Annotated in this window: 55 protein-coding genes and 1 pseudogene; 36 read left to right on the top strand and 20 right to left on the bottom strand. The window is 60.6% G+C overall.

What is annotated here, in order from left to right:
• Positions 1 to 178: 178 nt before the first annotated feature.
• The 3 genes from gyrB to dnaA all read right to left on the bottom strand — a co-directional run bounded on the left by gyrB (position 179) and on the right by dnaA (position 5,398).
• Positions 179 to 2,683: a DNA topoisomerase (ATP-hydrolyzing) subunit B gene (gyrB, locus tag O2807_00280; GenBank protein ID MDA0998936.1), complete on the bottom strand. Its 2,505-nt coding sequence runs from the start codon at positions 2,681 to 2,683 to the stop codon at positions 179 to 181.
• 7 nt (positions 2,684 to 2,690) lie between these two features.
• On the bottom strand, positions 2,691 to 3,836 hold the full coding sequence (locus tag O2807_00275; protein ID MDA0998935.1) for a DNA replication/repair protein RecF: 1,146 nt from the start codon (positions 3,834 to 3,836) through the stop codon (positions 2,691 to 2,693).
• A 221-nt stretch (positions 3,837 to 4,057) separates the two neighbouring features.
• On the bottom strand, positions 4,058 to 5,398 hold the full coding sequence (gene dnaA, locus O2807_00270; GenBank protein ID MDA0998934.1) for a chromosomal replication initiator protein DnaA: 1,341 nt from the start codon (positions 5,396 to 5,398) through the stop codon (positions 4,058 to 4,060).
• Positions 5,399 to 5,829: 431 nt separating this feature from the next.
• Here dnaA and rpmH point away from each other — a divergent pair, with 431 nt between their 5' ends.
• The 7 genes and pseudogenes from rpmH to O2807_00235 all read left to right on the top strand — a co-directional run bounded on the left by rpmH (position 5,830) and on the right by O2807_00235 (position 10,747).
• Positions 5,830 to 5,964, top strand: a complete 135-nt coding sequence (gene rpmH / locus O2807_00265) for a 50S ribosomal protein L34 (protein ID MDA0998933.1) — start codon at positions 5,830 to 5,832, stop codon at positions 5,962 to 5,964.
• A gap of 69 nt (positions 5,965 to 6,033) precedes the next feature.
• Positions 6,034 to 6,348, top strand: coding sequence for a ribonuclease P protein component (rnpA, locus tag O2807_00260; protein ID MDA0998932.1), 315 nt, complete (start codon positions 6,034 to 6,036; stop codon positions 6,346 to 6,348).
• Positions 6,348 to 6,587: pseudogene (yidD, locus tag O2807_00255) on the top strand (membrane protein insertion efficiency factor YidD). Before rnpA ends, yidD begins: the two are co-directional and overlap by 1 nt.
• Before the next feature lie 29 nt (positions 6,588 to 6,616).
• On the top strand, positions 6,617 to 8,248 hold the full coding sequence (gene yidC, locus O2807_00250; protein MDA0998931.1) for a membrane protein insertase YidC: 1,632 nt from the start codon (positions 6,617 to 6,619) through the stop codon (positions 8,246 to 8,248).
• Between the two features lie 17 nt (positions 8,249 to 8,265).
• The gene (locus O2807_00245) at positions 8,266 to 9,369 is read left to right on the top strand and encodes a hypothetical protein (GenBank protein ID MDA0998930.1); all 1,104 of its coding nucleotides are present in this window, start codon (positions 8,266 to 8,268) and stop codon (positions 9,367 to 9,369) included.
• Positions 9,366 to 9,989: a class I SAM-dependent methyltransferase gene (locus O2807_00240; protein MDA0998929.1), complete on the top strand. Its 624-nt coding sequence runs from the start codon at positions 9,366 to 9,368 to the stop codon at positions 9,987 to 9,989. Before O2807_00245 ends, O2807_00240 begins: the two co-directional genes overlap by 4 nt.
• Positions 9,986 to 10,747, top strand: coding sequence for an SDR family NAD(P)-dependent oxidoreductase (locus tag O2807_00235; protein ID MDA0998928.1), 762 nt, complete (start codon positions 9,986 to 9,988; stop codon positions 10,745 to 10,747). Before O2807_00240 ends, O2807_00235 begins: the two co-directional genes overlap by 4 nt.
• Here O2807_00235 and O2807_00230 read toward each other — a convergent pair.
• On the bottom strand, positions 10,744 to 11,736 hold the full coding sequence (locus tag O2807_00230) for a hypothetical protein (protein MDA0998927.1): 993 nt from the start codon (positions 11,734 to 11,736) through the stop codon (positions 10,744 to 10,746). The two genes, O2807_00235 and O2807_00230, sit on opposite strands and share 4 nt — an antisense overlap.
• A 68-nt stretch (positions 11,737 to 11,804) precedes the next feature.
• On the opposite strand from O2807_00230, the gene mnmE reads away from it, so the two are divergent.
• The 12 genes from mnmE (at position 11,805) to O2807_00170 (ending at position 22,969) form a co-directional block, all read left to right on the top strand.
• A complete protein-coding gene (gene mnmE, locus O2807_00225) occupies positions 11,805 to 13,226 on the top strand; it encodes a tRNA uridine-5-carboxymethylaminomethyl(34) synthesis GTPase MnmE (GenBank protein ID MDA0998926.1) in 1,422 nt (473 codons plus the stop codon).
• Positions 13,227 to 13,551: 325 nt separating this feature from the next.
• Positions 13,552 to 14,715 carry a Fic family protein gene (locus O2807_00220; GenBank protein ID MDA0998925.1) on the top strand — a complete coding sequence of 388 codons (1,164 nt, stop codon included), beginning with the start codon at positions 13,552 to 13,554 and terminating at the stop codon, positions 14,713 to 14,715.
• Between the two features lie 34 nt (positions 14,716 to 14,749).
• Positions 14,750 to 16,672 carry a tRNA uridine-5-carboxymethylaminomethyl(34) synthesis enzyme MnmG gene (gene mnmG / locus O2807_00215; protein ID MDA0998924.1) on the top strand — a complete coding sequence of 641 codons (1,923 nt, stop codon included), beginning with the start codon at positions 14,750 to 14,752 and terminating at the stop codon, positions 16,670 to 16,672.
• Positions 16,673 to 16,808: 136 nt separating this feature from the next.
• Entirely contained in the window at positions 16,809 to 17,651 is an 843-nt protein-coding gene (locus tag O2807_00210) for an AAA family ATPase (protein MDA0998923.1), read from the top strand.
• Entirely contained in the window at positions 17,651 to 18,568 is a 918-nt protein-coding gene (locus O2807_00205; GenBank protein ID MDA0998922.1) for a ParB/RepB/Spo0J family partition protein, read from the top strand. The genes O2807_00210 and O2807_00205 overlap by 1 nt, the downstream gene beginning before the upstream one ends.
• 30 nt (positions 18,569 to 18,598) lie before the next feature.
• Positions 18,599 to 18,988, top strand: coding sequence for a polymer-forming cytoskeletal protein (locus tag O2807_00200; GenBank protein ID MDA0998921.1), 390 nt, complete (start codon positions 18,599 to 18,601; stop codon positions 18,986 to 18,988).
• Positions 18,988 to 19,602: a hypothetical protein gene (locus O2807_00195; GenBank protein ID MDA0998920.1), complete on the top strand. Its 615-nt coding sequence runs from the start codon at positions 18,988 to 18,990 to the stop codon at positions 19,600 to 19,602. The genes O2807_00200 and O2807_00195 overlap by 1 nt, the downstream gene beginning before the upstream one ends.
• Positions 19,603 to 19,619: 17 nt before the next feature.
• Positions 19,620 to 19,868 (top strand): hypothetical protein, encoded by a 249-nt coding sequence (locus O2807_00190; GenBank protein MDA0998919.1) that lies wholly within the window; start codon positions 19,620 to 19,622, stop codon positions 19,866 to 19,868.
• A 23-nt stretch (positions 19,869 to 19,891) separates the two neighbouring features.
• Positions 19,892 to 20,713, top strand: a complete 822-nt coding sequence (locus O2807_00185; GenBank protein MDA0998918.1) for an SUMF1/EgtB/PvdO family nonheme iron enzyme — start codon at positions 19,892 to 19,894, stop codon at positions 20,711 to 20,713.
• A complete protein-coding gene (locus O2807_00180; protein ID MDA0998917.1) occupies positions 20,710 to 21,138 on the top strand; it encodes a DsrE/DsrF/DrsH-like family protein in 429 nt (142 codons plus the stop codon). Before O2807_00185 ends, O2807_00180 begins: the two co-directional genes overlap by 4 nt.
• A gap of 94 nt (positions 21,139 to 21,232) precedes the next feature.
• Positions 21,233 to 22,093, top strand: coding sequence for a carbon-nitrogen hydrolase (locus tag O2807_00175; protein MDA0998916.1), 861 nt, complete (start codon positions 21,233 to 21,235; stop codon positions 22,091 to 22,093).
• A gap of 39 nt (positions 22,094 to 22,132) precedes the next feature.
• Entirely contained in the window at positions 22,133 to 22,969 is an 837-nt protein-coding gene (locus tag O2807_00170) for a DNA adenine methylase (GenBank protein ID MDA0998915.1), read from the top strand.
• Here the strand turns inward: O2807_00170 and O2807_00165 are convergent.
• Genes O2807_00165 through O2807_00155 form a run of 3 tightly spaced genes read right to left on the bottom strand, consistent with a single transcriptional unit; the run spans position 22,966 to position 24,736 of the window.
• Positions 22,966 to 23,538 (bottom strand): VOC family protein, encoded by a 573-nt coding sequence (locus O2807_00165; GenBank protein MDA0998914.1) that lies wholly within the window; start codon positions 23,536 to 23,538, stop codon positions 22,966 to 22,968. The two genes, O2807_00170 and O2807_00165, sit on opposite strands and share 4 nt — an antisense overlap.
• A gap of 17 nt (positions 23,539 to 23,555) precedes the next feature.
• Positions 23,556 to 23,951: a VOC family protein gene (locus O2807_00160; protein MDA0998913.1), complete on the bottom strand. Its 396-nt coding sequence runs from the start codon at positions 23,949 to 23,951 to the stop codon at positions 23,556 to 23,558.
• A gap of 35 nt (positions 23,952 to 23,986) precedes the next feature.
• Positions 23,987 to 24,736 (bottom strand): cupin domain-containing protein, encoded by a 750-nt coding sequence (locus O2807_00155; protein ID MDA0998912.1) that lies wholly within the window; start codon positions 24,734 to 24,736, stop codon positions 23,987 to 23,989.
• 172 nt (positions 24,737 to 24,908) lie between these two features.
• Here O2807_00155 and O2807_00150 point away from each other — a divergent pair, with 172 nt between their 5' ends.
• The 3 genes from O2807_00150 to O2807_00140 all read left to right on the top strand — a co-directional run bounded on the left by O2807_00150 (position 24,909) and on the right by O2807_00140 (position 26,954).
• On the top strand, positions 24,909 to 25,766 hold the full coding sequence (locus O2807_00150; GenBank protein ID MDA0998911.1) for an NAD+ synthase: 858 nt from the start codon (positions 24,909 to 24,911) through the stop codon (positions 25,764 to 25,766).
• Between the two features lie 120 nt (positions 25,767 to 25,886).
• Positions 25,887 to 26,336 (top strand): thioredoxin-dependent thiol peroxidase, encoded by a 450-nt coding sequence (bcp, locus tag O2807_00145; protein MDA0998910.1) that lies wholly within the window; start codon positions 25,887 to 25,889, stop codon positions 26,334 to 26,336.
• A gap of 141 nt (positions 26,337 to 26,477) precedes the next feature.
• Positions 26,478 to 26,954: an OsmC family protein gene (locus O2807_00140; protein ID MDA0998909.1), complete on the top strand. Its 477-nt coding sequence runs from the start codon at positions 26,478 to 26,480 to the stop codon at positions 26,952 to 26,954.
• Between the two features lie 61 nt (positions 26,955 to 27,015).
• On the opposite strand, the gene O2807_00135 is transcribed toward O2807_00140, so the two are convergent.
• On the bottom strand, positions 27,016 to 27,918 hold the full coding sequence (locus tag O2807_00135) for an MBL fold metallo-hydrolase (protein MDA0998908.1): 903 nt from the start codon (positions 27,916 to 27,918) through the stop codon (positions 27,016 to 27,018).
• Positions 27,919 to 28,131: 213 nt separating this feature from the next.
• Here O2807_00135 and O2807_00130 point away from each other — a divergent pair, with 213 nt between their 5' ends.
• Together O2807_00130 and O2807_00125 are read left to right on the top strand one after the other, a co-directional pair.
• Complete coding sequence (locus tag O2807_00130) at positions 28,132 to 28,578, top strand: tetratricopeptide repeat protein (protein MDA0998907.1); 447 nt, start codon at positions 28,132 to 28,134, stop codon at positions 28,576 to 28,578.
• 44 nt (positions 28,579 to 28,622) lie between these two features.
• Entirely contained in the window at positions 28,623 to 29,651 is a 1,029-nt protein-coding gene (locus tag O2807_00125; GenBank protein MDA0998906.1) for a hypothetical protein, read from the top strand.
• A gap of 493 nt (positions 29,652 to 30,144) precedes the next feature.
• On the opposite strand, the gene O2807_00120 is transcribed toward O2807_00125, so the two are convergent.
• The 3 genes from O2807_00120 to O2807_00110 form a co-directional block, all read right to left on the bottom strand.
• Positions 30,145 to 31,170 (bottom strand): methionine synthase, encoded by a 1,026-nt coding sequence (locus O2807_00120; GenBank protein MDA0998905.1) that lies wholly within the window; start codon positions 31,168 to 31,170, stop codon positions 30,145 to 30,147.
• 127 nt (positions 31,171 to 31,297) lie between these two features.
• Complete coding sequence (locus tag O2807_00115; protein ID MDA0998904.1) at positions 31,298 to 31,663, bottom strand: sulfite exporter TauE/SafE family protein; 366 nt, start codon at positions 31,661 to 31,663, stop codon at positions 31,298 to 31,300.
• A 106-nt stretch (positions 31,664 to 31,769) separates the two neighbouring features.
• Positions 31,770 to 34,040, bottom strand: coding sequence for a xanthine dehydrogenase family protein molybdopterin-binding subunit (locus O2807_00110; protein ID MDA0998903.1), 2,271 nt, complete (start codon positions 34,038 to 34,040; stop codon positions 31,770 to 31,772).
• 198 nt (positions 34,041 to 34,238) lie between these two features.
• Between O2807_00110 and O2807_00105 the strand changes: the two genes are divergently transcribed.
• The 3 genes from O2807_00105 to O2807_00095 are packed head-to-tail and all read left to right on the top strand — an operon-like array spanning position 34,239 to position 35,596.
• Positions 34,239 to 34,529, top strand: coding sequence for a hypothetical protein (locus O2807_00105; GenBank protein MDA0998902.1), 291 nt, complete (start codon positions 34,239 to 34,241; stop codon positions 34,527 to 34,529).
• A 12-nt stretch (positions 34,530 to 34,541) separates the two neighbouring features.
• Positions 34,542 to 34,775 (top strand): hypothetical protein, encoded by a 234-nt coding sequence (locus tag O2807_00100; GenBank protein ID MDA0998901.1) that lies wholly within the window; start codon positions 34,542 to 34,544, stop codon positions 34,773 to 34,775.
• 35 nt (positions 34,776 to 34,810) lie between these two features.
• Positions 34,811 to 35,596, top strand: a complete 786-nt coding sequence (locus O2807_00095) for an enoyl-CoA hydratase-related protein (protein MDA0998900.1) — start codon at positions 34,811 to 34,813, stop codon at positions 35,594 to 35,596.
• 49 nt (positions 35,597 to 35,645) lie between these two features.
• Here O2807_00095 and O2807_00090 read toward each other — a convergent pair whose 3' ends face one another.
• Positions 35,646 to 36,533: a haloacid dehalogenase-like hydrolase gene (locus O2807_00090; protein MDA0998899.1), complete on the bottom strand. Its 888-nt coding sequence runs from the start codon at positions 36,531 to 36,533 to the stop codon at positions 35,646 to 35,648.
• Between the two features lie 291 nt (positions 36,534 to 36,824).
• On the opposite strand from O2807_00090, the gene O2807_00085 reads away from it, so the two are divergent.
• From O2807_00085 to O2807_00070, 4 genes are all read left to right on the top strand, one after another.
• A complete protein-coding gene (locus O2807_00085; GenBank protein ID MDA0998898.1) occupies positions 36,825 to 37,211 on the top strand; it encodes a hypothetical protein in 387 nt (128 codons plus the stop codon).
• Between the two features lie 214 nt (positions 37,212 to 37,425).
• Positions 37,426 to 37,800 (top strand): hypothetical protein, encoded by a 375-nt coding sequence (locus tag O2807_00080; protein ID MDA0998897.1) that lies wholly within the window; start codon positions 37,426 to 37,428, stop codon positions 37,798 to 37,800.
• Between the two features lie 118 nt (positions 37,801 to 37,918).
• Positions 37,919 to 38,320, top strand: a complete 402-nt coding sequence (locus O2807_00075) for a CBS domain-containing protein (GenBank protein ID MDA0998896.1) — start codon at positions 37,919 to 37,921, stop codon at positions 38,318 to 38,320.
• A 150-nt stretch (positions 38,321 to 38,470) separates the two neighbouring features.
• A complete protein-coding gene (locus O2807_00070; GenBank protein ID MDA0998895.1) occupies positions 38,471 to 39,022 on the top strand; it encodes a methylated-DNA--[protein]-cysteine S-methyltransferase in 552 nt (183 codons plus the stop codon).
• Between the two features lie 293 nt (positions 39,023 to 39,315).
• Here the strand turns inward: O2807_00070 and O2807_00065 are convergent, their stop codons facing one another.
• The 7 genes from O2807_00065 to O2807_00035 all read right to left on the bottom strand — a co-directional run bounded on the left by O2807_00065 (position 39,316) and on the right by O2807_00035 (position 44,494).
• A complete protein-coding gene (locus O2807_00065; GenBank protein MDA0998894.1) occupies positions 39,316 to 40,164 on the bottom strand; it encodes a sulfurtransferase in 849 nt (282 codons plus the stop codon).
• A gap of 92 nt (positions 40,165 to 40,256) precedes the next feature.
• Complete coding sequence (locus tag O2807_00060) at positions 40,257 to 41,291, bottom strand: lysylphosphatidylglycerol synthase transmembrane domain-containing protein (protein MDA0998893.1); 1,035 nt, start codon at positions 41,289 to 41,291, stop codon at positions 40,257 to 40,259.
• A gap of 33 nt (positions 41,292 to 41,324) precedes the next feature.
• Positions 41,325 to 41,999 (bottom strand): hypothetical protein, encoded by a 675-nt coding sequence (locus tag O2807_00055; GenBank protein ID MDA0998892.1) that lies wholly within the window; start codon positions 41,997 to 41,999, stop codon positions 41,325 to 41,327.
• Positions 42,000 to 42,033: 34 nt separating this feature from the next.
• Positions 42,034 to 42,768 (bottom strand): SDR family oxidoreductase, encoded by a 735-nt coding sequence (locus O2807_00050; GenBank protein MDA0998891.1) that lies wholly within the window; start codon positions 42,766 to 42,768, stop codon positions 42,034 to 42,036.
• A complete protein-coding gene (locus O2807_00045) occupies positions 42,768 to 43,139 on the bottom strand; it encodes a TfoX/Sxy family protein (GenBank protein MDA0998890.1) in 372 nt (123 codons plus the stop codon). Before O2807_00045 ends, O2807_00050 begins: the two co-directional genes overlap by 1 nt.
• A gap of 15 nt (positions 43,140 to 43,154) precedes the next feature.
• Positions 43,155 to 43,859 carry an SDR family oxidoreductase gene (locus tag O2807_00040; GenBank protein ID MDA0998889.1) on the bottom strand — a complete coding sequence of 235 codons (705 nt, stop codon included), beginning with the start codon at positions 43,857 to 43,859 and terminating at the stop codon, positions 43,155 to 43,157.
• Between the two features lie 167 nt (positions 43,860 to 44,026).
• Positions 44,027 to 44,494, bottom strand: coding sequence for a cupredoxin domain-containing protein (locus O2807_00035; protein ID MDA0998888.1), 468 nt, complete (start codon positions 44,492 to 44,494; stop codon positions 44,027 to 44,029).
• Between the two features lie 294 nt (positions 44,495 to 44,788).
• On the opposite strand from O2807_00035, the gene O2807_00030 reads away from it, so the two are divergent.
• From O2807_00030 to O2807_00015, 4 genes are all read left to right on the top strand, one after another.
• The gene (locus O2807_00030; protein MDA0998887.1) at positions 44,789 to 45,520 is read left to right on the top strand and encodes an HAD hydrolase-like protein; all 732 of its coding nucleotides are present in this window, start codon (positions 44,789 to 44,791) and stop codon (positions 45,518 to 45,520) included.
• Between the two features lie 7 nt (positions 45,521 to 45,527).
• On the top strand, positions 45,528 to 46,211 hold the full coding sequence (locus tag O2807_00025; GenBank protein MDA0998886.1) for a hypothetical protein: 684 nt from the start codon (positions 45,528 to 45,530) through the stop codon (positions 46,209 to 46,211).
• A gap of 9 nt (positions 46,212 to 46,220) precedes the next feature.
• The gene (locus O2807_00020) at positions 46,221 to 46,733 is read left to right on the top strand and encodes a hypothetical protein (protein MDA0998885.1); all 513 of its coding nucleotides are present in this window, start codon (positions 46,221 to 46,223) and stop codon (positions 46,731 to 46,733) included.
• 120 nt (positions 46,734 to 46,853) lie between these two features.
• Positions 46,854 to 47,120: a hypothetical protein gene (locus O2807_00015; protein ID MDA0998884.1), complete on the top strand. Its 267-nt coding sequence runs from the start codon at positions 46,854 to 46,856 to the stop codon at positions 47,118 to 47,120.
• Between the two features lie 45 nt (positions 47,121 to 47,165).
• On the opposite strand, the gene O2807_00010 is transcribed toward O2807_00015, so the two are convergent.
• The gene (locus O2807_00010) at positions 47,166 to 47,933 is read right to left on the bottom strand and encodes an inositol monophosphatase (protein MDA0998883.1); all 768 of its coding nucleotides are present in this window, start codon (positions 47,931 to 47,933) and stop codon (positions 47,166 to 47,168) included.
• Positions 47,934 to 48,044: 111 nt separating this feature from the next.
• On the opposite strand from O2807_00010, the gene O2807_00005 reads away from it, so the two are divergent.
• On the top strand, positions 48,045 to 49,308 hold a 1,264-nt coding region (locus tag O2807_00005), incomplete at its 3' end, for an MATE family efflux transporter (protein MDA0998882.1).

Raw genomic sequence — 49,308 nt, 5'->3', positions numbered from 1 at the left:
CCGGGCGCAGGCTTTTTGTCAACAAGCCGGTGTTCGGAGTGGCGGGAGGCTTGCCACGAAAGGAAATTTTCAACTGCAGGAGAAAGGTGGGGCGTGACCATCGCTTACTCCCTCGACCCCTTGGGTCCTGGGCCCCGAATGTGGCAGCCCCCGCGGAAGGGCCGAAAAAGCAATAAACCTACACATCTAAATTATGTACCTCGGGGGCATTTTTTTCAATAAATTCCCTGCGCACGTCCACGGCCTCGCCCATCAAGGTGGAAAAGATTCCGTCCGCCTCGATGGCGTCTCTGACGCTCACCTGGAGGAAGATGCGTTTCTCGGGGTCCATGGTCGTCTCCCAGAGCTGATCGGGGTTCATCTCTCCCAGACCCTTGTAGCGCTGGACCGAGAGGCCTTTTTGCCCGAGGGAGCGGAAGTTCGTGAGAAGCTCTCCGCCGTTGATGACCGGGTTTTCCGTGCCCCCGCTTTTGATGATGTAGGGGGGCTGGCCGATCCCGGAGAGCGCCTCGGTGGCGGCCCGCAGCTTTTTGAACTCGGGGGTGTCCAGCAAAAACGTATCCACGCGGGTGACGAGATCCCGGTCGGCCCTGCGTGAATGAAACACGAGCCCGCGGAGCTTCTTTTGGGTGGGGTCCTTGTCCTTCCGGATTTCGCTCCCGGGCTCTCCGTCCGAGGGGTGTTCTTCGCGGAAGTATCTTTTCACCATTTTCTCGAGTTCTCTCAAGTCCTTCTCGTTGGAGAGTTTCTTTTCGTCGAGATCGGGTTCGTCGGCGAGAAGCTGGACGATGCGCTCGTCCATCCCCCTTCGGCCGAACTGCCGGGCGGCTGTCTCGGCCTCTGCCAGCATAAACAAAAGGTCCCGTAGCTTCGTGCCCTTGACGCCCGCTGTGACGCCCTTCGCCTTTTTCTTCTCCGTCTTTTTTCTTTTCCCGTTCTTTCCGTTGGACAGGACGCTCACATCGCTGTCACCAATGGCCGAGGAGATAATGAATTCCTCGAAGGCGTGGTCGTCGCGGAGATATAGCTCGGTCTTTCCTCTTTTCACTTTATAGAGCGGCGGCTGGGCGATGTAGAGGCACCCATCGTCGATCAGTTCTTTCATGTGACGGAAAAAGAAAGTGAGAAGAAGTGTTCGGATGTGGGAGCCGTCCACGTCTGCGTCGGTCATGATGACGATCTTTCTGTAGCGGAGCTTCGCCAGATCGAAGTCTTCCTTGATGCCTGTTCCGATGGCGGTGATCATGGTGCGAATTTCTTCGTGGCTCAGCATCTTGTCGAGGCGTGCCTTCTCGACGTTGAGGATTTTCCCCTTCAGAGGAAGAATGGCCTGGAAATTCCTGTCGCGTCCCTGTTTCGCGGAACCGCCGGCGGATTCGCCCTCGACCAGATACAGTTCGCACAGGCTCGGATCGCGCTCGGAACAATCCGCAAGCTTTCCGGGGAGGGCGGCGCTGTCCAGCGCTCCTTTCCGGCGGGTGAGGTCGCGGGCCTTGCGGGCCGCCTCTCTCGCCTGTGCGGCAAACGTCGCCTTGGAAACAATCTTTCTTGCGATCGGGGGGTTTTCCTCAAAATAGTTGTTCAGGCCCTCATTGACGACCTGTTCGACCAGGCCTTTCATCTCGGAGTTTCCGAGTTTGGCTTTCGTTTGGCCCTCGAACTGCGGATCGGGCAGCTTCACGCTAATGATGCAGGTGAGTCCCTCGCGCACGTCATCGCCCGAGGGCGGCGGGCTGTCTTTTTTCAGCATGCCGTTGCCGATGGCGTACCGGTTGATGGAGCGGGTGAGGGCGCTGCGGAATCCGCTGAGGTGTGTGCCGCCGTCCGTCGTGTTGATGTTGTTCGCGAACGTGAAGAGTGTTTCATTGTATCCATCGTTGTACTGGAGGGAGACCTCGACGATCTTTCCGTCCTTCTCCGCGTGGATGAAGACAGGGTTTTTGTGGATGGGGGTCTTGAGTCGGTTAAGGTGTTCGACAAAAGAGTTGATGCCGCCCTTGTAAAAGAATTCCTCTTTTTTTTCCTCGCGCAGATCCTCGAGTGTGATCCGGAGGCCCCGGTTCAGGAAGGCCAACTCCCGAAGCCGGTTCGCCAGGACATCAAAGGTGAAGTGGGTGGTTTCGAAGATGTCGGCGTCTGGCTTGAAGATAATTGTTGTCCCGGTCTTTTTTGTTTTTTTGACTTGTTTGAGTTTTCCCCTCGGCTTCCCCCGGTCAAAAATGATTTCGTGGAGGTAGCCCTCTCTATAAATCTCCGCCCGCAGCCACTCCGAAAGCGCGTTTACACAGGAAACTCCCACGCCGTGAAGGCCGCCCGACACCTTGTAGGCGCTGTGTTCGAACTTGCCGCCCGCGTGGAGTTTCGTGAGCACCACCTCGGCGGCGGAAACTTTCTCGGTGGGGTGAATTCCAACAGGGATGCCGCGTCCATTGTCCTGTACTGTGACGGATCCATCCTCATTAATGAACACTTCAATGAGATCACAAACGCTGGCCATGGCTTCGTCAACGCTGTTGTCCACCACTTCAAACACGAGATGGTGGAGGCCCGAGGGCCCCGTGCTGCCGATGTACATCGCGGGTCTTTTCCGGACCGCCTCAAGTCCCTCAAGTACCCGGATGTCCTTGGCTTCGTATCTCTGCCCATTGGTTTTGGTTGTATTTGATTTGCTTTTTGTTGCCATTAAATTATCAGCCTCTTTGCGTTGCCGTAGGGGACGACTCTAGTTTGCCTGCCAATACATGAAATTTTTTCCATCCCGTCGGCCGAACCATATCATCTGGGGGTTCCGTTGAGGTGATGAACACCTGGGCGTCTATCACCTCCAGTTTTTCCAGGACCGCCATTCTCCTTTGATCGTCCAGCTCTGAACTAAGGTCATCCAGGAGAATGATGGGTTTTTCTTTTTTTATCTCCTGATATCTCCCGGCGGCGGCCAACACCATTAAAATCACCAGAATCCGCTGCTCCCCCTGGGATGCGAAATCCTTGGCGTCGCGCCCCTTTAGAAGAATTTTGAAGTCGTCGAGATGGGGGCCGAATAAAGTGATCCCTCTCCGTCCCTCCTCTTCCCGCCGCGCCGCCGCGCTGTCCGATAAAAAACTTATAATTTCCCCCTCGGAGGAAGCAGCCACCTCCCAGTCTCTCCCCAGGTAGGCTCCGGCCATATACTTGAATTCAGCTTTTTTTTCCGGCGCGAAATGAAGGTCTTCTTCAAGGGTCGTCGTTCTTTGGCGGAAGGATATAAGGTAATCCACTCTCCTTTTTATTACCTTGGCGGCGACTCCAATCAGCCGCTCATTCCATGTCCGCATTATATCAAATGATGCAGAAAAATCCTTCTTTAAAATTTTATTTCTTTCCGCAAGAAGCCGATTGTATTGCCGAAGGTCGGTAAGGTGTCTGCCGTCCTCTGCCGCAATGGCCCGATCAAAAAACGCCCTTCGCTGCAGCGACCTCCCTCGAATTAGATTCAAACTTTCCGGATAAAAAAGAGCGACAAAAACCTGCCCCAGATACGCGGTTAAACTGTTCTCTATTTTTCCGTTAACCTGATACTTCCTCTCCTTCCCAAGGACAGATGCCTCAAGGCGCAATTTTTTGCCGCCGCTCTCAAATTCGCCCGAAATATACATACCCTCACTGTCAGTGTTGACCATTTTTGCCCGGGTGGTGCGCCGAAATGACTGCAGGTGGGCCAGAAAATAGATTGCCTCGAGCAAATTTGTCTTTCCTGCCCCATTTGGGCCGTAAAGATAATTAAACGAGAGGTGGGGCAGTATTTCCAGGGAGGCGTAATTCCGGAATCCCGTTAATGAGAGTTTTTTCAGGAACACTAACGATCCCCTTATTATTTATTATATATTAATCATTAAGATCAGTAGTAGTAGTAGGGGCTGTTGATATGTTAATATCGATATAAATATATATACATCAATTGTTTATATTTTGTTTTCTGTGAAAAGTCCGGGGAAAAACAATAGGGCATAGATGTGGAGAGTATTTTATCCATGACAATAACCCCAATTAACACGTTTTTCCACAAAAAATCCACAAGCTATAAAGATTCAATAGTTTCACGAATACGTCCAAGAGCAGTGGAAAAAGCGTGATCTTGGCTCAGGAGATTTTTAATCTTATTTGTGGAGTGAATCACGGTCGAGTGATCTTTTCCTCCGAATCGGCGGCCAATCTCGGTTGTAGAGGCCCGAGTAAGTTCGCGCGACAGGTACATCGCCACCTGTCTGGGGAACGCGAATATCTGGGAGCGGTTCTTTGAGCGCAAATCCGAAACCTTAATCTGGTAGTGTTCAGCCACAACCCGCTGGATGGTGTCTACGGAGATCGCCTTGGCGGGCTCCAGGATGATTTGCTTCAGCACTTCTTGGGCGATGGGGACATCAATATCCACCTCGTGAAGCGAGGAGTGGAAAATAAGCTTGACAAGGCAACCTTCCAATTCCCGGATGTTGGAGCGAATATTCTCGGCGACATAGTGCGCCACCTCGGGCACGAGAGGAAAGTTGTGCTCAGTGGCCTTTTTCTGCAAAATCGCCACCTTGGTCTCAAAATCCGGAACACCCACGTCCGCCATCATACCCCAGACAAACCGTGTCCGAAGCCGCTCCTCGAGCCCAGGCGTATCCTTGGGCACACGATCACTTGTAATGACGATCTGTTTGCCCGACTCATACAGCGCGTTAAAGGTGAAGAAAAACTCTTCCTGTGTCCGCTCTTTCCCCGCGATAAACTGGATATCATCCACCAAAAGAGCATCAATCTTCCGGTATTTATTGCGAAATCCCGCCATAGTGTTCCGCTGGAGCGAACCGATTAGTTCGTTGATAAAGTTTTCGGCGGAAGTGTAATAGATCCTTGCCATGGGATTTTTTTCGAGAATACGATGCGCAATTCCATGAAGAAGGTGTGTCTTACCCAAACCCACTCCGCCGTAGATGAACAGGGGGTTGAGGGACTCGCCAGGCTGCTCGGCGGCCCGCAGGCTGCAGGCGTGCGCAAACTGATTCGAAGAACCGACAACAAAACTGGAAAACTGGTATTTTGAATTCAGGAACTCCGGTTTCTTGGGAGGCGAGGCCGAAGGCTGAGGTCTCGCCGCGATTCCCGGGAAGGGCTGCGGTGCCGGCGATGAGGCGGGCACCCCCGACGCCACAAGCCTCGCCCGAAGCTCTCCCCCCGACTCTTGCCGGAGGATCTCATCGAGAATCCCGCCGTACCGCGTGCGAAGCATCTCCGCGGTGAACGCATCAGGAACGCGAACGGTCAAGATCCCGCCGGAGTGCTCGGGCGCGGTCGTGTTTGAAAACCAGCGCTCGAACGTTTGGGGCGAAACCTCCTCGCGGATCTTCTCCAAGCAGCGGTCCCAAAGCTCAGCCATGGACAACCAAATATAAAGCGAAAATGATTCGAGAAAGTGAAATTCCGGTAGCACCGCCCAAAGCAGAGCACGAAAAGTAAAAAGCAGCCCCTGCGGAAATGTAGTCCCAGGGCCTAAGAATTCCACAGCCCGGGGTGGAAAAGCAAGCGTTTTCCACAAAAAAATGAGGAAAGCCCGGGAAAATGGCAATCAGGGCAGCGAAATCAACGAATTTGAGATAAAAAAAGTTTTTTTCCACGAAAAAAAAGGGCTATCCCGGGAGAGGGAGACGCGCCGAAAATCGGGTTTTCGATGCCCGTATTCCCCGCCTTGACACCGCGAAGGCGGATAGCTAATGTAGCCACGGTTTTTTAGGGGAATCCGGGTTGCGCAAGCCGATTCCGGACAGGCAGAATCCCTCTCCCCCGGCTTGCGGAAACAGAGGCGAGCACGTGAAGCGAACTTATCAGCCCAACCGGACAAAAAGAACCAAAACCCACGGCTTTCGCCGCCGGATGAAAACCATCGGCGGCCAGTCCGTCCTCAAGCGCAGGCGCGCCAAGGGAAGGAAGCGTCTTTCCGTTTAGATGATCGGAAGCGCCTCCGCACCCCTTTCCTCCGAGGATGGGGAGATGGGACAAGGGTTTCGTTCAGAGATGAAGATACGGCACCGGCCAGAGTTTTTGCGTGTTCTCCAAAACGGCAGAAAATTCCACAGCCGCTTTTTCACGGTTCATGTAATGTCGGGCAATGAAGGCTCCGCCCGGCTTGGCGTGGTCGCCTCCCGGAAAACGGGCAACGCCGTCGAGCGAAACCGGGCGAAGCGGCTGCTCCGCGAGACATTCCGGCAGTCTTACCCCATGCTTCCCGACGGAACGGATTTTGTGTTTGTTGCCAAGCGCGCCATCACGAAGGCGAAGCTGAAGGATGTGGAGAGAGACTTCCGGGGCGCGATCGGACTGATGAAATAATGGAAACCGCAGGCCGCGGAACCTTGGCGCTTATCCGTGCCCTCGCCCTTGTTTTCATCCGGGGCTATCAACTGATCGTCTCCCCTCTTTTGCCAGGGAGTTGCAGGTTTTCGCCGAGCTGTTCTTCTTATGCGGCCGAAGCCTTTCGCCGGCATCCTCCCCACATGGCGCTCTGGCTTTCGGTCCGGCGTCTTGCACGCTGTCACCCTTTTCATCCCGGGGGAAACGACCCGGTTCCCTAGCGAGTGGATGACGGAGAATTGTTTGCATGGAAAAGAACGCAATTATCGCCGCCGCACTTTCGCTGGCGATTCTTATCGGGTGGCAATTTTTGGTGTTGCGGCCGATGGAAGAAAAACGGAGCGATCAGAAGCGGGCGGCTGAGTCTCAGAAAAAAGCCGCGCCTTCCCGGCCGGCCACCTCGGCCCCCCTGACGGCAAAGCCCCCGTCCCCGCAAAAAGAATCCGCGCCGGCGACTACCGCCCCCGCTCCCTCCGAGGAAATCCGGGTCACGGTACAAACCGGCAAGGCGGCCCTCGTCTTCACGAATCAGGGGGCAGGCCTTCTTTCGGCAACCCTCACGGACTACCGGAGCGAGAACGGCAAGGAACTCGAGCTGGTTCTCGCGGGGAGCGCGGAGCTGAGGCCGCTTTTCTTCACGGGAAGCGAGATCGCCACACGCCTGAACCAGGGCCTCTATCGCACGGACACGCGCACCATTTCCCTCTCCGCGTCGAAGCCCGAGGCGACCCTCCACTTCGTTTATTCCGGCCCGGACGGCCTGATGGCGGAAAAAATATTCACCTTTCGCCACAACAGCTATGCCGTCGGCATGAAGGTGCGGATCGCGCAGCCCAAGACCCCCCAGTCGCTCGGCCTGGCCTGGGGCCCCCGGCTCGGTGGAGCGGACGGGAACACCTACGGCGGAGTGGTGGAAGGCCCGATGAGCTACGTAAAAAATAAGCTCCACTACGATGCCCCAGAAAAAGGAAAACCCGTCGTCCACGGCGAGGGCACCGAGTGGGTTTCCCTCCAGGCGAAGTACTTTATCGCAGCGCTCGTTCCGCGCGCGGGCGCAGGCGGCGCGGAAGTAAGTCTCTTGGGGGACGCCAAAGAGATCAACGACTACGTTGTCGCCGTCCCCCTCAAGACGGACGCCCGCACGGAAGCGGTGTTCGATCTTTTCGTGGGACCCAAGGAGCCGGCCCGCCTCGCGAAGCTCGGGGTGGGGATGGAAAACGCCCTCGATTACGGCATGTTCTCGATTATCGCCCGCCCGCTGATGGTTGCCCTGCGGTTTTTCCACGCAATCGTCGGCAACTGGGGGTTCGCAATCATCCTCCTGACCATCCTCATCAAAATTATCTTCTATCCGCTCACCCACGTGAGCATGCGGAACATGAAAGAGATGCAGAGACTTCAGCCCAAGATGGCCCAGCTGAAGGAGATCTATAAGGACGACAAGACCAAGATGAACGAGCAGGTGATGTCCCTTTACCGGGAGCACAAGGTCAACCCCATGATGGGGTGCCTGCCCATGGTCATTCAGATCCCGGTTTTCTTCGGCCTCTACAATGCCCTGCTGGTCTCGATCGAGCTGCGGAACGCACCCTTCTTCTGGTGGGTGACCGACATGTCCAAGCCCGATCCGTTTCACGTCTACACCATCCTGATGGGCGCCTCCATGTTTCTTCAGCAAAAGATGACGCCGACGGCGGGCGATCCCTCGCAGGCGAAAATGATGTTAATGATGCCCGTCATTTTTACCGGAATGTTCATCTACTATCCGGTTCCGGTCGGGCTGGTGATTTACTGGCTCGTGAACAACGTCCTTTCGATCGTCCAACAGTATTTCGTCAATCGTTCTGTCAAGGCACCCAAGCTGGCCGAGGAAAACTAGCAGGGGAGGAAAGCGAAATGGGCACGGAAAGATTTCGCGACTGGGAAGACGAGGGCGGGACGGGCCCGGACGACCCGGAAGAAGATGGGCTGTTCAGCGCCGAGGAAGCAGATCTCTCCCCGCTTTCCAACATGTCCGGCCGTGCGCTCCGCCGGATCATTGATCGGTCGGATCCGGAAACACTCTCTCTCGCACTCTGTACCGCCGATCCCGCAGTGGCGGATCGCGTCCTGCAAAACGTTTCTGTCCACGCCGCCGAATTCCTGCGCGCGGAAATACAGAGGAACGCGGGGATGCCGCGGGAAGTGTATCGAGACGCCCAGCGCACCCTCATGGCCACCGCCTATTCCCTGGAAGAGCGGGGGGAGATCTCTCTCGATGGCCCGGCGGACGATACGATCCCTCCGCTCGAAATCGAGACGGAAGGAAAGCTTTCGGCCCACCATCTGGCGGAGATGGAGGCGGCGGAGGCCATCGATCTGCTGGCACTTTTTTCCGCCCGGGCGCTCCGGCACGGGCTCCTTTCGCTCGAGCCGGCCCTGGATCGGATGCCGGGCAGCGTTCTCTCGACCGGCCTTCGAATGGTCATCGACCTCTCCTTGGTGGAAGACATCGAGTCCATCGTGGGGCGTCAAATTGACGCCTATATCGTGCACCTGGAGAGAAACGGCGAAATCCTCATCGAGGGGTTGGCCTCCATCGTCTCCGAGGAGGGCAGGGAGCGGGCCCGTGCCAGGCTCGTCGCCTTTTTGCCCGAAGGGGCGGCGGACTACGAGCGCCTTCCCGAGATGCACCTGCCCCCGTCCGCTCAGGCGACCAGCCGGATCATCTCCCTTTGCTGCGATCTGGCGGAGGAGGCCCACAGAGAAGGGCTCGCCGCGCTGGAGGGGCGGCTGGGGGATATTCCCGAGGCGCTCCTGCGCCGCGGGCTGCGCTGGGCGCTCGAGGGCGCGGGCATCGATGAAATCGAGCGCATGCTCGAGCGGCGCCACCGCACGCGCACCGAGAAGGAGCGGAGAAAGCTCGAGCTCATCCTCGAGGGCCTGCTGCTGATTCGTGAGGGGGTTCCTCCCGATCGGCTGCGGGAGGCGCTGGAGGGCTTTTTGGAGGAGAAGGCTTGAGGGCTTCCGGGGCGCGCAAGCCCTGGGTCATGCCTCCCCGGCGGCGAAGCCGCCTCTTGAGCCCGCAGCGGCGCAAGGCGATGCCTCCGGCGAAAACGTTGCGGGAATTGGGCCTTGCCAAGGGCATGATCCTGCTCGATGTCGGCTGCGGGCCGGGATTTTTCACGCTTCCCGCCTGCCGGATCGTGGGCCGCCGGGGCGCGGTTCTGGCGTGCGACATCTCGCCGATCATGCTCCGCGAGACCCGCCAGAAAGCCCGCGAGGCGGGACACGAAAACATCGAACTTCGCCGCAACCGCGATCCCCATATCCCATTTCCAGACAGCGTGGCCGATATCGCGCTGCTGGCGTTCGTTACGCACGAGACGCGATCGATACAGGGGCTTTTGTCGGAGGCCCGCCGCGCGCTCAAGCCGGGCGGGAGAATCGTTCTGATGGAATGGCACGTTCACGAGACGGACCACGGTCCCCCGCTCTGGACGCGGATTGCGCCAAACGATCTGAAGAGCGAAGTCCGGGCGGCGGGGTTCACGGGGGCGCTCTCCCAGAATAACGACGCGGACACCTACCGCGTCACCGCGCGCGCCCCGCTTTTGGGATCAGGGAGAGGAAGACGATGAGCCAAGGCAAATCCCTGGAAGGGCAAGTGGCGGTCGTCACCGGCGGCGGCGCCGGGATCGGCCTCGCCTGCGTGGAGCGTCTCGCCCGAGAGGGAGCGCGCGTCGCCGTGCTGGACCGCGACGAAGTGAGGGGCGCCGCGGCGGCGGAGAAAGCGGCCGCGGCCGGGAGTGAAGGGGCTTTCTTTCGGGCGGAAGCCGCCTCCGCCGACGAGGTGCACAGCGCCTTCGGGGGAGCGCTCGGGAAATGGGGCCGCCTCGATATTCTCGTGAACTGCGCGGGCGGATTCCTCGAGATCCGCGACTTCGAGGATCTGGAAGAAGACGTCTGGGACGCCTCGATCGCCTGGAACCTGAAGAGCGTCTACCTGTGCTGCCGCGAGGCGGTACCCGTCATGAAAAAAGCGGGCTACGGCCGGATCGTCAGCATCTCCTCCACCGCCGGGAGAACCGGCGTCCGCTTCACCGCCGTCGAGTACACCACCGCGAAGACAGCCATCGTCGGTTTTACGCGCCGCCTCGCCGTGGAGTTCGCCCCGCACGGCATCACTGTGAACGCGGTGGCGCCCGGCGTGGTGCTCTCTCCCCGCGTCGCCGAGCTGCACAAGAACCGGATCGAGGACGTCAAAAAGGGAATCCCCATGGGAAGGCCGGGGACCGAGCACGAGATCGCCGACGGCGTCTGGTATCTGGCGTCGCCGGGCGCAAGCTACATCACCGGCGTCACGCTCGACATCAACGGGGGCCTCTGGACCGGCTAGGAGAGCGCCCCGCGAAGCGCCGCCGCGGCCTCCTCGGGAGCGGCCTCGTTGATGTGAACGCCCGCCCCGAGCTCAAGGCCGGCCAGGACGGTGAGCCGGGGGATGATTTCGATGTGCCAGTGATGCGCGCCGGGCGTCTTCTCTTCTCCGGGACCCGTTTCGATGTGGAAAAGGACGTTCAGGGGCGGATCGCCCAGCAGGATCTTGATGCGGAGCAGCGACCGGGCCAGCGCCCCGCCCACGGCTTCGAGCGTCTCGCGGGAGGCGTCGGCGAAACGCTCTCCGATCGGCTGGGGCGCGATGACAATTTCGTAGGGATAAAGAGAAACGAAGGGACAGTAGGCGATGGCCCCTTCGGCTTGCTCCACGAGGCGGCGGCCGTCTTCCCGCTCGCGGAAGAGCGTCTCCCCGAGAAGCGGCCGGCCAGTTTCGCGCAGATGTTTTTCGGCGGCGTGCCGCTCCCTGGCGGTGCGCGGCGGGATCGCGGGCAGCGCCGCCACCTGAAGATGGGAGTGCGGAAGCGACGCCCCCCCGGCGGCGCCGTGGTTTTTGTAGGGAACGATGGCGCGGATGCCCGGCTCTCCGTAGAGGGCACGCACCCTTTTCTGGAGCAGGGCGAGAACGTCCGCGGCGTGGCCCGCCGGGTAATCGCCGAGCCCTTTGCAGTGATCCGGCGCATCCACGATCACCTCGTGCCGGCCCCGCGCCGGCATGGACGAGAACGGGCCGTCCTCAACTGGAGCGGCGGGCAGGCCGGGCGCGAGCGCCGGAAACTTGTTGTCGAAGGCGCGGACGCTCCAGCGGCCGCCCTGGCGGATGGCGTCGATCTCGGGAGGGGTTTTCGCCTCGTTTCCCGGACAGAACGGGCACCCGGGCTCGGGAAATGCGGGCGTCGAGGGAGAAAAGGTGTGCTGCTTTGGGCGATCGCGGCGGGCGGTGGCGATGAGCGCCCACCGCTCCAGCCAGGGATTCCATCGCAGCTCGGACATCGGCGCACCTCAGGAAAAGGGCCGCCCATTCGTGGGCCGAAAACCGGCGGGCAGGCGGGACCAATGCCATGACGGATAAAAACAACGCGCCCGAACGGGACACCATTGTGGCTCTTTCCACCGCATGGGGAAAGGGAGCCATCGCCATCGTGCGCCTGAGCGGCCCGGAGGCGGAGCGCGTTCTTCGGCGCATCTTCAAGCCCCGAAAGGCGAAAGCGCGCTTCCCCGAGCGGCGCTATGTCCTCGGCCGGTTCGTGGATGCAGAGAGCGGTGCTTTCGATGAGGGCGTGGCGGTCTTCATGGCCGGGCCGAACTCCTTCACCGGCGAGGACATGGCCGAGATGCACTGCCACGGGGGCCCCGCCGTCGTCCAGGCCCTGATCGGCGCGGCGCGCGGCGCAGGGGCCAGGCCCGCCGCCCCGGGGGAGTTCACCCGGAGGGCTTTTCTCTCCGGAAGGATCGATCTCCTCCAGTCCGAATCGGTCGCCGATCTGGTCTCCGCCGAAACCTCGCGTGCCGCCCGGGCGGCCCTCGCCCAGCTGGAAGGCGGCCTCTCGTCCGCTCTGGATGAAATCTGGGAGGAGATCGTCGAAGCGGGGGCGCATCTTGAGGCGGCCATCGATTTTCCCGATGAATTCGAGCCCGGCGCGGGCCCCGCGCCCGAAGGAGGCCCAATGGGTGCCCCTGCCCTGCGGGAGCGCTTCATGGCGGCGGCGGCGCGGCTCCGCGGACTGGAGGCGAGCTACCGATCGGGCCGCGTCCTGCGCGAGGGGGCCCGGGTGGCGATTCTGGGAAAGCCCAACGCCGGAAAATCCACCCTCCTGAACCGCCTGCTCGGAACCGATCGGGCCATCATGAGCCCCCTGCCCGGCACGACGCGGGACACCGTCGAGGAGGTCTGCGACATCGGCGGCATTCCGGTGCGCCTGATCGATACCGCCGGCCTCCGGGAGACCGAGGACCTGATCGAAAAAGAAGGGGCCGAGCGCGCAAGGCGCGCCGCGGCGGGCGCTGATCTCTGCCTCGTCCTGATCGATGCGGCGGGTGGCGCGGCCGAGGCGCAGTGGGGAAAGGAAGAGCAGGAAAAAATTGAGCCGCCCTCCCTGCTGATCGCGAACAAGATCGATCTTCCCGGCGCGCAGGTTCCGGAGCGGGATGCGAACGGTGCTCCCCCGCTCGCCATCTCGGCGCTGAACGGTGCGGGGCTGGACGATCTGCGTGCGCTCATCGCGCGCGAACTTTCAGGGGCCGATGGAGAAGCGGGGCCGGGCGGTCAGGCCATCCTTACCCGGGAGCGCCACCGCAATCTGGTGGCGAAATGCCGGGAGGGGGTGGAGGGGGCCGCAGACGCCATCGCCGCCGATCTTTCACCGGAGCTGGTCGCGGTGCACCTCAACGAGGCGCAGGGCGCGCTCTCCGAGCTTCTCGGCCGGAGCTGGGGCGAGGCGCTCCTCGATAAAATTTTCTCGGCGTTCTGCATCGGAAAATAATAAAAATAATGAAATATACAAAATGTAGGCTATCTGCACCAGTAAAAACACTCTATATAGTATATTTCCATCGTTAATATTGGACAATTAAGCAAGGGAATTTCTTGGTTAAATTTTTATTGAAAATTTTAGTTAAAGGTGATAATGGTTTAACTCTCGACAACAAGCAGGGCAAAAGCATTTACATGGTTGTTTTTATTGACTAGATAAGGTCGCATTGTGAGAGAGGAAGAAATTTGGGTATTCGAGTACCCAAGGGATGCGGGTGTGGCGTGAAAAGTGGATGCCTCAAGTAGTGTTCAGACACTACGGTTTGGATACGGATATGAGAGAGGAAGAATTTGGGGTGAATGCCCCAGGACGTCTTGTTCGAACTCCTGAGGGCGCCCCGGCGTTTGTGCCCGACCCCCTTCCGCCTGAAATTAAAATTACAGATGAACTTATGGCCGCTTTGGCCGAAGCCCGTGGAGCGCTGGGCGATCTCTCCGGGGTCGGGAGAACGCTACCGAACCCCCATTTATTGATTCGGCCTTTTTTGCGAAAAGAAGCCGAAGCGTCCAGTCGAATTGAGGGAACAGAAACCGATCTGGATGAGTTGTTCATCCATGAAGCCGATCCCACGCACCATCCACAGGGCGCAGATGTTCGCAGGGAGGTTTTGAATTATGTAATTGCGCTTGAGGTTGGACTTGATCGCAGATTGGAGTTGCCCATAGGACTCAGGTTTGTGAGGGATCTCCACTCTATTTTATTGCGAGAAGTGAGAGGGCAAGATAGGGCCCCGGGTGAGTTTCGGCGAGTGCAAAACAGGATAGGCGGAAGTTCTGTTCATGATGCCACTTATGTGCCACCACCGACTCCTGAAATGCAAGAATGTATTTCAGACTGGGAGAAATTTCTCCACACGAAATCCAAAATTCAGCCACTAATACAGCTGGCCATGATTCACTACCAGTTTGAGGCAATCCATCCCTTTGTGGACGGAAATGGCCGTGTGGGCCGCTTGTTAATTCCGATTCTTTTGTGTGAATGGGGGCTTCTTTCCCAGCCGTTACTGTACCTCAGCTCTTATTTTGAGCGAAATCGCAGTAATTACTACGATCTGCTTTTGGGCGTTAGCCAAAAAGGCAATTGGATTCCCTGGTTCATCTTTTTTCTCCGGGGAGTGGAAATGCAGGCGAAGGACTCCTCTTGGCGGATCAGAATGTTGTTAGATAAACAAGAAGAATACAGACAAAAAATGCAGACCAAGGGCGGGCCAACGAGCATGGCTCTTGTGGACAGCCTGATTGGTTTTCCGGTTTGCCGGTCACCAGGCGTAGCGGATCGGCTTAAAGTAACCCTTCCCACCGCCATTCGAGCAATCCAGCGGCTCGAAGACGAAGGCTTTCTTCAAGAAATTACGGGAAAGCAAAGAAATCGAGCGTGGATGGCCAAAGAAGTGATGGATATTTTGCAGGCGGAAAACCTCGATCAGTATCTTTCGTAGGCCGGCGGACCCGAATTTATTGAGGGACTAGAGATTGAATTTCGACATCATCGTGATCGGTGCCGGCCACGCGGGATGCGAGGCGGCGCTCGCCGCGGCGCGCATGGGCGCAAGGGCGCTGCTCTTCACGATGAACCTCGACACGGTGGGGCTGATGTCCTGCAACCCGGCGATCGGGGGACTCGCGAAGGGCGTGCTGGTCCGCGAGGTGGACGCGCTGGGCGGTGAGATGGCCCGGGCGATTGACGCGACCGGCATTCAGTTCCGCATGCTCAACACCCGGAAAGGCCCCGCCGTTCAGGCCCTCCGGGCGCAGGCCGACAAACAGCAATACCGGATGTACATGAAATACGCCGTCGAGCGGCAGGAGGGCCTCATTCTCAAGCAGGGCGCGCTCCGGCGGATCCTGCTGGATGATGCGGGCCGCGCGGCGGGCATCGAGACACAGTTCGGCGAGCGGTTCGAATCGCGGGCGGTGATCCTGACGCCGGGCACGTTCACGCGCGGGCTGCTGCACTATGGCGATCAGAAGATCGAGGGCGGGCGCGCGGGCGAGGGCGCGGCGCGCGGGCTGACGGATCAACTCGCATCGCTCGGCTTCCGCATCGGGCGGATGAAGACGGGAACGCCGCCGCGTCTCGATGCGCGGACGATCGACTTCGGCTCGCTCGCGGTTCAGCCCGGGGACGAGCCGCCCCGTCCTTTTTCCTTCCGCACCGATCGCATCCGGCAGGATCAGGTTCCCTGCTACATCACCTACACCAACCCGAAGGCGCATGAGCTGATCCGCCGGAACATCGATCGCGCGCCGATGTTCAACGGCCAGATCGAGGGCACCGGGGTGCGCTACTGTCCGAGCATTGAGGACAAGGTGATGCGCTTTCCGGACAAGGAGGCGCACCAGATTTTTCTCGAGCCCGAAGGAAGGCAGACACTCGAGATCTACGTCAACGGGCTCTCGACGAGCCTGCCCGTGGATGTGCAGTTGGGCGTTGTTCGATCGATCGCGGGCCTCGAGCGGGCGGAGATCATGCGGCCGGGCTATGCGGTGGAGTACGACTTTGTGGACCCGACCGAGCTGATGCCGAGCCTGATGACGCAGCGCGTGCCGGGGCTCTTCCATGCCGGGCAGATCAACGGGACGACGGGCTACGAGGAAGCGGCGGCACAGGGTCTCATGGCGGGCATCAACGCGGCACGCTATCTGCGCGAGGAGGCGCCGCTCATCCTCGGGCGGGAGGAGGCCTACATCGGGGTGCTGATCGATGATCTGGTGACGAAGGGGGTGGCCGAGCCCTACCGGATGTTCACCAGCCGGGCGGAGCACCGGCTGCTCCTCCGCCACGACAATGCGGATATGCGCCTGATGGCGCTGGGCCACCGGGTGGGTTCCCTGGACGATACAACCTTCCAGGCTTTTGGCGAAAAAAAGACGAAATGTCGAGAAATAATTGATTACATTGAGGATGCGGACGTTTATCCCAAGCCCTCTGTGTCGGATCTCCTCCAGTCCTTCGGGACGGCAGCGCTCCGGAAGCCACAAAAGCTGGGGGATATTCTCCGCCGGCCGGAGGTGGGGGCCGAAGTGGCGCTCCGGGTGGATGCCGTGCAGGGCGGACGCCTCCTGGAGTTGTGGAATGGACTGGGCGAGGAGGCCCGCCGGTTTGTCCTGGCCGAAGTGCAGTACAAGGAGTACGTGCTCCGGGAGGGGCGGCAGGTGGCCACCCTCCGGGCGGCTGACCGGATACGCATTCCAGAAAGTTTTGATTTTAAAGAGATTAAACATCTGAAATTCGAGGTTCGCCAGCGCCTGACAGAGGTCCAGCCCCGGACCCTCGGACAGGCCAGCCGCATCTCGGGGGTAACGCCCGCGGCTATCGCGCTGCTGGAAGTTCACCTCCGCCGCTCCTCCGCCTCTGGCGATGGGGGCCATCCCTTGTCCCCTGAAGGCAGCTAGCGGGGCCAGGGATGTTCCACGTGGAACATCTGGAAAATTTCGAAAAACTGTGTTCCACGTGAAACATTCCCTTGAAATTTGTGCCTGACTATGACACTTTCTAGGAGCCGATCCTATCTCTCCTCAGCGAGGTCCTATGTCGGAAGCAGCTGTCTCCGAGCCCAGCCGTCCGGCTGCGGAAAGCCAGAATTCTCCCGGGCAGGCACGGGTTATCGCCATCGTGAACCAGAAGGGCGGGGTGGGCAAAACCACCACCTCAGTGAACCTCGCCGCGTGCCTCGCGGTGGCCGATGAGCCTACCCTGCTTGTTGACTTGGATCCGCAATCGAATGCCTCGAGCGCCTTCGGTCTCGACACCCAGGACCCGGCCCTCTACCGGGCGCTGGTGATGGACGAGCGGATCGAGGAGAAATCACTGCAAACTATTGATATAAAAAGACTTAGAGTTTTAACCTCGTCCATCGATCTGGTCGGTGCCGAACTCGAGCTGGCGGATCTGCCGAACCGGACGGAGAGGCTTCGAAGTGTTTTGGAGAGGTACCGCTCGGCGTTCCACTTTATCTTGATCGATTGCCCCCCCTCGCTCGGCCTTTTGACCCTCAACGCTCTCCGGGCGGCCGATGAGGTGCTGATCCCGATTCAGGCGGAGTACTTCGCGCTCGAGGGTCTGGCCCGCCTCATGAAAACGATCGAGCGCGTCCGGCAATCCATCCATCCGGGCCTTCGGGTGGGCGGCATCGTTCTCACGATGTACGACTCGCGAACCAATCTTTCCCGGCAGGTGGGGGAGGATCTCCGCACGCACCTTCCCGAGCTCACTTACCGCGTCGCGATCCCGCGGAGCATTCGCCTCGCCGAGGCGCCGAGCCATGGAAAGCCCGTCATTGCATACGACATTTCATCTTCGGGCGCGCAGGCCTACCTCGCCATGGCCAGCGAGTTTCTCACCCGCGCCGGAAGAAGGCGGAGGATGAATTAATGGCGGCCACAAAAGGACGCAAGGCCCTCGGCCGTGGACTGGATGCGCTTCTTTCCTCGGATCCGATGTCGCCGCCGGATGAAGGGCCGATCGCCGCTCCCGCGGCGGAGGGCGAGCGCCTGAGCCGCGTGCCCGTGGCCGATCTGCACCCCGGTGTTCACCAGCCGCGGATCGACTTTGACGACGAAAGCCTCAAGGAACTTTCCGAGTCCGTCAAAACGCACGGCGTGCTTCAACCGATACTGGTGCGCTCCACCGCGGGGAGATACGAAATCGTGGCCGGCGAGCGGAGGTGGCGCGCCGCCCGCGCGGCCGGCCTCGAAACGGTTCCCGTGATCTTGGTGGAGGCCGCGGCCGAAAAACTTCTCGAGATCGCCGTCATCGAAAACGTGCAGCGCGCGGATCTGAACCCGATGGAGGTGGCGGCGGCCTTTTCCAGCATGATGGATCGGCTCGGCGTGACGCAGGAAGAGCTCGCCGCCCGTGTGGGCAAGGAACGCTCCACGGTGGCGAACTACATCCGCCTTCTCCGGCTTCCGCTCGCCGTTCAGGAGAGCGTCGCCGCCGACCTTCTCTCGATGGGCCACGCCCGCGCGCTTTTGTCGCTGCGATCCCCGGAAGAAGCCGAGCGCTTCGCGGACGAGGCGGTGAAGAAAAACCTGTCGGTCCGCCAGCTCGAGGACAGGGTGCGGAAGGCGCTGACGAAAGCGGCGGGCCCGGGGGGGGGACGGCGGCGTCCCGCGAAGGATGAAGGCCCCCGGGGGCCGGAGGCCATTTTCCTTCGGGAGCAGACCGAGCGCCTTCGCAGTACCCTGGGAACGAAGGTGGCGATTGACGGGGACGAAAAAAAGGGAAAGATCATTATTGATTATTACTCAAAGGACATGCTCGAGGGGCTGATCGATCGGCTGGCCTGAGGCATGTTCCGGCAAACGGGAGGAAAAGCGGTGGCCCGAGGGGATGCGAACTACGAGAAGACCATCAGGGCCTTTTTGGGGGAAGGCACAGAATTCAAGGGCGTCATCACTTTCGAGGGGACGGTGCGCGTTGACGGCATTCTCGAAGGAGAGGTAGTGACCGAGGACACGTTTATCGTCGGCTCGGCGGCCACCGTAAAAGCCAACATCCAGGCCGGCATCGTCGTCGTGATGGGAAAGGTGGAAGGGAAGATCGAGGCGAAACAAAAATGCGAAATCCGCCTCGGCGGGCACGTCAAGGGAGACGTGTACACCTCGAACATTTTCATCGAGGAAGGCGCCGTCTTCGAGGGCACCTGCCACATGACCGGGCGCGCGGCGGGCGGGGAGGCGAGCGCGGCGCCGCCGAAAGAGGCGTAATGAAAACTCGCGCGCGGGAACGCCGGATGTTCGGCGAGGCGCCGCGCTTTTTCGCTTCCGCCCTGCTGCTGGCGGCTCTTCTTGCCGGATGCGGCCTTCGAGCCTCAGGAGGGGGGATCGGTAAGTCGGGCGACGGATTCACCTACTCCCCGCCCCCGGGAACTCCCGCCTTCCGTGCCCTGCGGCTCCAGGATACGAAATCCATCATCACCCTTCAGGTGACGGGCGATGATGTCCGCTCGAACATGGCGAGCATCGTCGAGGTGCTGCTGAAAAAAGGATATGCGGTTCGCGACTACAACCAGACGCTGAGCGTATTCGTCAAGGAGCGGATTGTCGGACTCAAATACAGCGACCCGAAAACCCTGAAGAAGATCGCCTCGCTGTTTCCCGATGACGAGGTGGGCATCGGGGGAGATGTGCGGCTCATCCAGCTCGAGCCCCTGAAGATTCGACTGGAACTGAGATGGATCGATCTGAAAAAAGGGAAGGTTCTTTGGTCGGCGAAGGGGATGGCCACCGGGGTGGTCTTCGGCGGGGCGGATCGGTACTCGCATGAGGTTCATAAGATGATTTCCCAGGCGCTGTCGGTGATACCGAACGCGTCCCGGTAGGGCGGAGCCAGCGGCCCATGCCTGAAAATCAAACGCGGTTTTCTCTGGTCGCCGGATTTTTGTTCTGGCTTTCCGTGGCATATTTTTTCTACCGCTACGGGAAAGGCGCCGCGCTCCATGTCCTGATCGCCGCCGGCCTTTTGGTGTTTTTGTTTCTGGCGGTGCGCTTTCTTGGTGGCTTTTGGAGGCACCGCCTGGCCCGGCGGCCTTCCTCCCTCCTTCCCCGGATGAATTTCTCAAACGTGAAGCCGAAGGATTTTGAGTGATCCGGAAAAGCGTTTTGGCTTGGGTGGCCCTTTTTTTGCTGGCGGGATGCGTATCGCCGGCGAGGGAGGCCCCCCATCCGCTCACCCGCCGCACGGGAAACGACAATTCCGCGATGGTGTTTGTTCCGGCGGGTACTTTTCTGCGGGGGGCGAAAAAAGGAACCCTCGCAAAGGGAATGGAAGATGTGGCGCCCGGCCGCATGATCGTGCTGGACGCTTTTTATATTGATAAATTTGAGGTGACCCATTTGGCCTATGCCCGCTTTCTGGCCGCGACGGGGCGCGCAGCCCCGAAATGGGAGCCCGGCGACATAAGATGGGGCGGGGACTGGAGCCGTTTCTCCTGGCGGAGCCACCGCCCCGAGCCGGGGACGAGCGATCTGCCCGTGACGCTGGTGACGTGGTTCGAGGCCGAGGCCTATTGCGCCTGGGCGGGAAAACGCCTGCCCACTGAGGCGGAGTGGGAAAAGGCCGCCCGCGGGGAGAGCGGCCGCCTTTATCCGTGGGGGGAGGTGGCCTCCGCCTCCCGGGCGAATCTGGGAAAGCGGTTTTCGGGCCCCTTGCCCGTGGGAAGCTTTCCGGAGGGAAGGAGCGTGTACGGCGCCATGGACATGGCCGGAAACGCGGCCGAATGGGTGGCGGACTATTACGGGGAGCGCTACTACGAGAGTTCGCCGGAGCAGAACCCGAAGGGGCCCCCGAGCGGAAACGCGCGCGTGATCCGCGGCGGCTACTGGGGCCAGCCTCTCGCGTCGGGCCGCGGCGATCACAGATGGCAGGGGCCGCCCGGGGGGCGCCACGGCGGCGTGGGGTTTCGCTGCACCCGCTCAAAAGAGGCGGGATGATGAACGGGAAAAAGGCCAGGCAAATGGTGATTTTCGCCCACAGCGGCGATTTCGACCGCCTGTATCAGGTGGCTACGCTGGCCGCGAGCGCGGCGGCGAACGGAGAGGAAGTGCACATCATCTTGTTCTTTGAGGCCCTCCGCAAATTCGTGGAAGACAGGGTGGACGACATGACCTTTCCGGCTGCTTATGGCGAGGAAGGAAAGCGGATTGCGGAACGGATGCGGGAGGCCCGGGCGCATTCCGTGAGCGATCTGATCGAGTCCGCCCGGCAGGCGGGCCAGGTGACGACATATGCCTGCGTCTCGCAGGTGAAGTTCATGGGCTACACCAACCGGGAGGTGGAGGGCGCGGTGGATGAGGTGATCAGCCTGCCCGTTTTTCTCTCCCGCACCCAGGGGGCGGAAACCAAGCTGTTCATCTAGGGCGGGCGCGGTTTTCGGAAGCGGGGGGAGTGTGATATTCCTTCCCGCTCGGGAAATGATTTCGATCGGCGCGGAGAAAAGCGGGAGCGATGAAATGAAATTTCGGGTGGGGCTGGCCCAGATTGGGCCCACGCTGGGAAATCTCGAGGCGAACTGGGAAATTCTCGAGAAAGAGGTGAAATCGGCTCGCAGAAAGGGCGTGGACCTTTTGATTTTCCCGGAGCTTTCACTCACCGGGTATTTCCTCAAGGACATGGTCCCCGAGGTGGCCCTCCGGCGGGACGCCGCCATGATCAAGGAGATTGCCCGGCTGAGCCGCGATGTCGCGCTGATCGTGGGCTTCATCGAGGAGTCGGGCCGCCATGCGTTCTACAACGTGGCGGGATACTTCGAGAACGGAAAGCTGCTGCACGTCCACCGCAAGATCTATCTCCCGACCTACGGCCTTTTCGATGAAGCGCGCTACGTGGGCGCGGGCCAGGGTCTGCGGGCTTTCGACACCCAGTTCGGCCGCGCCGCGATTCTGGTGTGCGAGGACGCCTGGCACCCGAGCCTTGCCTACATCGCCTCCCAGGATGGCGCCGATCTTCTTTTCATTCCTTCATCGAGCCCGAGCCGGGGCGTCCAGCGGAAAAAGGGAAAATCATCATTCGCCATCGAGCGCACCTGGCAATCCCTGAACCGGTGCTATGCGGGCCTGTTCAACCAGTTCGTCTTTTTCTCGAACCGGGTGGGCTACGAGGACGGCATCAACTTCTGGGGCGGCTCGGAGATCATTCTCCCGAACGGAGAGCCCCTCGCCGCCGCCCCGCGGGGCAAGGCCCGTCTTCTGATCGGCGAGGTGGACACGGCGGATATCCGCCGCACGCGCATCGCGTCCCCGACCCTGAAAGATGAGAACGTCCATCTCGCCCTTCGGGAGCTTCGCCGGATTCAGGGGAAGGAGAAGGGGTAGCATCCTGTCCTTTCACCGCCGGGCTTCCGGGAGGATACGATGGGAAGAACAGCCAACTCCGCTGCGGCGCGCCCATTTTTGAAATGGGCTGGCGGAAAGGGCCGTCTCCTTTCGCAATACGCCCCGCTCTTTCCCGCACAAATCGGCAACTACCATGAGCCGTTTTTGGGAAGCGGAGCAGTCTTTTTTTCGTTGCGCCCCGGCATCCGCGGAAACATTCATCTCTCCGATCGAATCGAAGAGCTGATCAGCGCCTACCAGACCGTGCGCGACGACGTGGAAGCCGTCATCCGCGCCCTCAAGCGCCACGTCTACGACCGGGATCGCTACTACCGCGTCCGCGGGCAAGATACCGCAATTCTCTCGCCCCCGGCCCGCGCTGCCCGGTTCATCTATCTGAACCGCACCGGATACAACGGCCTTTACCGGGTGAACTGGAAGGGGGAGTTCAACGTTCCCTTCGGCCGTCACAAGAATCCCACCATCTGCGACGCAGAAGGGCTGCGGCGCGCCTCATCGGTTCTGCAGAAGGCGGCCTTGAGTTGCTGCGGCTTCCGGGAGATGGACAGCAAAGCCTGTCCGGGGGATTTCGTCTATCTCGATCCGCCCTATCACCCACTGAGTAAAACGGCGAATTTTACGGCCTACACGGCCGGGAGTTTCGGAGAGGAAGAACAGGGCGGGCTCGCCGAGGTGTGCCGGAAACTCGACGGCAATGGCGTCCGGTTCATGCAGTCGAACTCGGACACCCCCTTCATCCGGGGGCTCTATAAGGACTTCCGCGTAACACAGGTTCAGGCCGCGCGCGCGATCAACTCCCGCCCCAACCGGAGGGGGAAGGTGGCCGAACTCGTGATCCGCAATTACGAGAGCTAGGGACGCTCTTTGTATTTTCCCGTCACGGGCGGTTCGGTTTTCGCCGGGTCGTGGCCGTCGCGCTTCAGCCGCCCGGCGTGCCATTCGCGGTTGAATTCGTTATTTTTATTCAGAATCCCCATGTCGCAGAAGATCTCGATGAGGTTCCCGTCCGGATCGGGGAAGTACATTGCCCGGTTCTCGCCCCAGGAGCCGTCCCCCTCGGGGTGGGTCGGGCTGTGTACGACCGGCTCTTTGACGAACTTGACGCCGTTCGCCTTGAGGTGATCGTACCAGGCGTCGAACTCGGCCTTGTCCTCGACCGAGAAGGCGAAATGGTGCAGTCCGTAGCCGCTCGGACTCCGATCCTCTTTCGGCCGGTTCTCGGGGGCAAGCTCCACGACGTTGATGACGTGGTGCTCGTCGGTGATGGTCATGAAATTCAGATAGTTGTTGTAGCCCTCGGCCTCGCCCGGCCCGTGCCGCTCGATCATCCGGAATCCGAGAACGTCCCGGTAGAAGCGCAGGGATACGTCGATATCGCGGGCGATGATGGCGATGTGCTGAAGCTGCTTGAGCTTGGGCGCCACGGAAACTCCTTTCAGATTCAGGATGCCTTGGGTTCGATGAGCTCGATGTGCACGCCATCGGGCCCCATCACGTAGGCGGCGCGGTTCCCGCTCGGGAGGGAGAAGAGCGGCTGGGGGATGGGCCCGCCGTTCTGTTCCACATACCGGAGCAAATCCTCGATGTCGGATACGCTGAAGCAGAAATGATCGATGCCGTAGGGGCGCCCGCCGCCGGTGTCGGCGATCTTGTCGCTCGTCCGCTTGCCGCGCACATAAAGATTCGCATCGCCGATCTTCATCCGGACGTTCCGGGCGCCGCGAAGCTCTTCATCCCCGAAGATTTCGGCACCGAGGAATTTCACGAACCAGTCCGCCGCCGCCTTCGGGTCCGGGCTGATCATGTGGATATGATTGTAACCCCCTGTGATGGCCATTTATTTCCTTTCTCTGGGAAAAGGTCCGGATGCGGCTACGCCCACTCGGAAGAGGAGGGCATCCGCCCGCCCCGGATGTTGAACAGAAGCAGCCGTTTCTTGCTGCGGTTTTCGGTGTTATGCCATGCGCCTCCGGGGATGTGAACCACATCGCCTTTTTTGACGTCCACCCCGCCGATGTCGCCGTGCAGATGGGCTTCGCCCTCCGCGACCAGGTAAATCTCGTCCATTTCCTTTTGGTGGCGGTGCAGGCTCGCGGGCTGATCCCCCGGGCCGAAATCGAGGATGCGCACTTCGAGATGGGGGGTGGCGATGACCGTGGGCGGCCCGTTCGATTTGATGTCGTCCAGGCTGAAAACCCATTTCAGGGAATCGAGATTGCCGAGAAGGTGATAGCCGCCCCCCGTTTTTTTCTGAGGTTCTTCCTGATCGGGAAGGATGTTGACCGAGGGCATTTTCCCTCCCCGGAAGTTAAACTCGATCAAATCCGCATCACCGATGTTTTTCATCTGGTGCCAGGTGCCGCCCGGGACGTGAACGACATCCCCCGCGCGGACCTCGAATTCCTCCCCGTCGTGGTGGACCACACCATGACCCCGGTAGATGAGGTAGCCCTCGTCCATCTCTTCCTGGTGCCGGTGGTAGGCGGGCTGCACCCCCGGCTTGAGGACGATGATCCGAAGCTCGATGTGCGGCGTGGCCAGCGGCCGGGGAGCGCCGCCCTTGCGGATCGTTGACGGGTCGTAAACCCACTTGAGACGGTCCACCGTTCCAAGAACAGGCATTTTGGCCTCCCGCGGGAGCGAATCGGTTAACGTGAACTGGATTCAAGGCCCCAAAAGGTAACTCCGCGCGCGGAGCCGGTCAACGGGCGGGAAAGCGCATTTTCCCGTTGCAGGCCGCGCCCCCAGCGGGCATCATAGGGCGCATCGAATTGGTCCAGCGGAGGTATTTTCGGTGTCTAAAAAAAACGGGATACTGGTCGCCTCAATCCTGGAAGAGTTCGAGCTGGATTCGCCGCTCGCCACGGACCTTCTGGTGGGTTTCATCCGGGACGAGGTGATGAAGGTCGGGGTGAAAAATCTGGTTTTGGGGCTCTCGGGCGGAATTGACAGCGCGGTTTCCGCCTTCGTGGCCGCCCGCGCGCTGGGCCCCAAGAACGTGACGGGTATCATCATGCCCTACCGGCTCTCGAACCCCCAGAGCGAGCGCGACGCCCGCTCGGTTGCCCGCGCGAGCGGCATCCAGATCCAGGTGGTGGACATCAGCCCGCAGATCGATGCGTATTTCGAGCGCTTCCCCGATGCCGACCCGCTTCGCCGTGGAAACAAGATGGCCCGTGAGCGGATGACAATTCTCTACGATCACTCCGCCCGGCTCGGCGCCCTGGTGGTGGGGACGAGCAACAAGACCGAACTCCTCCTCGGCTACGGAACTCTCTTCGGAGACATGGCCAGCGCGGTCAACCCTATCGGGGATCTGTACAAAACCCAGATCCGCCAGATCGCCCGGCATCTGGGAGTGCCCAAGGAAGTCATCCAGAAGCCGCCGAGCGCGGATCTGTGGGTGGGGCAGACGGACGAGGACGAACTCGGCTTCACCTACGAGGAGGTGGACGCGCTCCTCTATCTGATGATCGATCGGCGCTACCAACGCGATGAGCTTTTCTCCCGGGGTTTTTCCGCCGCGCTTGTGGATGGTGTGATGCGGCTGGTGCAGCGCAGCCAGTACAAGCGCCGCCTCCCCCTGATCGCCAAGCTCAGCGCCCGGACGATCGACCGCGACTTCCGCTATGCCCGCGACTGGGGTCTCTGATTTTTCCCCGACTTGAAGCCTTCCTCCCGATATGGCAATATAGAAAACAGTTGTAGTCCTGTATTATCAATGTGCTTGGGGGTCGAGAGAGAAACACAATGAAATAAGGGGGTTTTTGTGATGAAGTCAGGATGCATGGCGCCCGCTTTCAGTCTCCGCGACGAAAACGGCAAGCTCCACCGCCTTTCGCAATACAAGGGCCAGAAGATCGTTCTTTATTTTTACCCCAAGGACGGCACCCCCGGGTGCACCATAGAAGCCAAGAATTTTAACAAGGATTTCAAGCAGATCCAGGCGAAAGGGGTGATCCTGCTGGGGGTGAGCCCGGACAACGAGGTGAGCCACAAGCGCTTCAGCGAGGAGCTGAAGCTCAATTTTCCCCTCCTCGCGGACCCGGACGCCGAAATCGCTTCGAAATACGGGGCTTACGGCGAAAAAGAGATTTTCGGCAGCAAGTTCGAATCCGTCTTCCGCACCACCTTCATCATCAACGAGAAGGGCCGCGTTGAGAAGGTGTTCGAGGACGTGAAGGTTAAGGACCACACCAAGGAAGTCCTCAAGGCCCTCTAGGGCCTCTGCGCCCGGCGCCGGGGCTCTCCTTGCTGTTTTCCCGCACGCGCCTCCTTTGGTATTCTCCTTCACCTCGCAAAGCGGAACGCGCGGCCGCCGCACACGGGCGCGGTCTATCTTTTTTCAGGAGGTGTTTCCTTCATGGCCATGAACATCCGACCGAAAGAGCTTCCCGAGACCACCGAGAACTGGGCGGAGCTCGACTTCAAGGGGCACGCCAAGGGCATCGTCACCACCAAGAGCGGCCATACCATCATCGTGGACGAGCCCAAACCGCTCGGCGGCTCGAACGAGGGCCCCTCGCCCACGGGCTACCTTGTGGCCGCCCTCGCCGGCTGCACCGCCGTCATCCTCGAGCGGGCGATGAAAGACGCGAAGCTCGAGATCGAAACCCTCAAGGTGAAGTCCAACATTGTTTACAGCCCGCGCGGCATCGCCGGCCAAGAGGGCTACCAGCCCCACCCGACCGAAGCGCAGACCGAAGTCTGGCTCAAGACGAACGCCACCGCCGAGCAGATGGAAGCCGCCAAGGCCGACTACTACAAGCGCTGCCCCCTTTACAACATGTTCGTGGCGAGCGGCTGTAAGATGGTCGACACCTGGCACGTGAACGAATAATTTTTTCACGGGATCAAAAAAGCCCTCGGCCAGCCGGGGGCTTTTTTGTTGTGCGGGCAGATTATTTTTTCCGCTGCAGACTCATGTAGACGGTGGCTATCCATTTTTCCTCGGAGACGAATTGCCAGGCCCAGCCCTTCCATCTGGCGGGGAGGCCTTCCGCCTTGATCGCATCCAGCCCTTTTCCGGCACGGATCTTTCCGCGGATGAAATCGGTTGTCTCAACCAGCATTCCATAAAACACTTTTAGCTCCTTGACGCCGCTCAAGGGTCCGTGGCCCGGAATGACTTTCGTTTCGGGCGGGATGCGATCCAGCACGGCCTTGACGTTTTTCGTGTAACCCTCCACGTCTCCCCCGGTGACGAGATCGATGAAGGGGAACAGCCCCGAGAACATGTGATCGCCCATGTGGACCACCTTCGATTTTGGGAAAAACACGATGGTGTCGCCGTCGGTGTGGCCGGTGGGGAAGTGAATCGCACGAATCTCCTCGCCGTTGAAGTGAATCGAGAGCGATTCGTCGAAGGTGATGACGGGCAGGCCTTCCTTGGGCAGGGGCTTGTTGTAGGTATTTCTGCGGCGGACGCCCTCCTCCAAACGCTTGCGCACGTTCTTGTGCGAGATGATGGGGGTGTCCTTTCCGAAGACGGGGTTTCCGCTCGTGTGATCGGGGTGCCAATGGGTGTTGAGGAGAAACTTCGGTTTGCCGGGGCCGAGCCGGGCGAGCGCGGCCTTGATTTTATTCGAGAGCGGAGCGAACTGATCGTCGATCATCAGGATGCCGTCCTCCCCGACGGAAACCCCGATGTTTCCTCCTGAGCCCTCGAGCATATAGATGTTTCCGGCGACGCGGTGCGTTTTGATCTGGACGCTATCGAACGGGCTCGCCGCCCGGGCGGCCGGAGCCGTCACGGAGAGCGCGGCGATGACGAGAAAGCAAGCGAAGCTCCAACTTCTGCCCACGGACCATCCTCCTTCACGGCGGCGAAATGTTGCCGGGATGAAAGCATCATAAGGGAATCGGGCTTTTCATTTCCACATCCCGTCTGTGCTCGCTTCGGACGTATGATCGGGATATATTGGCCCCTCTTAGCAGTCCCTGTCCCCGCTTCCGGGGAAACGTTTTTTGATCGGCGCCATATTGGAGGCAGGTACGTGAAAATTTTGTTTGGTTTAATGGCGATTTCTCTGTCGTTGGCGGTTTCCGCCCCTTCCTTGGCGTATGACCCGGCAAAGCAGCTGGCGCCCAACCCCAAAGGCTCATTTTATGACCAAGGCCGGATCGAGACCTCCAGGGGAAACTGGAACCGTGCCGCCGATCTGTTCCAGCGGGCGGTCGCCGAAAACCCCCGCAACTACAAAGCTTACACCCTGCTCGGCTACAGCCTTCGTCACGCCGGCCGGGTGCGCGAGGCGATTGAGGCGTACAACCGGGCCTTGGCGCTGAACCCCTCCTATGCGGAGGCTTTCGAGTACCGCGCGCAGGCCCATGTCCGCCTGGGAAACCGTCCCGCCGCCATGCGGGACTACCGGGCCCTGGTCCGGCTGGGTGTCCCCGAGGCGGAGGATGTCAAGCGCTTGATCGCTTCCATGCCCCGGTGGAAGAACGAGCGAGCGAACTAGGACGAATCAGAAAACTTCACCCGGAACCCTCGGAAGGATGTGCCATGCCGCAAGCGGGCGATGAGTTCGAATTTTTCTTCGAGAAGGAATGGTCCGACGGCCTGCCGGTCGTGATCCCCACCGAGGCGCGCGTGGCGGAGATGCTCTCGGGCACGCGCCGCGATCCCGATGAAGTCATCGGCGCCATCCCGCCGGGAAACGAAGTGGCGGCCGTTTACACCGTCGCCGTTCACGCCGTGATGGCGGGCTGCAAGCCAGCCTATCTTCCCGTGGTGATCGGCGGGCTCGAGGCCATCCTCGCCGAGCCCTTTAGCATAAACGGCATCCAGGCCACGATGAGCAGCGCCGCGCCGCTCCTGATCGTCAACGGCCCCTACGCGAAGGAGATCGGCCTGCACGGGGGGAGCGGCTGCTTCGGCCCCGGCTTCCGCGCCAACGCGACGATCGGAAGGGCGATCCGGCTCATGCTGCTGAACCTGGGGGCGGGCATCCCCGGCGTCGTCTCCATGAGCACCTTCGGCCATCCCGGCCGCTATACCTACTGCATCGCCGAGAACGAGGCCCAAAGCCCGTGGGAGCCGCTCTCGGCGACAAAGGGCTTCGGCGCGGAGGAAAACGTCCTGACCGCCGTCGCCGCCATCGCCCCCTTTCAGTTTTTCGACGATGTGAGCAACGGGCCCGAAAGGCTCCTTGCGGGCATCGCCGACTCGATGAGCTCGCTCGGCTCGATGAACTCGCTTCAGGAATCCGACATGGTGGTGGCGATGGCCCCCGACCACGCGAACATCTGCGCCAAGGCGGGGATGACGAAGGCCGAGGTGCACCAGAGGCTCTGCGAGATGGCGGGGCGGGCGGCGGGCGAGCTCAAAAAGGCGGGAGGCTACTCCCCCGATCGCGTCAGATCCCTCCCCTGCGCGGCCGACTTTGATGACGACGAGAAGTTCATCCCCGTCATCAAGAAGCCCGAGCATCTCCTCCTCATCGTCGCGGGCGGCATCCCCGGCCCGCAGACAAACATCCTCCACGGCTGGAACGGCGCGAGCCGCTCCGTCACACGGAAGTTCGAGGTTTAGGGAAGAGCGCGAGGAGAGCGGTTCCGCCTCCCTATTACTTCCCGGCGATTTCCTCGCGGACGAGCTTCGTTCCGGCGCTTCGACCGCGCGGCCGGCCGCGTCAAACGCCCTATCGCGAGTATCTGTTCCACCGGTGACGCAAGGCGGGTGGATGGGTGTGCGGGTGTGAGTACGTCCGCGGCCCATCCCACTGGTGCGGCCTGCGGCGATACTCGGAAGAATATTTTTGTGCAGGCTGAGCCGGAGCCGCAGCGGGCGGAGATGTAGACGCAGGCGCCGTGTAGGTGGAAGGCGTCTGCGGGATACCGCAGGAGATCAGGGCGAAAGCCGTTACAAAAAGATAGGCATGCCTCTTCACGGGCCTTCCCTCCATTCTCGGGAGAAGGAAGCGGCGCATATTCAATTTCTTGATATTTAGACGTGCCGGGTTCCGTTTTTTGCAAAAGCGGAAAAGGGAGATGGGCCTTTTGTTTTTTCCTGCCGGGGAGCGGTCTTACTTCCCGGCGATTTCCTCGCGGACGAGCTTCGTTCCGGCGCCGAGGGCCTTAAGCTTGCCCTCGGCCACATCGCGGGGGAGTGGCACCATGCCGCAGTTGGTACAGGGGTAGAGGCGCTCGGGCGAGACGTACCGCATCGCTTCGCGGATGACCGCCGCCACCCGTTCGGGGGTTTCGACGGTGCGGTCGGCTACGTCAATCGCGCCGACGAGCACGTCTTTTCCCTCGAGGAGCCCGAGCAGGCTGATCGGCACGCGGGAGTTGGCGCACTCGAGGGAGACGCCGCCGATCCGGCTTTTGGCGAGAACCGGGAAGGTCTCCTCGTACTGGCGCCACTCCTCCGCAAGACCCTCCTTCCAGTCGATGTTGGCCTGGATGCCGTAGCCGTAGCAGATGTGGACCACGGTTTGGCAGGAGAGCCCATCGGCCGCGCGCTCGAGAGCCTCGATTCCCCAGGTCTTGACCGCGTCCATGTAGACGTTGAAGGCGGGCTCATCGAACTGGATCATGTCGGCGCCCGCGGCTTCCAGTGCGCGGGCTTCTTCGTTCAGCGCCTCGGCGAACGCCATGGCGAGCTTCGGGCGATCGCCGTAGTGGTTGTCCGCCAGCGTGTCCACGATGGTCATGGGCCCCGGCAGGGTGAACTTGAGCTTGTGCTTCGTTCGGCTGCGGGAGTAGCGCACCTCATCCGCGTGGCCGGGCGGCCTTCTCGAGATGGGCCCCACGACGACGGGGCAGTCCGCCTCGTAGCGATCATCGCGGATGCCGATGCGCACGCGCTTGGAAAAATCAATTCCCTCCACGAACTCCAGGAAGCCGTGAACGAAATGCTGGCGCGTCTGCTCCCCGTCGGTGACGATGTCGATCCCGGCGTCTTCCTGGATCTTGATGGCGAGCGCGACGGCGTCCCGCTTGGCGCGCTCGAGCTCGGCTCCCGAGGATTTCCAGGGAGCCCAGAGTTCGACCTCTTCCGCCAGCCAGGCGGGCTTCGGCAGGCTGCCGGCGATGGTGGACTGCAGCATGGGGGGTCTCCTTGTCGAAAAGACCCGCTTCGGCCGCGGAGGAGATTCCCGGGCGGCGGGCTCCGTTTTCCGGTGGATGTGGATAGTTTATTTTAGCACGGAACGCCCGCCCCCGCGGGCCCCGGCCTCACTTTCCCAGCACCATCCTTGCGCCGAGAATAAGGACGATGACGCCGAGGATCCGGCGGAGGGGAGCCGCGGGCAGGCTGCGGATGATATGGGAGCCGATGATCCCGCCGGCGGCGGCGCCGGCCGCAAGGTAGGCCGCGGTGCGCCAGTGGATCAGATCGCCCCGGAAATTCTCCACCGTGGCCGCTCCGTTGCTGAAGATGCCGCCGACGAGGGAGACCGCCACCACCTGCGCCGGGCTGAGGCCCGGAACGAAGAAGAAAAGAAAGGGAACCGTCGCCACCCCCCAGCCGATACCGGTCGAGGTGTTCACGGTTCCGATGAAGATTCCATAGATCAACAGGCCGAGAGCGTAGAGATCCAAAAGATGCCTCCTCTCATGGCAGGGCCGCAGAAAATCCCTCTTTTCGGGTAAAAAAAGGGCCCCCGGACAATCGCCCGGAGGCCCCGAGATGTTCAAGGATGGCGGCTCAGCGGCCTCTTCGCCCGTTGCCGTTTTTGCCCCGAACCGCCCAGCAAACCTTCTCCGGCGTGATCGGAAGCTCGTAGACCGTGGTTCCAATCGCGTTGTTCACGGCCAGGGCCACCGCCGCGGGCGCGTTGTTGCAGGGCGGCTCGCCCACGCCGCGCGCGCCGAAGGGGCCGAGCCCCTCGCCGCACTCGAGAATGATGGATTCGAAATCCCCGATGTCGGTGGAGGTGGGGATCAGATACTCGTGGAAGCTCTGCGAGCGGCAATCGCCCTTGGTCATCGTGATCTCTTCGTGCAGGGCGTAGCCGATGCCCATGACGGCGCCGCCCTCAAACTGGCCCTCCACGCTCTGGGGGTTGAGGGCGCGGCCCACGTCGTGGCAGGCCACGTGCTTGAGGACGTTCACCTCGCCAGTGTCGATGTCCACCTCGACCTCGGTGGCGTGCACGCCGAAAGTGTAGTCCGCCCAGCCGCCCATGCCGCCCATGTAGCGCTCGGGATTTTCGTACTCATGCCCCGGCGTTTCGATGCCGTGGGTGCAGTGCAGGGATTCTTTCAGCTCTTTCGCCTTGGCGCCCGCCTGGGCGGTGGTGATGCGCCGATCGGGGGAGGAGGTCACCCAGATCTCTCCGCCGCTCATGCGGATGTCGCCTTCGGCGGCTTCCAGTGCGGAGGACGCGCCGCGGAGGAGTGCCTTTCTCACTTCCTCTGCCGCGCCCTTCAGGGCGTTGCCCGCCATCATCGTCTGCCGGCTTCCCGCCGTGATGCCCGAAAGGGGCGTCGTGGCCGAATCGGAAAGATGCACCGCCACCTGATCAAGCCGCAGGCCGAGGACTTCGGCGGCGATGGTCTGGAGCGTGGCTCCTTGTCCGGCGCCGATGTCGGGGGCGCTCACGCGGACAACCGCGCTTCCGTCGGGCTCGAGGTGGACCGCCGCGTTCGCATCATCGAACGGGCGCCCGTAGCCGGTGATGTTGGCGGCGAATCCTTGGCCGATGCGCTTGCCGGGTTTGGCGGAAGAGCGCGCACCGAGCGCCTTGCGGGCGCTCTCGAGGCACCCTTCGAGGTTGGGCTTGAAGGGAATCGCCTGGCCGGTCGGGAGTTTTCCGCCCTTCTGGATGAAGTTCCTGCGCCGCAGTTCGAAAGGATCGATGCCGAGCTCTTTGGCCGCCAGTTCGATCTGGCTCTCGTAGGCGAAGCAGACCTGGTTGGAGCCCACCCCGCGCATGGCGTTCGTGATGGGGTTGTTCGTCAGGTAGCCGTGGGCGCGGATGCGGATGTTCTCGATTTCATAGGGTCCGCCGGCGATGCACATCGCGCCGAGAAGGAAGAGGTTCGACTTGTAGGGATAGGCCCCCGCGTCGCCGACAATGTCCGCCTCAAGCGCCACGATTTTTCCCTCGCGGGTGACGCCGGTGCGGTAGTGCATCACGAAGGGATGCTTTTTCACGGTGGAGCGGATGCCCTCCTCGCGCCCGAGCGTCATGGCGGCGGGGCGCTTCGTGAGGTGGGTCAGCAGTGCGAGATAGGGCTCGACGGTCATCATGCCCTTGGCGCCGAAGCCCCCGCCGACGAAGGTGCCGAGATGGCGCACCTTGCTCTGCGGCACGCCGATTATCGCGGCGATGGCGCGGTAGTATTCGATGAGCTGGGTGCCGACCCGGATGGTGAGAACGCCGTCCTCGTCGATCCAGGAAGAGCCCGAGCAAGGCTCCAGGAACGCATGCTCGGCCAACTGGGTGGTGTAGGTTTTCTCGATGATGACATCGGCTTCTTTGAAGCCGGCCTCGAGATTGCCGCGCGCGGTCTCGAAATCGCAGACCCTGCGTTTTTCAGCGCTGGAGTTGCTTTCGGACATGGTCCAGGTGCCGCTGTGCGACTCGATGTCCGCCCGGATGGCGTGAATGCCCGCGTCGAGCGCCTCTCTCGTTTCCGCGCCGACGATGGCGAGGGCGTCGCCGGTGAACTCGATCTTGCTCCCGACCGGAATCAGGACTGGCTGCCCGGCGTGGGTCAGGGTGTTCGAGCCGTAGCGGATGTTCTTGCCGGGAATGTTCTCCGCCGTCAGGACCGCCGCCACGCCGGGAACTTTTTTTGCTTTGGAGATATCGAGCTTCCGGAGGGTTCCGTAGGGAACGGGCGAGAAAAGAACGCCGCAGTGGAGCGCCCCGGTGGGCACCATGTCCTCCCCGTAGGGAAGGGAGCCATCCGCCTTCGGGATGGCGTCGAACCGTATATTGGATTTGCCAATCAGATCGTGCTCGGCCATGTTTCGCCTCATATATAAGGGATTTCGAGAACAGAGCGATCGGGGCTGCCCGCCGCGCTCCTGACAACGGGCTTGATTCTCGCAGATTTTTGGGGCGGGGAGAAGTCCCCATTTCGGAGTCGTTTGTCCGCCGTCGTGGACAGGGCCCGCGCCGGAGAATATATTGGTTTCTCGCTATTCCCTTCAGAGGAGAACGAGATGAACCCGAAAATAGATTTCGTGGATCCAACCGCGGGCAGCCGGAAGGCGGCGGTGCGCCCCGCGCTCCGGCCCAAAGACTTGGCGGGGAAGGTTGTCGGCCTTCTCGACAACACCAAAGAGCAGGCGGATGTCATTCTTCGAACCATCGGCGCCGAACTGAAGGAACGCTACGGCGCGAAAGAGGTGATTCTCCGCAGGAAGGAGCACTACTCGAAGCCGGCCGATGCAGCCATCATCGAGGAAATGGCCGCGCAGTGCGATGTGGTCGTCTGCGCCCTGGGCGGGTGAGGCTCCTGCACGTTGTGCAGTGTGCACGACACAGTGGAGTTCGAAAAACGCGGGATCCCCTCCACCACGGTAATCACCGAGGCGTTCAGGACGGCGGCGGATTTTCAGTTCAAGGGCAAGGGGATGGAGAATCATTCTTATGTGAAACTCCCTCACCCGGTGAGCAACCTCCGGCGCGAGGAGATGGAAGAAGTGGCCCTCCGCTTCGCCGATGAGGTGGTCAGTTATCTCGTTTCGGCCACCTAGAAAACACAGAGCCGGAATATTTTCGGGGAAGCCGGGTGCAAGATTTTCAGGAAATCATCTACGAAGAGGAAGAGAGTGGCCTTGCGATCGTAAGGCTGAACCGGCCGGATCGGCTGAACGCGCTGGGCATGAATCTCGCCGAGGAGGTCTGCGCGCTGGCGGACGCTCTGGCGAAGAATACCCGTGTGCGCGCCGTCATTCTGACGGGCGAGGGCCGCGCCTTCAGCACGGGCCGCGATCTGAAAGAGAGCGCAACCCACTCCAGGGAAGAAGCCGACCGGTTCCAGCAGTTGGCCATGGATGCGGTGGTCCGCTGGTCCCGCCTTCCGATGCCCACGATTGCCGCGATCAACGGCGCGGCCTTCGGCTGGGGGCTGGAGGCGGCGCTCGGCTGCGATATGCGCTACGCCGCCGAGGATGCGACGCTCTGCTTTCCCGAGACCGCGCTGGGCGTTTTTCCGGGGGCGGGGGCTTCTGTCCGCCTCGCCAGACTCATTCCACAGGGGCTGGCCAAGGAGCTGATTTTCACCGCCAAGCGGTTCGACGGGCGCGAGGCCGAGCGCATCGGGCTCGTGAGCCGGGCGCTTCCCCTCGCGGAGTTGATGGATACGGCGCGGAATATCGGCGGGCGCATCTGCGAGAACGGCCCGCTCGGGATCCGCGGCGCGAAGAAAGTGATCGACACCTCCCTCGATATGCCGATGGACGGCGCCATCGCCTACTCCAACGAGATACGCCTTCCCCTGAACCAGACAAAGGATTTTGCCGAGGCCCTCGCCGCCTTCCGCGAAAAGCGAAAGCCCCGCTTCCGGGGGGAATGATTTTCAAAATTTTGCAAGATGGAGAGAAAATGAGGAAAGATCAAAATACTTAATATTCTTTAGATGCTTTCTCGCGATTTAATGCTATGCCTGCGCCTATAGTGGCTACTGCAGTACGAAGTAACGCACCAAGGTCATCTTTTTTTCCATATTTTGGGGCATGCATACTAATTACTCTTTTGGTTTTCAGGAAATCCAAAAATGCTCTCTTGGCAGAACCTTCTTCCTCTGGATTAAATACCCCAAAAGCCGTTCCTCCATTTTTCTGGATCAAAGAAAAACATGGAATATCTGTGTAGCCATCTCCAATGTAAATCATGTTCTGAAAAGGAATTGGTCTTTCATTTTCGGGGATTAAAGAGTTAACAAGATGAGGATTTTTTTGAGTTGTTGCTGGGTCTAGTCCTTTATTGATTTCAAAAAGAAACCGGGTTTTTTCAGTAAAAGTACCACAACGCATTATACTTTTAATCGCCCCTCCATTTTTTTCCCCAGCTAGCCTGCAAGCGTAAACACCTGAGAAATGTTTTTTAATAATTCTGGAACCTTCGATGATATCCTGTAGGCCACCAGAAATTACGTAGAATTCGATACTAATGTTTTTGAATTGTCGGACCATTTTCTTCAGATCGACAAAGACTTCCGGGATGCCCGGATAAAAGTGACGGTCTAATTTGGCGCCGAATTTCTTTAAATCTTTGCTGGTTAGATTTCCTAACGGCTTTCCTGATCCAATATTCTCTAAAAGAAGGTTGAGGTAAGCCAAAGGCGGATCAAAACCAGATGAAACCAAATTTTTTACATCTTTCTTCCAAAATTTTTCAATATCTATGCCATGTTCTTGAAGGAGACGCGTGGTTGAATCGGGCATTAAAGTATCGTCAAAATCAAAAACTACAGCAATCGTAGAATGTTGGGAATGTGATCTTAGTGCCATTATTTAACGGATTTTTTTGGTGGAAGAGGGGGTCGATTTGGATTTATGGTGCGCTGCTGAGAGATGGATTAATGTTTCTGTAATTTGTCCCCAATGTTTAGGTGGTGGTGTTTTTGGTGAAGTTGGGATTGAGCCAGACTTTAAATCACGTGGCGCACTTTTCGGCTTGGAATTTGTCAATTCCAGTCTCCATTCATGCAGGCGGTATGTTAATGAATACGACACATAAGTTACCATACAGTAATATTATATTCAAATATGAATAATATTAATTAATAATTACCGGGGGGAATGATGAAAGTCCGTGAGTGCTTTCTCCATGCAGTGGCGGTGGTGCGGCCCGAGATGGACGCCCGGGAGGTGTGGGCGGCCATGAACAAGAAAAACGCGCCCTGGGCGGCGGTAAAAGGAGAGGGCGGAAGGCTCCTCGGTCTTCTCCGGGCAGCGGATCTCAGGGAAGCGCTCCTGACGCCGGAGACGTTTCTCACCGCGGCCGAGCTCGCCGGAAAAAATGAAGTCTCGCGCCGCGCGGTGCGGCTCTCGCCCGACGCGGAGCTCGCCGAGGCGCTCCTGCAGATGGCGCTCGCCGGGGCGGACGCCGCCCTCGTCGAGGCCGCGGGGCGCCCGCCGGGGGTGCTTGAGCTTGAGGGCGCGGAAAAACATATCCCGCCCCGTTGATTTTTCTCCCTGTATTTTCTCCCTGTAGAAACCGCGAATTTCCGCGTCATCGGGCACATCGCCTGAAATTTTCCGGCCGCCGGGAACTTTTTCAGGACCGGGACGTCTTAAATGGCAGGTGCGGGAATTCAGGCGCTTCGCCAACTCCCGCATCCTCTTCAGAGAGCGGCTCTCCCTGTGGGGCACATTACCGGCGGCGCGGAGGAATACGCAGATGAAAAAATTTCTTGGATTCACTCTCCTGGCCGTTGCGGCCGTTTTCCTTTTTTCCGTGATTTCCTACGGTCACGGCCCTGGCTACGGATGGGGACGAGGTCACGGCCCCGGGTCCGGATGGGGCCAAGGGCATGGGCCGGGATATGGTTGGGGGATGAACGGCGCCGGCTATGGCCACGGTCCCGGCATGATGGGCCAGGGCTTTGGGCGCGGCACGATAGGACAGGGTTTTGGCCCCGGCGCGACAGGACAGGGTTTTGGCCCCGGGATGATGGGACAGGACTTTGGTCCCGGCACGATGGGCCAGGGTTTTGGGCCCGGCACGATGGGCCAGGGCTACGGGCCGCCGATGGTCTATCCTCCCCGAAACTGAATCCTTCGCGGCAACCGCAGAAGGCGGCCTTCGGGCCGCCTTTTCTGTATACTGGCGGGCAAAAGCGGCGGCGGATTCGCCCCGGACAACACTTTATCTTGCGGCTCTGGAGAGCGACATGAAAGTCAGGGACATCATGACGACCCAGGTTGATACGCTCGACAGGAACGATACGCTGTCCCTGGCCGAGGACCTGATGAATATGAAGCGCTACCGCCACCTCCCGGTGCTGGAGGATGGGGAACTCGTCGGGATCGTCACCCAGCGGGATCTTTTTCTGGCGGGCTTGTCCACGGCCATGGGATTCGGCATCAAGGTGAAGAAAGAGTTTCTGAAAACGGTGCTGGTAAAGGAAGTGATGGTGGACGAAGTGATCACCGTGGCGCCCGATGTGGACGTTCGGGATGCCGCGAGACTCATGCTTGAGAGGCAGATCGGGTGCCTTCCCGTGGTGGAAGGTGGAAAGCTGATGGGAATCATCAGCGAATCGGATTTGGTCGCGATGATCGCGAGCCGGTAGCGCTGCCCCAAGGGGCCGTGAATCAAAGACATCTCAGACGGTAACGCCCGGCCGCCGCCGCATTCTTTGCGCCCGCCCGGAAGGTGCTGGTATTCTTCTCGAAATTCAGAAACAGAACCGCCCTTTGCGCTGAAAAAGGGGATGGAGAAGATGGGCACCACATTGGGGGTGAGGCCGGATCAGCAGAATCTCTTTGGGCGTCCCCTGCCGGAGCCGGATCAGGGCCACGCGCACGAAAGATGGCTGGCGCGGATACGGCGGGAGGTTTCGATTTTTGCATCGGCACAGGGCGTCACGCGCTTGTGCTTTTTTCGTGAAGAGGCCCCGGCGCCGGAGAACGGGACCGGCGCCAACCGTGAGCTTTCCCTCAAGGCCATCGCCGAGGTGGAAGAGTACCTGAACGGCGGGCGAGAAATGTTCACCCTTCCCTTGGATCTCTACAGCCTGACCCCGTTTCAGCGCGAGGTCCTTCACGCCACCCTGGCGATTCCTTACGGCGAGTCGCGCTCCTACGCCTGGGTGGCGCAACAGACCGGAAGGCCCAAGGCGGTCCGGGCGGTCGGCCAGGCGCTGAACCGAAATCCCATCCCGCTCCTGATTCCCTGCCACCGCGTCATCTCCAGCTCGGGCGCCCTCGGCGGGTTCGGCTCGGGCGTGGCGGTGAAGTCCGCCCTGCTGGCCCACGAGAAACTGCATCGCTGAGGCCGCACGCGGCGCCGGGGAATGGGTTCACCTGCTGCGCGGCGGAATCAGGATGTTCACCGCGTGAGCTGCGCATCCGATGGGCGGTAATCGGCATTCCTGCCCATGGCAGCGCTCTCGCCCAGTTTCCTCGCCTGAAATACGATCCCGCTACCGGTGAGATGGAAGCCTTCCAGGCCGGGTGAGATTATGCCCACACTTCCGGAAAAAAAACTGAACAAAAAAACCAGCGGCGCGGTCTCTCGATGGGAAACCGCGCCGCCGGGATGTTTTTGAAGCGTATGCCTTGAACCCTATCCTTTTTCGATGGGGGCGCCGACGAGGTTGCCCCATTCGGTCCAGCTTCCGTCGTAATTCCGGACGTTTTTGTATCCCATCAGATATTTCAGGACGAACCAGGAGTGGCTGCTGCGCTCGCCGATGCGGCAGTAGGCGAGGGTGGGTTTGTCGGGGGTGACGCCTTTCCCCTGATAGAGGGCGTCCAGTTCATCGCGCGATTTAAAGGTGCCGTCCTGGTTCACCGCCTGTGACCAGGGGATGTTCGAGGCGCCGGGAATGTGTCCGCCTCTCTGGCAGGTCTCGTTCAGACCCGGCGGCGCGAGCACTTTTCCGGAAAACTCATCTGGCGAGCGGACATCCACCAGGTTGAAGCCGCCCTTTTCCATGATCGCCTCGACATCTTTCCGGTAGGCCCGGAGCGGCTTGTCCATGTCCGGCTCAGAGATGGTGTAGTTGCCGGGAGAGTAGCCGGGGACCTCCGTGGTCAGTGGCCGTTTTTCGCTTTCCCATTTCAGGCGCCCGCCGTTCATCAGCCGGGCATCCTTGTGGCCGTAGTACTTGAGCTGCCACACGAACCAGGCGGCGAACCAGTTGTTGTTGTCCCCGTAGGCGATCACGGTGGTGCCGTTGGAGACGCCGGCGCCGCCGAGGAGTTTTGCCCAGTCATCCGTGGAGAGCAGATCGCGGCGCACCTGGTCCATGAGCTGGGTGTCCCAACTCAGGCCGACGGCGCCTTCGAGATGTCCTTTTTCATAAGCCGCCGTATCGACATCCACCTCGATGAGGCGAACGCCGTCGTCTTTTCCATGTTCCGCGACCCAATCGGTGCTGACGAGCATTTCGGGGTGGGCGTAGTCAGGCATTGCAGATCTCCCGGAAAGGGGAAGGAATATTTTTGAAACAACGGGGAAATTTACATCAACGATGTGAAAACACCAAGAGGCTGCTGCGGCAGTTACAGGACCAATACGTCCGGATTGTCCGCGTCCGGCCGCATGAAAGTGGCGTAAAGAATTCCGGCGAGAAGAGAGGGAATGAAGCTCGTGGCGTGCAAAAGGGTGGCGAAGGCGAGTGCCTCGCTCCCGGAGACGGGCAAAATGCTGATGAGGAGGGCGCTGATGAAATAATGGGTGGTGCCGGTTCCGCCCGGGGAGGGAATGGCGAAGGAAATGGCCAGAACCAGCGTGGTCAGCATGGCAGGCCCCCAGCCGATACGGAATTCGCTCTCGAAGGGTATCGCCGCGAACAGTATCCAGTTGGCGAAGATGTAGAAAAGCCAGACGAGAACCGAGGAGAGAAGGATTCCCGCCGCGTTTTTTTTTCGGAAGATGCCCCCGATCCCGCCGATGAAATTCCTCCCGGCGGAGATGATTTTTTCTCTCTTTGCATCGGAGAGGAGCCGCAAGAGAAAGCCGAGCCGGTCCCGCGCCGCCCGCGGAAAGCGCACGAGCAGCCAGAGCAGGAAAAGTCCGAGGACGGAGCCGATGGAAAGAAAAAGGACGCCTTCGTAGGCATTCGGAAAGAGGCGGTAGATCTCCGTCCGGTAGAAAATGGTGCCGAGAAAGAAAAGAAGCACCAGGGAGACGACATCGAGCAGGCGCTCGGCCAGGACCGAGCTGAGGCCGGCCGAAAGGGGGGTCCGGCTGATGCGGCGAAGAAAAAACGTCCGGGCAATTTCCCCGCCCCGTGGGACGAAAACGTTGACAGCGTAACCAACAAGCGTCGCGGCAAACAGCGTATGAACGCGGAGGACTCTCCCCGAACCGTCCAGGATGATTTTCCAGCGAAGGGAGCGAAAAAGATGCGCGGTCATCTGTAGGGCGATGGCCGCGGCGACGGGCCAGAAGTGTGCCTCTCCGAGAATCGCGATGATCTTGGCGACAGGCGCTTTTCGGAAAGCGAGCCAGAGAAAAAAGATACAAACGGCAAGGCCGAGGGCGAATTGCAGAAAACTGCGAAAGCGATAGCCGGGCAACAGGGGCTGACTCAAGAAACCATCCTTGTCGTCGGGAGCGGAGCGCGCCTAATCGTAGAACCGGTCCATCGTAAGATATCCCTCGCGCGGAAGCTCGGAGAGAATCGGGAGCTTCAGAATGTTTTTGATGCGTTGAATGGTCCGGGTGTGCGCCAGGATTTCCCAGTGTATCTGTCTGAGGGCCGCGCCCAGCTCGATCACAAAGCCGCCCCGGGCCGCGTCTTCCCGGACCCCGATCGGATGAAGGGAGGACGCCATTCTCCAGAAATCAACCGGCTTTTCGGGCGGAACCCCCCGGGAGAGGTTCGGGTCTACCTTGCGGAGACAGGTGATTTCACGAAGGCTCCCGGGAGTTTCCCGCATGAGAATCTCGACCCCCAGATCGAAAAAAGGACGCATGAAGGCGATAAGCGAATCCGCATCCGGGCACACCGATTCGGGAATTTGTCTTTCCGCCTTCGAAATGGCCTTCATGTCCACATCGGGAAGATCGTATCTTTTGTCGCGAAGCGAATCCCCAAATTGATTGATCAGCCAATGACAGGGAACGTTCGCCATGTGGCGCATCTGGGTTTCGATTGACCAGCGCGCCCAGCCGGGCTCGTCCTGCGAGTATGTGAAATCCTCGCCGGAAACATTTTCGATCTCCTTGGCGACGATATCGGGATCAGCGGCGAGGCCGATGAGCAAAACCGGAATCTCATCCGCCATTTCCTGGCTCATGTCACGTCCTTTTCGCAGCGAAGAGAAAACGCGCCTACCAGTCTCTCGGTTTTCTTTTCTCGAAAAATTTCCCCGTCGGCCCGCCTTCCGGGTGAAGCGCCAGCCAAACGATGGTGTCCGCCCCCTCTTCGACGGACAGCGAGGCATGGGAGCCAGCTATGTCCGTGCGCGTCCAGCCCGGATTCGCGGAATTGACGCGAATGCCTGCTTCCCGAAGTTCATCCGCCAGAATACAAGTCACCGCGTTGATTCCCGCCTTCGAAATCCGGTAGGCCGGTTGGCCGCCGTCCATTTGCGAGAAGATACCCTGTCCGCTCGCGAGGTTGACGATTTTTCCCTCCCGGCTCTTCTTCAGGAGCGGCACAAAAGCTTGGCACAAAAGCAAAGGGCCGTATACGTTGGACTCCAATGTTTCCCGAAGCAGATCTACGCTGACGTTCGTCCCGTTCTTGGTCCGGTCAATGAGAATTCCCGCATTGTTGATCAGAATGTCCAGGCGGCCAAATTCGCTTTCGACGAACAGGGCCGCCCGGCGGATATTGTCCGGTTCCGTCACATCGAGCGGGTAGGAGACGACGTGCATCCCTTCCTTCACGAGCGCGCGCTCGGCGTTCTTTCCCTTGATGGGATCGCGCGCGCCCAAAACGACCCGGACGCCCCTGCGGCCGAGCTGGCGGCAGATCTCAAGGCCGATTCCGCGGTTTCCGCCCGTGACCAGGGCGACGGGAGAGTCCTCACTGGCGTTTTTGCGCCGGGAGAGAAGGCCCATCATTTCCTCCTGCGCGCCCGCGGCTTTTCGGCCTGTGCTTTTATCTGGCAGGCGATGGCCTCCCTGGCCCACTCGGCGAGCCGCACATCGTCCTCCAGGATGTCCACCGGGACTTCGTAGTAGGTCCGGAGTGTCTGCCGCGCGCTCGGCCGGAAGGGTTTCATGCCGCAGGCTTCGTATCGGGGGCGCGTTTTTTCATGGGTTTTGAAAAAAAGACACTCCTTGTGGAGAATGGCGAAGAACGTATCGCCCGAATAGAGACCGTGCCCTCCGAACATGCGGCGGATTTCGAGATCGGGGATCTCGCAGAGCTGGTCAAGAACGAATCCGGCCAGCGCATTGTCTTCGATGGCGTTTTTCTTAGCCGTCATTTCCGGGGCCTCCCACTACCAGGCGTAGGGTTTTCGATCCTGAAAGAAACCGCCCGTTGGCCCGTTGTCTTTTTGAAGCGCGAGCCACGCCGCGGTGTCCGCGGCCTCATCCGGCGTATGCGGGGCCGAAGCGCCGCCCATGTCGGTGCGCACCCACCCCGGACACATGGCGTTCACCTGAATGTTGGAGCCTCGAAGCTCGGCGGCCAGGATTTTCGTCATGGCATTCAGACAGGTTTTGGAGATCCGGTAGCCGGGATACCCCCCTCCCATTCCCTCGAGCGAGCCGAACCAGCTCGAGATATTGATGATGCGGCCATAGTTTCTCCGCTTCATGGAGGGGATCACCGCCTGGCAGAGGCGGAGCGGGCCGATCAAATTCGTCTCGATGGTTTCGCGGACCTTGTCCATGCTGACCGTGATGCCCAGATCCGAGCGGTCGTTCAGGATGGCTGCGTTGTTGATCAGAATATCGGGGCCCGTGTATTCCTTGTCGAGCGATACGGCGAGCGCCTGGATGCTTTTTGCGTCGGTCACATCCAACGGGTGAAAAACGACATCCAGCCCCGCCGCCTGAAGCTTTCCGGCGGCGTCCTCGCCGCGTTGCCGATCGCGCGCGGCGAGAACGACTTTCAGGCCCTCCCGCGCCAGCCGCCGGCAGATTCCGTAGCCAAGTCCTCTGTTTCCGCCGGTGACGACGGCGATCCGCTTTTGTTTCATTCCGGCCTCATGGTTGCGGACAAGACATTGTGAAATTCTATACCGTGATCGATGAGATGTCTCAATTGCCGTTTTGCCGGCGGCGGGGCACCCCGGGAAGCGGGTGTCCATCGTCGAAAAAAACGCCCCCGCCGTCCGGCGGGGGCGTAGCGGGATCGCCGCTGGCGCTAGTTGCCGAGAACGATCAGCTCTCCTCTCATCGAGGGAAGATGTTCGGTGCATTTGATAGGGAACACCCCGGCCTTGTCCGCCTTGAAGCGCACGCTTCGCATCTGGCCCCGGGTGAGCTTCACGGCCTTCTTCGAATAGTGATCGATGTGAATCGTATGGAGTTTGCCGTTGATCCCGGTGAAGCGCAGAATCACGTCGTCTCCCTTGCGGACGATGATCTGCTGGGGCAGGAACACGTAGCTCGACACCTGCCACTTCTTGTCTTTGCCCGGTTCCTTCAGAACATAGCCCCCGCCACCCGGAAGGGGAGAAGAGGGAAAGGGCTCAGAGGTGGCGGAGGTGGTTCCCTTGGGCTCTACCGCCAGGATGTGGAAATCCCGTTGGGCGGCCTGAGCCGGAAAAACCAGAATCCCGGTAACGAGAAATGCGGCCGTCAGCGCCAGCCCGATGAATTTATTCAGCATTGTTTTTCTCCTTAGGATCGTATGGAAGCGCGGAGGAGGTGGCACCTCCTGTTCCAGGTTGGACGAAGCGATTTTCAAACAACCGGATCAGCAAAATACTAGCACAATATTTCCGGGGACAATGCGCGCGGGAGCGGCCATATTTCGTATCTCCGGACACCTGGCGGTGCCCCCGGCGCCTGGCTTTCGGCTGTGGGCCGGAAGGGGGAAGGGCGGCGATCCTGTATGCAGAATGGGGGATGGTATATCATTCACCGGCGGCCGTTCCCGGCCATCCCCGGATCAGGAGAGCCCATGCCGTCACAACACCATCTGATTCTCTTCGACATTGACGGCACCCTGCTGCTCAGCGGCGGGTCGGGCGCCCGCGCCCTGGACGCGGCTTTCGCCGCGCTCTACGGCGTTCCGAACGCCATGGCCGGAATCGGCCCGCACGGAAAAACTGACCCTGCCATCTGCCAGGAAATGTTCCAGGCCCACCTGGACCGGGAGGGTTCGGCGGCGGAGGTGGCGGAGATTCTGCGCCGCTACCTGGAGTACCTGCCGCAGGAGGTGGCCCAATCGAAGGGGTTTCGCCTCATGCCCGGCATCCCGGACGCGTTGGACTTTCTCTCCGGCCGGGCCGGGGTTTTGCTCGGCCTGGGGACCGGAAACATCGAGGAGGGCGCCCGGATCAAGCTCGAAAGGGGAGGCCTGAACCGTTATTTCCCCTTTGGGGGTTTTGCCTCGGATGCTTCTTTGCGGGCCGATTTGATCGAAGCAGGGTTTTGCCGGGGAGAGGAGCGTATCCGGGAGCGGGACCCGAAGGCGGAGATCGTCCGCTGGGTGGTCGGCGATACCTGGCGGGATGTCGAGGCCGGAAAGGCCGCCGGCGCACGGACGATTGCGGTCGCCACCGGCGGCGATTCCCTGGAGAGGCTTTCCGGCGCGGCGCCCGATCATCTCTTTTCCGAGCTGGACGGTGAAGGCGTTTGGGATTGTCTCAAAAACGGTGCGGGCGAGCCCCCGCCGCCGAAGCTTGCTTGAGGAAGCAATGACCGGGAAAAATTATCCCGTGGCGGCGCCGGAGGTAGCGGAAGTCTATCGCCGCCTGGCCGGGTGGACGCGGAAGGAGATCGCCGGGCTGAAGAACGATCAACTTGATCGGACCGGCTCCGGGGAATGGGCCCTCTGGCCGGTGCGCTACCAGCTCAGCCACATGTCCTACATCACCAACCGCTGGTTCATGGTTCTCTACGGAGCGACCGCGCTTCCCTGGCGGCCGGTGGACATGAGCCAGTTCGGGTCGTTCATCAACACCCCGAAGGATGATCGGCGCTTTTCGGCGGAACGCTACGGTGATCCCGGCTGGCTTCTCGACAGGCTGGAGGAGGCCTGCGGCGCGGCGGCGGAGCGGGCTGATCGCATGTCGGAAGAGGATGTCCAGGCGCCGTGCCTGTTGTTCATTTTTCCGGAAGATGCCCGCGTCGGCGTGACCGATGAGCCGACACTCGATCTGTGGTCGCGGAACGCGCGGTGCCATCCCGACGGCGTCGAGGCCGATCCGGATCGGCCCGGCCACTTTCTGCTTTCCCCGCTGGCGACCCTTCGCCATGCGCTTTGGGACGATCTGATCCATCTCCGCTCCATCCGGATGCACAAAGAGGCGATGGGGCTCCCGCCCGCCTGCCCGGAAGCGCCGGAGGGCGGGTACGCTCCGGCTTACCCGATTCGTTAGGCGCAATCCATGACCGGACCTGACAGGAAAAAAAGAAACGACCTGTTCGTATGGGTGTTTCTCGGCACACTGACCGCCATTGCGGGTATTTCCCTGTGGTGGGCGCAGCCGGTTCTCTTCCGGGCCGCCGGGGTTCGGGCCGAATTGATGGAGAAGGCGAAAGTGCTGCGGGGCCTTCCGCCCCGCGAGGCGGTGTCGGGTGTCGGACGGCTCGTGAAAATTTACCTGGATGCCGCGCGGCACGTCAGCGGGGCCAAGACGCAGGTCACCCTGGCCACCCAAAGAAAGCTCGAGTTTTCGATAACGCTTCCCTGGTCGGAAAAAAGCGAGAAAAAATGGAAACTCCGCGGCCAGAGTGCTGCCCGCCTGACTGCCGGACTTCTCAGGCAGGCAGGGACAAAGGGCGTGAATGTGCGCATCGAAATTCGGCGAAGGGAGATATCCGGTGCCCGGAGCGAACCGGGGGGATGGTATGGATATGAAGCGGCGGCAGAGCGGTATTTGTGGGTGCCGAAAGAATAAAAGGGTTTCTCTGAATCCAATTGTTTTTTGGCCGGTTCAATGGTTAAATCCGGTTGGAGGATCAGCCGCTGAAGACCCCCTCGCGATAGGGATATTTCACAAGGGAAGGGAGAATGCCCCATGCGGAAAATTGCCGCGCTGAAGTTGTTGTTGGTGATGAGCATTTTTGTTTCGGGTTGCGGAGCGACGGTTTGGGTGAAATTCCGCGGCAGCCAGGATCAGTTCGTGAAGGATGTGGCGGCCTGCTCAAAACAAAGCGGGCTCGAGTATCAGGAGCCTTTTGATTTCAGCCCCAATCCGTTCGTAGGCGTCGAGCTCCTGAGTCTTGAGGGGAGCGAGAAATACGTGAAATGCATGGAAGGAAAAGGCTACACCCGGAAAAACTGAGAAACGGAATTTTCCGTGAAAAGGCCGGCTCTCCGCCGGCCTTTTTTATTGGGGACGCGGGTAGACCTCGATGCAGGGGAAAAGCTGCTCCGCGTTTTCCGGGTGCCCGAAAAAAACCGGTCCCTCCGCCTTTTCCCCATTCGCGAGACCGCCGAGATCGAGCGGCGTGCCCCCCGGATGGCAGGCGCCGCCCCCGACCTCCAGCATCACGGCCATCGGCCCGAGGATGTCCCATATGCGGGGCCGGTCGACGAGCGCGGCGATGCCGCCGCCCGCCGCCGCGTAGACGATATGCGCGGCCGCGCTGCCATAGGCCACCGCCTTGCCGGGGTAGTCCAACTTGTAAAACCGCTTCCGCGAGGATGGGCCGAGAAGCGGTGTCTGGTTGTCCAGCGTAATCGGCCGCAGCGGAGAGAGCGGCGCATCGTTCCGCGTGGCGCCCTGCCCTTTTTCGGCGAGAAAAAGCTCTCCGGCCCGCGGCAGGAACACACCGCCCGCCAGCGGCGCGCCGCCCTCCATCACCCCGATGCAAACACCCCATGTGGGAAGCCCCCAGAGGAAAGGATTGGTCCCGTCAATCGGGTCGATGGCCCAGAGACGCCCGCCCGGGCTTCCGGCGGCGCCGAGCTCTTCTCCGATGATGGCGTCCTCCGGGAATTTTTCCTGGATGCGCTTTTGGATGAGGGACTCCACTTCGCGATCCGCCTCGCTGACCAGACTCCGGTCTTCCTTCCGCTCGCTCTTGGCGTTTTCCGCCAGCGACGCGGCCAGCGCGCCGGCCTCTCTCAATACACTCTCGATGAATAAGCGCATCTTTTTTTCCAGTTCGCGGCTCGGGATTTTCACTCGCCGGGTACTCTACCCCGGCGGGGGGAAGCTTGCCAGCCGATAGAATTCCCGGCAGGTGCATGAGATAGTGGATTCATGACAACGTCCGCATCGCGAACCCGCTCGCGGTTCGACTACACGAAAGATTCCATCACGAAAGGCATCATCCGGCTTTCTGTGCCCACCTTCGGCGAGCAAATCGCCTGGAACATCGACGGCATCGTCGAAATCTTCTGGGTGGGCCGCCTCGGCCCCGACAGCCTGGCGGCCATGTCACTCGGGTTTATGTTCATCATGTTCCTCCGGGCAATCGGGCTGGGGATTCGCATTGCGGGCAGCGCGCTCGTCGCCCAGCGCATCGGCGGGGGCGACGCCGAAGGGGCGTCCGAGGCGGCGGGCCAGGCGATCTTTCTGACGGTCATCTTCTACATCCCGGTCACCCTTTTCGGTTATCTTCTCGCGCCGCATCTGATGATCCTCATGACGCGGGATGCGGAGATCGTCCGCCTCGGCGCAATTTATCTTCAGGCGGGGTTTCTCGTTTTCGCCTCGGTGGACGGCATTTTCACCCTTGCCCATCTTCTGCGCGGAGCCGGCGAGCCGGGCATCTCCCTCGCGGGCATGATCCCCTCGACGGCGCTGTCCGTCACCCTCATGCCGCTGATCGTCTTCGGCGCGGGGCCGCTTCCGGCGCTGGGCCTGGCGGGGACGATCACCGCCGTCGGCATCGGCCGGCTGGCGGGCATCGCTGTCATGGCCGCCTTCATCATCACGGGCCACTCGCGCCTTTCTCTCCAGCCCCGCTACCTGCGCCCCAAGCCCGAGCTGCTGCGGCGGCTTATCTCCCTCGCCTGGCCGGCCGGGACGACGAATCTCCTCGAGCGGGGGGCCAATATCGTTCTCCTGCGGATGATCGCGCCCTTCGGTTCGCTGGCGCTCGCCGCCTGGGGAGTCGGCAACCGGGTCTCCGTCATGGGGAGGATGCCGGGCTTCGGCCTCCAGGCCGCGCTTCGCACCATGGTGGGGCAGAACGTGGGCGCGAACCGGCCCGAGCGCGCCTGGCGGAGCGTCCACATCACGATGACCGCCCTCGCCGTCATCATGGGTGCGACCGCATCGGGAATGTATCTTTACGCGGAAGAGGTGGTCCGCTTCTTCGGGATGAAGGGAGAGGCCGCCGAAGTGGGGAGCCTATGCCTGCGGATTCTCGCCTTCGGCATTCCCTTCGAGGCGGGCCGCCGGGCGCTGGCGGGCGCCTTCCAGGGGGCGGCCGACACCAAGCCGCCCATGGTCGTGGAGGGCGCGGTGCGCTGGGCCATCCAGCTTCCCGCCGCCTATCTCCTCGCCTTTCCGCTGGAGC

This window comes from bacterium, from assembly GCA_027622355.1.
GTDB lineage: Bacteria > UBA8248 > UBA8248 > UBA8248 > UBA8248 > JAQBZT01.
The sequence above is the reverse complement of the archived record's forward strand: the minus strand, read 5'-3'. Positions and strand labels throughout refer to the sequence as shown.

Excerpts from the sequence above, each read along its gene's own strand:
- O2807_00030 (MDA0998887.1), top strand. The coding sequence starts at position 44,789 with ATGCCGTCACAACACCATCTGATTCTCTTCGACATTGACGGCACCCTG.
- O2807_00050 (MDA0998891.1), bottom strand. The coding sequence starts at position 42,768 with ATGGGCCTTCTCTCCCGGCGCAAAAACGCCAGTGAGGACTCTCCCGTC.
- O2807_00220 (MDA0998925.1), top strand. The coding sequence starts at position 13,552 with ATGAGAGAGGAAGAATTTGGGGTGAATGCCCCAGGACGTCTTGTTCGA.
- O2807_00235 (MDA0998928.1), top strand. The coding sequence starts at position 9,986 with ATGAGCCAAGGCAAATCCCTGGAAGGGCAAGTGGCGGTCGTCACCGGC.
- O2807_00080 (MDA0998897.1), top strand. The coding sequence starts at position 37,426 with ATGAAAAAATTTCTTGGATTCACTCTCCTGGCCGTTGCGGCCGTTTTC.
- O2807_00160 (MDA0998913.1), bottom strand. The coding sequence starts at position 23,951 with ATGGCCATCACAGGGGGTTACAATCATATCCACATGATCAGCCCGGAC.
- O2807_00045 (MDA0998890.1), bottom strand. The coding sequence starts at position 43,139 with ATGACGGCTAAGAAAAACGCCATCGAAGACAATGCGCTGGCCGGATTC.
- bcp (MDA0998910.1), top strand. The coding sequence starts at position 25,887 with ATGAAGTCAGGATGCATGGCGCCCGCTTTCAGTCTCCGCGACGAAAAC.
- O2807_00065 (MDA0998894.1), bottom strand. The coding sequence starts at position 40,164 with ATGCCTGACTACGCCCACCCCGAAATGCTCGTCAGCACCGATTGGGTC.
- O2807_00175 (MDA0998916.1), top strand. The coding sequence starts at position 21,233 with ATGAAATTTCGGGTGGGGCTGGCCCAGATTGGGCCCACGCTGGGAAAT.
- yidC (MDA0998931.1), top strand. The coding sequence starts at position 6,617 with ATGGAAAAGAACGCAATTATCGCCGCCGCACTTTCGCTGGCGATTCTT.
- O2807_00195 (MDA0998920.1), top strand. The coding sequence starts at position 18,988 with ATGAAAACTCGCGCGCGGGAACGCCGGATGTTCGGCGAGGCGCCGCGC.
- O2807_00205 (MDA0998922.1), top strand. The coding sequence starts at position 17,651 with ATGGCGGCCACAAAAGGACGCAAGGCCCTCGGCCGTGGACTGGATGCG.
- O2807_00040 (MDA0998889.1), bottom strand. The coding sequence starts at position 43,859 with ATGAAACAAAAGCGGATCGCCGTCGTCACCGGCGGAAACAGAGGACTT.
- O2807_00140 (MDA0998909.1), top strand. The coding sequence starts at position 26,478 with ATGGCCATGAACATCCGACCGAAAGAGCTTCCCGAGACCACCGAGAAC.
- O2807_00190 (MDA0998919.1), top strand. The coding sequence starts at position 19,620 with ATGCCTGAAAATCAAACGCGGTTTTCTCTGGTCGCCGGATTTTTGTTC.
- O2807_00120 (MDA0998905.1), bottom strand. The coding sequence starts at position 31,170 with ATGCTGCAGTCCACCATCGCCGGCAGCCTGCCGAAGCCCGCCTGGCTG.
- dnaA (MDA0998934.1), bottom strand. The coding sequence starts at position 5,398 with ATGGCTGAGCTTTGGGACCGCTGCTTGGAGAAGATCCGCGAGGAGGTT.
- O2807_00070 (MDA0998895.1), top strand. The coding sequence starts at position 38,471 with ATGGGCACCACATTGGGGGTGAGGCCGGATCAGCAGAATCTCTTTGGG.
- O2807_00035 (MDA0998888.1), bottom strand. The coding sequence starts at position 44,494 with ATGCTGAATAAATTCATCGGGCTGGCGCTGACGGCCGCATTTCTCGTT.
- O2807_00015 (MDA0998884.1), top strand. The coding sequence starts at position 46,854 with ATGCGGAAAATTGCCGCGCTGAAGTTGTTGTTGGTGATGAGCATTTTT.
- gyrB (MDA0998936.1), bottom strand. The coding sequence starts at position 2,683 with ATGGCAACAAAAAGCAAATCAAATACAACCAAAACCAATGGGCAGAGA.
- O2807_00130 (MDA0998907.1), top strand. The coding sequence starts at position 28,132 with ATGGCGATTTCTCTGTCGTTGGCGGTTTCCGCCCCTTCCTTGGCGTAT.
- O2807_00110 (MDA0998903.1), bottom strand. The coding sequence starts at position 34,040 with ATGGCCGAGCACGATCTGATTGGCAAATCCAATATACGGTTCGACGCC.
- O2807_00105 (MDA0998902.1), top strand. The coding sequence starts at position 34,239 with ATGAACCCGAAAATAGATTTCGTGGATCCAACCGCGGGCAGCCGGAAG.
- O2807_00170 (MDA0998915.1), top strand. The coding sequence starts at position 22,133 with ATGGGAAGAACAGCCAACTCCGCTGCGGCGCGCCCATTTTTGAAATGG.
- O2807_00155 (MDA0998912.1), bottom strand. The coding sequence starts at position 24,736 with ATGCCTGTTCTTGGAACGGTGGACCGTCTCAAGTGGGTTTACGACCCG.
- O2807_00025 (MDA0998886.1), top strand. The coding sequence starts at position 45,528 with ATGACCGGGAAAAATTATCCCGTGGCGGCGCCGGAGGTAGCGGAAGTC.
- O2807_00230 (MDA0998927.1), bottom strand. The coding sequence starts at position 11,736 with ATGTCCGAGCTGCGATGGAATCCCTGGCTGGAGCGGTGGGCGCTCATC.
- O2807_00125 (MDA0998906.1), top strand. The coding sequence starts at position 28,623 with ATGCCGCAAGCGGGCGATGAGTTCGAATTTTTCTTCGAGAAGGAATGG.
- O2807_00055 (MDA0998892.1), bottom strand. The coding sequence starts at position 41,999 with ATGAGCCAGGAAATGGCGGATGAGATTCCGGTTTTGCTCATCGGCCTC.
- O2807_00210 (MDA0998923.1), top strand. The coding sequence starts at position 16,809 with ATGTCGGAAGCAGCTGTCTCCGAGCCCAGCCGTCCGGCTGCGGAAAGC.
- rnpA (MDA0998932.1), top strand. The coding sequence starts at position 6,034 with ATGAAGATACGGCACCGGCCAGAGTTTTTGCGTGTTCTCCAAAACGGC.
- O2807_00090 (MDA0998899.1), bottom strand. The coding sequence starts at position 36,533 with ATGGCACTAAGATCACATTCCCAACATTCTACGATTGCTGTAGTTTTT.
- O2807_00180 (MDA0998917.1), top strand. The coding sequence starts at position 20,710 with ATGATGAACGGGAAAAAGGCCAGGCAAATGGTGATTTTCGCCCACAGC.
- O2807_00085 (MDA0998898.1), top strand. The coding sequence starts at position 36,825 with ATGATGAAAGTCCGTGAGTGCTTTCTCCATGCAGTGGCGGTGGTGCGG.
- O2807_00245 (MDA0998930.1), top strand. The coding sequence starts at position 8,266 with ATGGGCACGGAAAGATTTCGCGACTGGGAAGACGAGGGCGGGACGGGC.
- O2807_00075 (MDA0998896.1), top strand. The coding sequence starts at position 37,919 with ATGAAAGTCAGGGACATCATGACGACCCAGGTTGATACGCTCGACAGG.
- O2807_00020 (MDA0998885.1), top strand. The coding sequence starts at position 46,221 with ATGACCGGACCTGACAGGAAAAAAAGAAACGACCTGTTCGTATGGGTG.
- O2807_00010 (MDA0998883.1), bottom strand. The coding sequence starts at position 47,933 with ATGCGCTTATTCATCGAGAGTGTATTGAGAGAGGCCGGCGCGCTGGCC.
- mnmE (MDA0998926.1), top strand. The coding sequence starts at position 11,805 with ATGACGGATAAAAACAACGCGCCCGAACGGGACACCATTGTGGCTCTT.